The sequence below is a fragment of the Streptomyces hesseae genome (assembly GCF_031845785.1).
GTDB classification, from domain to species: Bacteria; Actinomycetota; Actinomycetes; order Streptomycetales; family Streptomycetaceae; genus Streptomyces; species Streptomyces hesseae.
This window is the reverse complement of record NZ_JAVRFI010000011.1, coordinates 1-57,671: the sequence shown is the minus strand read 5'-3', so window position 1 is coordinate 57,671 and position 57,671 is coordinate 1. Positions and strand designations below refer to the sequence as shown.

Below are 57,671 nucleotides of genomic sequence, written 5' to 3'. Positions count from 1 at the left end.
CCCGCCCGGCTCCGAACAGAGCATAGCTCACTGTTACCTATACTCACAATGCAAGCTGTCCTGATAACATTGCGATCATGACGGCCCCCGACACGTCCGGCCAGCTCGCCGAGCAACTGCTGAGGCTGACCCGCAGGCTCCATCGCGCGCAGAAGCGATATCTGGACCCGGTCGGCATCACGCCCGCCCAGTCGCGCCTGCTCCGCACCGTGGCGCACTACGAAGCACCGCCGCGCATGGCGGACCTGGCCGAGCACCTGGAGGTCGTGCCCCGGGCGGTGACGACGCTGGTCGACGCCCTGGAGACCAATGGGGCGGTGCGCCGGGTGCCGGACCCGTCCAACCGCCGGGTGATCCGCATAGAGCTCACCGACCAGGGCCGCTCCACATTGCGCGCCCTGCGGGACGCCCGCCGCGCGGCGGTGGAGGACGTCCTGGCCCCGTTGGACGACGACCAGCGCGAGGTGCTGGGCGATCTGCTCGCCGAGCTGCTGACGGGCCCGGCCCGCACCGCCTCCTGAGCTCCCGCCGCGTCCGCCACACGGCGGCGGGGGTGGAGCGCACGCCCCACCCCCGCCTCCCTCCCGGACGACCGGTCAGCAGCGCCGGCTGTCCTCCGTCAGCTCGCCCTGGACCGAGGCCAGGGTGCGGTCGTAGCACGCGCCGGGGCCCAGGAGGCGGTAGCGCTCACGGGAGACCCCTGTGGCGTGGCGCTGTTCCCGGGGGACGTTCTGGATGTAGGACGCGTTACCGGTGTAGGTGTCGTCCAGTCGGCTCCAGGTGAGCTGTTTCCCCGCCCGCGCGGTGCGCAGATCGGCCTGGTCGCCCATGGTCAGCACGGTGTTCAGCCGGTTGTCGGGGTCCACGGTGGTGACGCCCTCCATGCTGTAGACGCGGTGGGCCGTGTTCACCGTGGCCGGTCCGCGGCCGGCGACCGTGACGGTCTCGTCGTCCGTCCAGCGGGCCCGCAGCCCGTCCGTGGCCTCGCCGTCCTTCCAGCGGTGCAGCGAGGTGGCGGCCAGCCGGCGGGTGACCGTGGTGTCGACCCGCCCGTGCGAGGTCTTCAGATAGCCGGAGACGGTCAGCGCGTGCGCGGCGTCCGCCTCCACCCGGTGCCGGTCGCCGGGCCGGTAGTCGGCGGTGCCGCGCGGGGCGCCCTCCTGGTACCGGGTGACCGCACCGGTGACCACGGACGCCTTGGCGTCCTGCCAGACCAGGACGTTGACGGGGGTGTCCCAGCCACTCTGGCCCTCGGGCACCCCGGCCACCGTGACCGATATCCGGTGCGGTTTACCGTCGTTCAGCTGCCCCGCGAAGGGCGTGAGGTCGTACTCCACCGGCCGGACGTCGAAGGCGCGCGGGCCGGGGATCACGTACCACAGGAAGGGGTTGGACCAGCCGCCCGTCCACACCGTCGGGTAGGGGGCGGCGATCCCGGCCAGTCTGCCGTCCACCGAGACGCGCACCTCCCGGTTGGGCCCGTCCTTGGCCTTGCAGGAGTAGGGCGCGGACTCCGGCGCCGCGAGGTACCAGAACTCCTCGCAGCCGCCGCCTGATCCGGTCGCGTAGACCTCGGCCACGACGCGCTCGCTGTTGCGCGGCACGGTCAGCGCGCCCTCGTAGGCCTGGCCGGTCTTCTGCGCGCCGTCGAGGGTGAGGACCCGGTCCGGGGTGCGGGCGGGCTTCACTCGCCCCTCGGCCTTGTAGAAGGTCAGGGTCGCCTTGACCTTGATGGCGCCGGTGTAGGTCTCGTTGACGAGGTTGCCGATGAGCATCTCGACGGGCTGCCGGGTGCGCAGGGCAGGGGCGTAGCGGGTGACGTCCTTCTCAACGTGCCAGGTGATGCCCTTGGGCGAGGGTTCGGGTGTCGAGGTGCGCAACACCTCGATGCCGCCTATACGGAGATAGCCGAGGCGGTCGAACTGCCGCCCGGCCACCGCGCCGTCGAGTCGGAGGACGACCTTGTTCCAGCGGTCACCACAACGCTCGGGGGGCGTGTAGGTGCTCTTGTAGGGCGTGTAGTCGCGGAATTCGGTCTCCGCGACGGTCACGGTGCACGAGGTGGTGCGAGGGGTGGCCACGGGTGGGCCGGCGGTGATCGGATCGTGCCATTCGGTGCCGAACTCGGTGGGCGCGGCGGCCGTGGCCGTTCCGGCGCTCAGCGCCAGTCCGGTGGCCGCGGCGCACAGCGCCAGGAACAGTCGTCTCATGGGGCAGGAGTGAAGCGCGTCGCCGCGTGGCGCACCAGTACTAAGCCGGTCTGATGGGCCGTGGCCGGACACCCCGTGTGGGAAAACCAGTTGAACCGGACATCTCCGTGCCGAGAGCCTGGCACGGACCCCTACCACCCACTCCGAACCGGGATGTCATGCACATTCGCGATCTGCCGTTTCCCGACCCCGGCCGTCCGGACGTCCGGTCGGGCCCCCGCTTCCTGCTGTGGCTGGGGCGGAGTCAGGTGGGCGGCCAGGCAAAGGCGATGTTCTGGGGCACGGTCAACATGGCGTCCGTGGCCCTGTTCCCCCTGGCGGCGGGTCTCGCCGTGCAGGCGGTGGTCGACCGCTCCGGCGCCCGGCTGGCGCTGGCGGCCGGTCTGATGCTGCTGCTGGGGACGGTCATGGCTCTGGCCGACATGATGCTGCACAGGGTTTCGGTCACCAACTGGATCACGGCGGCGGCACGGGTGCAGCAGCTTCTGGCCCGGAAGACCGCCGAGTTGGGGGCGACGCTGACGCGCCGGGTCGCGGCCGGTGAAGTGGTGGCGGTGTCCACGGGCGACGTCGAGAAAATCGGCTGGTTCGTGGAGTCCGTCTCGCGCTTCATGGCGGCGCTGTTCACCACCGTGGTGCTCTGCGTGTCCCTGACGATCTACCAGCCCGTCCTGGGGCTGGTGATCGCGGCCGGTGTGCCCGTACTGGCCCTGGCGGTGCTGCCGTTGCTGCCGCATGCCACGCGGCGGGCCGACGAGCAGCGGGAGAAGGCCGGCCGGGCCACCGAGCTGGCGTCGGACACCGTGGCCGGACTGCGGGTGCTTCGGGGCATCGGTGGCGAGGAGCTGTTCCTTTCCCGCTACCGCCGTGCCTCCCAGGAGGTGCGCGCGGCGGCCGTGCGCAGTGCCCGGATGTGGGCGCTGATCGCGGCGGTCCAGGTGGTGCTGCCGGGGCTGCTGCTGATCGCGGTGGTCTGGTACGGCGTACGGCTGGTCCAGGAGGGCCGGATCGAGGTGGGCGAGCTGGTCACGGTCTACGGCGTGGTCAGCTTCCTGCTGCTGCCGTTGCGCCAGTTCGAGGAGATCGCCCAGGCCTACTCCTTCTCCCGGCCCTCGGCGGCGCGTGCCGCCAGGGTGCTGGGGCTGGAGCGCGTCGTGCCGCCGGACGGCGATCGTGAGGCGCCCGGGCCCGGGCCGCGGGGCGATCTGTACGACCCCGTCAGCGGACTCCTCGCGCCGGCCGGGCGGCTGACGGCTGTGGTGTGCGGGGATCCCGACGCCGCGGGCCGGCTCGCCGACCGGCTCGGCGGCCACGCCGACGGGGGTGCCGGCGGGACGCCCTCCGTGCTGCTGGGCGGTGTGGCGCTGGACGACCTGCCGCTCGACGTGGCGCGCGAGGCCGTGCTCGTGCAGGACAAGGACCCGGTGCTGCTGTCGGGCACCCTCACCGAGCTGCTGGACGTGCCCTCCTCGGGTGCCGTGACGGCCGAGGCCGCCCTGGCGGCGGCGCAGTGCGACGACGTACTGGCCTCGCTGACCCGGTCCTCGGCGGGCGGGAGCGACGATCCGATGCGGGCCCGGATCACCGAGCGCGGCCGCTCGCTGTCCGGCGGGCAGCGCCAGCGCCTGGCACTGGCCCGTTCCCTGATCACCGACCCGGAGGCGCTGGTGCTGGACGAGCCGACCGCCGCGGTGGACTCGCACACCGAGGCCCGCGTCGCGGAGGGGCTGCGCCGTCTGCGCGCGGGCCGTACGACGGTGGTGTTCACCTCCAGTCCGCTGCTGCTCGACCGGGCCGACCGGGTGGTGTTCGTCCAGGAGGGCCGGGTGGCGACGGTCGGGGCCCACGCCGACCTGGTGCGCACCGACCCCGCCTACCGCGCGGTCGTCACCCGCCGGACGGACGAGGAACCGGGCGGGACGGAGGAACCGCGCGGGACGAACAAAGAGAACGAAGAGATCGACAAGGCACTGGACATGGAGCTCGCCGGATTCGAGAAGGCCGACTTCGAGAAGGCCGTGGCCGACGAGGGCGAGCAGATCGGGGAAACGGCATGATCGGCCTGGCACCTCCGTCCTACGACCCGGCCGCACCGGAGTCGGCGACAACGCTTCCGGTGGCCGGACACACCACGGTGCGCGCCTACGCGAAGGGGATGCTCCGCCGGCACCGGGGCGCCTTCGCCCTGCTCGTGGGAGCCAACGCGATCGCGGTGCTCGCCTCGATGACCGGCCCGTATCTGCTGGGCGGGCTGGTCGAGGAGCTCGCCTCGGGCGCGCGGGAGCTCCACCTGGGCCGTACGGTCTCCCTCTTTGCCGTCGCCCTGGCCGTCCAGGCGCTGTTCACTCGCATGGTGCGGCTGCGCGGGGCGGTGCTCGGCGAACAGATGCTGGCGGACCTGCGCGAGGACTTCCTCGTCCGGTCGGTGGGACTGCCGCCGGGTGTGCTGGAGCGGGCGGGCACCGGTGATCTGCTGTCTCGGATCACCACGGACGTCGACCGGCTGGCCAACGCCATGCGGGAGGCCGTGCCCGAGCTGGCGATCGGCGTCGTCTGGGCCGGGCTGCTCCTGGGGGCGCTGACCGTCACGGCGCCGCCACTGGCGCTGTCGCTGCTGGTCACGGTGCCGCTGCTGCTCGTCGGCTGCCGCTGGTACTTCCGGCGGGCGCCGGGCGCCTATCGCTCCGAGGCCGCCGGCTACGCGGCCGTCGCCGCGGCCCTGACGGAGACCGTGGACGCCGGGCGGACCGTCGAGGCGCACCGGCTGGGCCGGGAGCGGGTCGCGCTGTCCGACCGTCGCGTCTTCGAATGGACGCAATGGGAGCGCTATACGTTGTGGCTGCGCTCGGTGCTGTATCCGGTGGTCAATGTGTCGCATGTGCTGCTGCTCTGCGCCGTGCTGCTCCTCGGCGGGTTCTGTGTGCTGAAGGGCTGGCTCTCGGTCGGTGAGCTGACGACGGGCGCGTTGCTCTCGCAGATGCTCGTCGAGCCGCTGGGGCTGATCCTGCGCTGGTACGACGAGCTCCAGGTCGCCCAGGTGTCGCTGGCCCGGCTCGTGGGGGTGCGGGAGATCGGCGCCGACGACGCCGACGAGCGGGTGCGCCCGGCGGGCCGGGACGTCCGGGCGGACCGGGTGCGCTTCGGCTACGGTCCCGACGGCGATGTGCTGCACGGGGTCTCGCTCGATGTCCGGCCGGGCACCCGGGTGGCGCTGGTGGGGCCGTCCGGGGCGGGCAAGTCGACGCTGGGCCGGCTGCTGGCCGGGATCTACGCCCCGCGGGCGGGGACGGTGACGCTGGGCGGCGCGGAGCTCTCCCGGATGCCGACGGAGCGGGTGCGCCGCCATGTGGCGCTGGTCAACCAGGAGCACCATGTCTTCGTCGGCGCCCTGCGGGACAATCTGCTGCTCGCCCGGCCGGACGCGGGGGACGGCGAGCTGTGGTCGGCGCTGGCCGCGGTGGACGCCGAGGGCTGGGCCCGGGGGCTGGAGAAGGGCCTGGACACCGAGGTCGGCTCGGGCGGGCTCGCGCTGACCCCGGCGCAGGCCCAGCAGATCGCCCTGGCCCGGCTGGTGCTCGCGGATCCCCACACCCTGGTCCTGGACGAGGCGACCTCGCTGCTGGACCCGCGTGCCGCCCGCCATCTGGAGCGTTCCCTGGCGAAGGTGCTGGAGGGGCGCACGGTCGTGGCGATCGCGCACCGGCTGCACACGGCCCATGACGCGGACGTGATCGTGGTGGCGGAGGACGGCAGGATCAGCGAGCTGGGCAGCCACGACGAACTGGTCGCGGCGGACGGCGCGTACGCGGCGCTGTGGCGCTCCTGGCACCGCTAGCCCTCCGGGCGGGGCGGGGGCCCGGGAGGTCAGAAGAGCTCCAGGGCCCCCAGCCCGCCCACACCGCCGAGGATCATAAAGACGGGCATCAGGACCTTGACCTCCACCCGGCTGCCGGCCCGGAAGCGCATCGACTTCGGGGGGCCGAGGGGGTACCAGCGCTTGCGCGCTATGGGCAAGGGCCACAGGATCGGGCAGCCGGAGACCGTGAGGGCGTCCCCGATGTCGTGCACGAGCGCGCCCAGGACGATCGGCAGGCCCAGCCACAGGTACTCCTGGCCGGGGCCGGTGAACAGCCAGTGGGAGCCGTTGCCCGGTTCGTCCAGGACGCCGGCGAGGATCCAGGCGCTGGTGGCCCCGAGCAGCCAGACCAGCACATCGCTGGAGGTCCGGGCCGCCCGCCACAGCAGCCCCTCGACGGCGAGCACCATATGGACGAAGAGGATGCCGAGGACGGCCCAGCGGTCCCCGGTCATCGCCAGCGCAGAGGCTCCGGCCCCTATCAGTACCGCCCAGAGGGCGGTGTGGGTCAGGGTGCGGTGGCCGCCGCTGCGGCGCGGGTCGGACTTGGACCTGGTGGCCTTGTAGACCGCGTAGGACAGCTGGTCGATGATCCCGCACAGGATCCGGGATATCGGGCCGAAGGACCGCGATATCGTCGCGGACTTGTGATCGAGGTCCGGGGCCAGGGCGGCCCCGGCGCAGATCAGCGCGCCGACGACGAGCACGGGCCAGGGCATGGGGTGGTCCAGCGCGGCGGCCGCCGCTCCCAGGCCCAGCCAGGCCGCCGCCCCGGAGAGCGAATGAGCCGGTCCCATCATCGTCGTGCCACCCCTTCGCCGGCCCGTGCCGGGCTTCGCTGACGCCGTGTCGGCCACTCAGCGTAATGCCCGGATGATCATCGTTCGACCGGCCGGTTCCCTGATCCGGCCAGGGGCCAGGCAGTATGGGGGTGTGACCCTTATCGATCAGATGCCGAGCCATGCCGACCCCGATGCCCTTTTCGAAGCTTTCTCGACCTGGGCCGAGGAGCGGGGCATCTCGCTGTACCCCGCCCAGGAGGAGGCGCTGATCGAGGTGGTCTCCGGGGCGAACGTGATCCTGTCGACGCCCACCGGCTCGGGGAAGAGCCTGGTCGCGGCGGGGGCGCACTTCACCGCGCTCGCCAATGACCAGGTGACCTTCTACACCGCCCCCATCAAGGCGCTGGTCTCGGAGAAGTTCTTCGACCTGTGCAAGATCTTCGGCACCGAGAACGTCGGCATGCTCACCGGCGACGCCTCGGTCAACGCCGACGCCCCGGTGATCTGCTGCACGGCCGAGGTGCTCGCCTCCATCGCGCTGCGCGACGGCAAGGACGCCGACATCGGCCAGGTCGTGATGGACGAGTTCCATTTCTACGCCGAGCCCGACCGGGGCTGGGCGTGGCAGATCCCGCTGCTGGAGCTGCCCCAGGCGCAGTTCATCCTGATGTCCGCGACGCTCGGTGACGTCTCCCGCTTCGAGGAGGACCTGACCCGGCGCACCGGCCGGCCGACCTCGGTGGTCCGCTCGGCGACCCGGCCCGTTCCGCTGTCGTACGAGTACCGCTCGACGCCGTTGACGGAGACGCTGACCGAGCTGCTCCAGACGCGTCAGGCCCCGGTGTACATCGTCCACTTCACCCAGGCGGCCGCCGTCGAGCGGGCGCAGGCGCTGATGAGCATCAATATGTGCTCGCGCGAGGAGAAGGACGAGATCGCCAAGCTGATCGGCAATTTCCGCTTCACCACCAAGTTCGGGCGGAACCTCTCGCGCTTCGTGCGGCACGGCATCGGCGTCCACCACGCCGGGATGCTGCCGAAGTACCGGCGTCTGGTGGAGCGGCTGGCGCAGGCCGGTCTGCTCAAGGTGATCTGCGGTACCGACACCCTGGGCGTCGGGGTCAACGTGCCCATCCGCACGGTGCTCTTCACCGCGCTGACCAAGTACGACGGCCAGCGGGTGCGGACGCTGCGGGCGCGGGAGTTCCACCAGATCGCGGGCCGGGCCGGGCGGGCCGGCTTCGACACGGCCGGATTCGTCGTCGCGCAGGCGCCCGACCATGTCGTCGAGAACGAGAAGGCGCTGGCCAAGGCGGGGGACGACCCCAAGAAGCGCCGCAAGGTGGTCCGCAAGAAGGCTCCCGAGGGCTTCGTCAACTGGACGGAGAACACCTTCGAGAAGCTCATCGGCTCCGAGCCGGAGCAGCTCACCTCCCGTTTCCGGGTCACCCACGCGATGCTGCTGGCGGTCATCGCCCGGCCGGGCAATGCCTTCGAGGCGATGCGCCGGATGCTGGAGGACAACCACGAGCCGCGCAAGAACCAGCTGCGGCACATCCGCCGGGCCATCGCCATCTACCGCTCGCTGCTGGACGGCGGCGTGGTGGAGCGGCTGGACGAGCCGGACGCCGAGGGCCGGATCGTGCGGCTGACGGTCGACCTCCAGTCGGACTTCGCGCTCAACCAGCCGCTGTCGACCTTCGCGCTGGCGTCCTTCGAGCTCCTGGACCCGGAGTCCCCCTCCTACGCGCTGGACATGGTCTCGGTCGTGGAGTCGACGCTGGACGACCCCCGGCAGATCCTGGCCGCACAGCAGAACAAGGCGCGCGGCGAGGCCGTGGCGGCGATGAAGGCGGACGGCGTCGAGTACGAGGAGCGCATGGAGCGCCTCATGGACGTCAGCTACCCCAAGCCGCTGGAGGAGCTGCTGTCCCACGCCTACGACGTCTACCGCAAGAGCCACCCGTGGGTCGGCGACCACCCTCTGTCGCCCAAGTCGGTCATCCGTGACATGTACGAGCGGGCGATGACCTTCACGGAGTTCACGGCCCACTACGACCTGGCCCGGACCGAGGGCATCGTGCTGCGCTACCTGGCCGGCGCCTACAAGGCGCTGGACCACACCGTGCCGGACGACCTGAAGTCCGACGACTTCGAGGACCTGATCGCCTGGCTCGGCGAGATGGTCCGCCAGGTCGACTCGAGCCTGCTGGACGAGTGGGAGCAGCTGGCCAACCCCTCGGAGGAGAGCGCCGAGGAGGCCCAGGAGCGGGCCGACCAGGTCAAGCCCGTCACGGCCAACGCCCGTGCCTTCCGGGTGCTGGTGCGCAACGCGCTGTTCCGTCGTGTGGAGCTCGCCGCCCTGGACAAGGTCGCCGAGCTCGGCGAGATGGACGCCGAGTCCGGCTGGGACGAGGACCGCTGGGGCGAGGCCATGGACGCCTACTGGGACGAGTACGACGATCTGGGCACCGGCCCCGAGGCGCGCGGGCCGAAGCTGCTGCGCATCGAGGAGCGGCCGGAGGACGGTCTGTGGCGGGTCCGGCAGACCTTCGCCGACCCCAACGGCGATCACGACTGGGGCATCTCCGCCGAGGTCGACCTCGCGGCCTCCGACGAGGAGGGCCGGGCGGTCGTCCGGATCATGGACGTCGGCCAGCTCTGACCCCTTCCCGGCCACGGTCCGGCGGCGCGCTCGGCGCTCCGCCGGACCGTGGTCTACCGACGCCCGCGCAGCCATGACCACAGCCTTCCGGGACGCACGGACCGGGGCTCCGGTCGGTGGGCGCGTTCCTGCCCGGGCGCCGCGCTGTCGGCGGGGTCACGACCGGGCTCCGGCTCGGCGGCGTGGTCCCGCCCGGTCTGCCGGTTCCCGTCGGTGCCGGGTGCGGGCCGGGTGGCCCGGGCCTGGGGCAGCGCGGTCGTGAGGCAGTGGCGGTACCAGTCGATTTCGTCCGGGTCCTCGGCAAGCACCAGCGACTCGATCACCTCACGGGCCGCCGGGACTTCCGAGCGGATCCGGGTCAGCTCCGGGCGCAGCGCGTTCAGATATGCCCGTTCACCCGGGTCGGGCACGGCTTGCGCCAGTTCTGGGGTGTCGAGCACGGCGGCGGTGGCGGCCGCCCGCTGCCAGGCGTCCGTGGTCTGGGCGGTCAGCTGGTCGACCCGGCGGGCGCGCCAGCCCCGGGCGCGCCGGTCGGGGTGTTCGTCCAGCGCGGTCCGCAGCAGGGCGGGGGTGCGGCCGGTGAGCAGCCCGGGTTCTCGGTCGGCGAACTCGGCGAGGTCGGCCGCCAGGTAGTGCCAGACGACGGCGCGGTAGCGGTTGACGTAGAAGCGGACCGGGGTGAAACAGCCGGCCCGGGCCAGGCGGGTGAAGCGGGCGGGGCCGACGCCCATGAGCTCGGCTCCTTCCGCCGTGCCCACGGCCCAGAGCCGGGAGCGCAGCGCTTCGGGGAAGCCCTCGCTCGATCCGTGCCGGTCGATCTCCTCCGGTGGGACCCGTCGTCGCCCGTCCGGGCCGGCCGAGACGGTTCGCACCTCCCCGAGCTGGACGGCCAGTTCGAACTCGCGCGGTTTGAGCCCGAGCTCCCGCGCCGCCCGGGCGAAGGGAACGCCCGGCCACGCCGGGCCGTGCGCCTCTGTCCGGCCCCGCTCTCGCCCCTGCTGTTCCTGTCGTACCTGCTGTACCTCCATGACGCCCTCCCACCATCGCCTGATTACTGACAGTGACGACGATAGCGGTGGGGTGCCGCAGCCCGCCGGGCCTGTGGATAACCCGGCGGACCTCGACGCCGACCCCCGCGCAGGCCCCGGCGCGGCCGGCAGTCCGGCACCGGCCGGAGTCAGCGGCTCCGGCCGCCGACGCGGTTGGCCAGCAAGGTCATCTCGTAGGCGATCCGGCCGATGTCGGCATCGGCGTCACCCAGTACGCACAGACAGCTCTCCTCGTCGGCGGCCGTCACGAACAACACGCCCCGATCGAATTCGACCATGGTCTGGCGCACGCCGCCCACCCGGAATTGCCGGCCCGTTCCCCGGGCGAGACTGTGCAGTCCGGAGGCGACCGCCGCCAGGTGTTCGGCCTCCTCTCTCACCAGACCCGCGCTCGCTCCCGTCACAAGCCCATCGTTGGACAGCACCAATGCGTGGCGTATCCCACCGCCCCCTTCGGCCAACTCGTCCAGCATCGAGTCGAGTTCCTTACCAAATCCCATGTCCGCCTCCCCGTTCGGCAATTCCCCGTAACCGCCGTGCAAGCCTTGCCCACCTCCGCGCTCCGGGCAACCCGCCCTCCCCTCCGACACGCATCCGTTCGCCAGTTGACACAGGACGCGGGCATGACGCGGAAAACGAGCGGCACCGCCGTATTTTCCGGAGGTTCAACTCCTCGCCCACCGGGCACACTTGAACGACCGCAGGAAATTGCCGCTCACAAGGGCAGGTGATCCGCGTGTTCAACAAACTCCGCAAGCGCTCGGAAGAGGTCCGCCGGGCACCGGCGCCACGGCCGCTCGTGAGCCGCCAGCACAATCTCTTCGAAGCCGCGGCGGCATATGTCGCCGCCTGCGCCGAGAACGACTACGACAAAAGCATGGAAGCGGCACGCTGGGTCTCGCCGGAAGCCCTCAGCTTCGGCGTGAACGAGCTCGCGTGCCGCGCCGTCATAGCCCTCGCCCGCGAACGCGACGAATCCCCGCAGACGGTGGCCCGCACCCTCCTCGGACTGCCCGCCGCCTGACGCGGAACGGCGTCCATCACGCGTCGCACGCCGCTCGGCCGCCGTTCCCGGATTCGTCATGTTGAAGTCGTGTACATGCCACCGCATACCGCCCTACGCTGCCAGCGCACCCGGCTCACCCCCCACCGATGCCACTTCACCCGGAGGAGCTCGTGCCCGCCGCAGCCAGTCCTGCCCGTCCCCATCGCCTCCGCCGCCCCTTCCTCGCCCTCGCCACGGCCTTCGGCCTCGCGGCCACCTCCCTCGGCCTGTGGGCCGCGGACTCCACCGCCGCGCCGGCCGTTCCCACACCTGACCACGTCGTGGTCGTCGTCTTCGAGAACCACGCCTACGACCAGGTCATGGGCAGCTCCAGCGCCCCCTACATCAACTCCCTGGCCGCAGGCGGTGCGAACCTGACCGCCTCGTACGCCGAGACCCACCCCAGCCAGCCCAACTACTACGCGCTGTTCTCCGGCGACACCCAGGGCGTCACCGACGACAGCTGCGTCGACCCCGGCTTCAGCGAGGAGCCCAACCTCGGCTCGGAGCTGATCGCCGCGGGCAAGACCTGGGCGAGCTACAACGAGTCCCTGCCGTCCGAGGGCTCCACGACCTGTGAGAGCGGCAAGTACCGCCAGAAGCACAACCCCTGGTTCGGCTTCGGCAACGTCCCCACCAGCACCGCCCACACCTTCGGCGCCTTCCCCCGGGACTACGGCACCCTTCCCGCGGTCTCCTTCGTCGTGCCGAACATGTGCAGCGACATGCACGACTGCTCCGTCGGCACCGGCGACACTTGGCTGAAGAACAACCTCAAGTCCTACGCCGACTGGGCCAAGACCCACAACAGCCTGCTGCTGATCACCTTCGACGAGGACAACCGCCTCAGCGGCAACCGGATTCCCACCGTCCTCTACGGCCAGCAGGTCAAGGCCGGTTCCACCTCCGGCACCACGTACAACCACTACGACGTGCTGCGCACCCTGGAGACCATGTACGGTCTCCCGCACGCCGGAAACGCCGCGAGCGCCAAGGACATCACCGGCATCTGGAACAGCTGACCGTGTATCTCACGGACCGTCGCACCACCACCACCGACGCCGCCGGCCGGAATCCCGCTCCCGGCCGGCGGGCCGCCGTCCCCGCCACGGTGTTCGCGCTCGGCACCGTCAGCCTGGTCACCGACGTCTCCTCGGAGATGGTCAGCGCCGTCCTGCCGCTCTATCTGGTCGCCGGGCTGGGCCTGTCCCCGCTCGGCTTCGGGCTGCTGGACGGCCTCTACAACGGCGTCAGCGCGCTCGTGCGCCTCGTCGGCGGCCGGCTCGCCGACCGTCGCGACGGCGGCCACAAGACCGTGGCCGTCCTCGGCTACGGCCTCTCCGCGCTGTGCAAACCGCTGTTGCTCGTCGTGCACGGCGTCCCGCTGATCGGCGCCGTCCTGGCGGCCGACCGCACGGGCAAGGGGCTGCGCACCGCACCGCGCGACGCCATGATCTCGCTGGCCTGCGAACCCGCCGACCGGGCCCGGGCGTTCGGTGTGCACCGGGCCATGGACACCGCCGGGGCGCTGCTCGGCCCCCTGCTGGCCTTCCTGGTCCTGCGGACCGCCGCCGAGGGGTACGACGCGGTCTTCACAGTCAGCGGCTGCGTGGCGGCCCTGGGCGTGCTCATCCTCTGGCTGTTCGTTCCCGCGCACCCCGGCGAACCCACGAGCCCCACCGACCCCGCGCTCCCTCGCCAACCGGAGACCCGGACTCCGCTCCGGGACCTCCTGCGCCGCCCCGAGGTCCGCCGGCTCACCGCCTGCGCGGTGCTCCTCGGGCTGACCACCGTCAGCGACTCCTTCCTCTACCTCACCCTCCAGCGCCGACTCGCCGTCACCGAAGCGTGGTTCCCGCTGCTGCCCCTGGGCACCGCCACGGCGTTCCTCTTGCTGGCGGTGCCGCTCGGCGCCGTCGCCGACCGCTTCGGCAGGCGCAGGCTGTTCCTCTGCGGCCATCTCGCGCTCCTCGGCGCGTACGGGCTGCTGCTCGCGCCCCTGGGGAGCTCGCCCGCCCTGGCCGGTGCCGTCCTCGCGCTGCACGGCACGTTCTACGCCGCCACCGACGGGGTGCTGGCCGCCGCGACCGCCGACGCCGTGCCCCGAGAGATCCGGGGCAGCGGCCTGGCGGTCGTCCAGACCGGTCAGGCGGCGGCGCGCTTCGTCTGCTCGATCGCCTTCGGCGCGGCCTGGACCGCGTGGGGCGACCGCACGGCGCTGGGCGCGGCGGCCACCGGTCTCCTCGTCTCCGCCGCCGCCAGCGCCGCGCTGCTGCGCCCCTCGCCCGCCGACGTCCCATCGGAGCCCGCCCGTTGAACCGGATGAACCGCACGCACCGACTCCTGGTCCTGCTCGCCGCCGTCCTCCTCCTGACGGGGGTCGCCGTCGGCGCCACCCTGCGGGCCGCCGACCGGGCGGCGGAGAAGGACCGGCCCCGTGCGGGCGGCCCGCCCGTACGACCCGGCGCGGTCACCCTCGACGCCCCGGGCCGCGACGTCTTCCGGAACATGTCCTGGGGGCCGCACCGCGACGAGGTCGTCTCGGTCTCCGACACCGACCCGGCCGGCCCCCGCACGTCCTCCGGGGTCCGCTGTCTGCGCTTCCACGCGGCGGCGGGCACCGGAATCTGCCTCCAGTCGGTACGCAGCGGCCTGCGGGACGTCTACCGGGCCGTGGTCCTCGACGCGCGCCTGCGCCCGCTGCGCCGCTACGACCTGGCGGGCATCCCCACCCGCGCCCGGGTCTCCCCCGACGGGCGGGCCGCGGCCTGGACGGTCTTCGTCAGCGGCGACTCCTACGCGGGCACCGCCTTCTCCACCCGCACCTCGGTCCTGGACGTCCGCACCGGGGAACTGGACCGCGATCTGGAGACCTACCGTTTCCTCCTGGACGGCCGGCCCCACCGGGCCGCAGACCTCAATGTCTGGGGCGTCACCTTCGCCGACGCCGGGCACTTCTACGCCACCGTCGCCACGGACGGCAAGACCTACCTGGTGCGCGGGGACCGCTCGGAGCGGACGCTGCGCGCCCTGCACGAGAACGTCGAATGCCCGTCCCTGTCCCCCGACGGGACGCGCGTCGCGTACAAGAAGCGCGTCGAGGGCGCGTCCCCCGACGCGCCCTGGCGGCTGTACGTCCTGGACCTGCGCACCCTGCGCGAGACCGCCACGGCGGAGCGGCGCAATGTCGACGACCAGGCGGTCTGGCGGCGGGACGGGCACACTCTCGTGTACTCCCTGCCCGGCGACTACGGATCCGATCTGTGGACCGTCCCGGCCGACGGCTCCGGCCGCGCGCGACTGCTGACGGAGGCGGCGCTCGCCCCCGTGTTCACCGCGCGTCCCTAGAGCCGCCCGGCGGCCTAGCGCCCCAGCTGTTTGCGGGACGCCCTGCGCAGCCGTGTGCGCTGCGACGGATCGAGCAGCAGATAGGCGCCGACGGGAATGCCGACCATCACCAGCAGCGCCGCCCAGAAGGGCAGCAGCCACAGCAGGATCACCCCCACCGCCACACCACCGACGGCGACCTTGGCCCTGTTGGTCATGTCCGTGCCTCCTTCACGACGGCTGCCGAACCCGGTTTCAGCGTACGTCGGTCCACGCGAAGGAGAGTGACGCGGCTCACCCCCGGGGGTCCTCTCATCGGCCGCGCGTCTCCTGTACCCTCGGCCGCTCCGACCCGCACTAGTCAAATTTGAGGAATGCGCAGCGCTGTGACCCCGCTCTCTGCCGCGACACCCTCCGACGTCTCCCTGCTCGCCCGCTGTCAGGCGGTCTTCCTCCCCGGGGACCCGGCCCGTACCGGGCGGGTCGCCTTCTGGCTCCCCGACGGCACACCGCCCCTGGCGGGCGGCACCGTCGAGGAACTGACCGTCGCCGTCCCCGACGGCGACGAGGTGACCACGACGACCGTCCGGGCGAACGTGCTGCCCGTGCGCGACGCCGTCCCCGTCCTCACCCGCGCCCGGGCCGCCCGGGCCGACGAGACGGCCGCCTTCTGGGGCGCCGTCGCCGTCCTCGCCCTCCAGCTCGCCGCACGCGGCAAGCTGCTGCCCGGACTGACCGGCACCGACCACGACACCTGGCGGACCGGGCCGCTCACCCCCGACGACACCCGCCGCGTCCAGGAGCTCGCCGCGGCCATGCCGCCCACGGCGCACGCCGTACCGCTGCCGGGCGGCGGGGCGCCCCTGCTGCCCGAACCCGAGGGGCTCGTAAGGTCCTTCCTCGACGCCGTCGCCGACGGCCTGCCCCGCTCCCCCGCCGCCGTCCTCGCCGCGGGCGGCCGCCCCTTCGCCGCCCCCGAGCCCCAGCGAGTGCCCGCCGCGCGCGCCTGGGCCACCGGGTACGACACGGCCGTACGTCTCTCCCTGCGCGTCGAGGTCCTCGCGCAGACGGGGCCCGAAGGGACGGGCGAGGAGCTCCGCCCACGCTTCCGGGCCGTGCCGCAGCTGCACAGCCTCTCCGACCCGGCACTGGTCGCCGACGCCGCCGACGTATGGTCCGGTACGTCTCCGGCGGGCCGCGCGCTCGGCGGCGCCCGCATGAACGCGCTGCGCGCCCTGCGGCGCGCCGCCCACGCCTGGCCCGCGCTCTCGCCCCTGGTGTCGGCCGCGGTGCCCACCGCCGTCGACCTCGCCGACGAGGAGACCGGGGAGCTCCTCGGTACGGCCGCCCGGGCGCTGGACGCCGCGGGCGTCGAGGTCCACTGGCCCAAGGACCTGGTCCGCGAACTCACCGCCCGTGCCGTCGTCGGCCCGCCGGACGACGCGTCCGGGCACCGCTCGGGCGTGCCGTCCCTGCTGTCCGCCGACAAACTGCTCGCCTTCGGCTGGCGCTTCGCCATCGGTGACCAGGAGCTGACGCGGGCGGAGCTCGACCGGCTCGCCGAAGCGAGCCGTCCCGTCGTACGGCTGCGCGACCAGTGGGTACTCGTCGACCCCGAGGCGCTGCGCCGCGCCCACGCCCGGCGCGACCGGCGGATCACCCCAGCCGAGGCGCTGGGCGCCGCGCTCACCGGCAGCGCCCCCGCCGGGAACGACGACGAGACGGTCGAGGTGCTCGCGACGGGCTGGCTGGCGGCACTGCGCGACCGCATCGCCGACCCGGAGGCCCGCCGTGAAACGGTCGCCCAGCCCGCCGCGCTGGCCGCCACCCTGCGCGACTACCAGCTGCGCGGCCTCGACTGGCTGAACCGGATGACCTCGCTCGGCCTCGGCGGCTGCCTGGCCGACGACATGGGCCTGGGCAAGACCATCACCCTGATCGCCCTTCATCTGCACCGGCAGACTCTGCCGGAGGCCGCCGGCCCCACCCTGGTGGTCTGCCCGGCCTCCCTGATGGGCAACTGGCAGCGCGAGATCGAACGTTTCGCCCCCGGCACCCCGGTCCGCCGCTTCCACGGCACGTCCCGCGACCTGGACGCTCTCGGCGAGGGAGAGTTCGTCCTCACCACCTACGGCACGATGCGACTGGACGCGCCCCGGCTGGCGGGCATCGGCTGGGGTCTGGTCGTCGCCGACGAGGCCCAGCACGTCAAGAACCCCTCCTCCGCGACCGCCAAGGCCCTGCGCGGCATCGGGGCGAAGGCGCGCGTCGCGCTGTCCGGCACCCCGGTCGAGAACAACCTGTCCGAGCTGTGGGCGATCCTCGACTGGACCACGCCCGGGCTCCTCGGCACGCTCGGCGGCTTCCGCCGCCGCCACGCCCGGGCCGTGGAGAGCGGCACCGACCCGGCGGCCGCCGAGCGCCTCGCGGCGCTCGTCCGCCCGTTCCTGCTGCGCCGCCGGAAGTCCGACCCGGGCATCGCGCCCGAGCTGCCGCCCAAGACCGAGACCGACCACCCGGTAGCGCTCACCAGGGAACAGGCGGGCCTCTACGAGGCCGTGGTACGGGAGATCCTCGCGGAGATCGCGGAGGCGGACGGGCTCGAACGGCGCGGGCTGATCGTCAAGCTGCTCACCGGTCTGAAGCAGATCTGCAACCATCCCGCCCAGTTCCTCAAGGAGAACGTTCCCGGGGATCCGGGCAAGGCGGGCGACGGCCCCCGGATCGAGGGGCGTTCCGGCAAGGTCGAGCTTCTCGACGAGCTGCTGGACACCATCCTCGCCGAGGGCGGAAGCGTCCTGGTGTTCACCCAGTACGTCCGGATGGCGCGTCTCCTGGAACGTCATCTGGCCGAGCGGGGTGTGACCACCGCGCTGCTGCACGGCGGTACGCCCGTGGCGCGCCGGGAGGAGCTGGTCCAGCGCTTCCAGGAGGGCGAGATCCCGGTCTTCCTGCTGTCGTTGAAGGCTGCCGGCACGGGCCTGAACCTCACGCGCGCCGGTCATGTCGTGCACTTCGACCGTTGGTGGAATCCCGCGGTCGAAACCCAGGCGACCGACCGTGCCTACCGCATCGGCCAGACCCAGCCCGTCCAGGTGCACCGGCTCGTCGCCGAGGGCACCGTCGAGGACCGGATCGCGGAGATGCTGGCGCGCAAGCAGGCTCTCGCGGACGCGGTGCTGGGCGCCGGGGAGGCCGCGCTGACCGAACTGACCGACGCGCAACTGGCGGAGCTCGTGGAGCTGAGGGGGACCGGACGATGACGACGACGGCACACGACCGGCGGGAGCGCGTCTTCGCGGCCCTGCCTCCGGCCGCGGGGCAGGGCTTCGCCACCAGCCGGTGGGGCCGGGCATGGCTCAAGGCGCTGGAGGACACCGCCCTGGACGGCAAGCAGGTGAAAGCCGGCCGCCAGTACGCCCGCGCGGGAGCCGTCGGGGCGGTGTCCGTCCGGCCGGGGCGGATCACCGCGCTCGTCCGTGACCGGGACGGCGTCCCCTACCGCTCGGACGTGGTGGTCCAGCGATTCACGGACGCCGACTGGGACCGGCTCCTGGACGTGGTGGCCGACCGCCCCGAGCACATCGCGGCGCTGCTGGACGGGGAACTGCCGCCGCACCTGGCCGAGGACGCGGCCGCGGCGGGCGTCGACCTGCTGCCCGGCATCGGCGATCTGGAGGCCGAGTGCGCCTGCGGGGCGTGGGACCACTGCCTGCATTCGGCGGCGCTGTGCCATCAGGTCGGCCGGCTGCTCGACCGGGATCCGCTCGTCCTGTTGCTGCTACGGGGGCGCGGGGAGCAAGAGTTGCTGGAGGAGCTGCGAGCGCGCAGTGCCCCGCATGCCGATTCGCACGCGCCGGAGCCGCCCGTGGGGATACCGGCGCGTGAGGCGTTCGCGGGGCGCGGTCTCGTGCCGCCGCTTCCGGATCCCCCGCCGCTGGTGGACGTGGCGGGGCGGCCTCCTGTCCTGGCCGGAGAGGGGGACGGGGCCGAGGGGGCGCACGGGCTCGACGTCGAGGCCCTGGCGTTCCTCGCGAGGGACGCGGCGGTCCGGGCGCGGCGGCTGCTGGCGGAGGCGCTGGCTCCGGGCCATGAGCTGACGCCGGTGCCCGGGGAGCCGACGGTGCGCGAGGACGCGGAGCGGCTGGCCGCGGCCGGGCCGCCGGCGCGGGTCGCCGCGCGGCTCGCTCCGGCGGCCGGCTAGCGGAGGCCGGCCGGCGAGTCATCTGCCGGTGCGTCGTGGCTGGTCGCGCAGTTCCCCGCGCCCCTTCGGGGCGCTGCCGAACCGCACCGGACTTCGCCAAGCCCGCTCAGAGACCGAAGATGTCCGTGGGCAAGGCCGAGGGGAGCGCCGTGGGCAGGCCCGACGGGAGAGTCGAGGGCAGCGTCGACGGGAATCCGGACGGCAGCCCAGAAGGCAGCCCGGAAGGCAGTTCGCTGGGCAGGCCCGATGGGAGCCCGGTCGGGAGTGGGAAGGGTGAAGAGGCGGTGCCCGCGGTCCCGGTCGGCTCCGCGCCGCGGCCCGGTTTGCCGCCGGAGTCCTTGCCGCCGATGAGCACCACGGCCCCCACCGCGAGGACCGCGACCCCCAGCAGCGCGGCGACGGCCGTCGCCGCCCGCCGCCCTCCCCCGCCACCGGGCGGGGGCGGCGGGTCCGGCTGGCGGGCGGGGCCGAAGCCGCCGGACGGTCCGTAAGGTCCGTACGGCGGGCCGGATGGCGGCCCCGGTGGGGGCCCTGGAGGGGTGGCCATACGGCCAGCGTTACCCCGCCGTGGCGGCCCGGCCCGGGCAGTGACCGTTCCGCTACGGGATCCACTCCGGAACCGGACATTCCATCGACCCGCCGACAATGCGGCATTACCTCAATAAATATCTGTTAACCGTATGATTCGACCGATGACTGCCGAGATCACACGGACACGCGCCGGCGAGGCGAAGGCGGGCGCGGCCCGCCTTCTGCTCGCCTTCCGGCACGGCAATCAGGCGGCGTTCGACGACTCGCTGCCCGGGTCCATGACGGCCGAGGAGGCCCGGGACCTCGTCGCCGCGCTCGTCTGGATCGCCAACGAGGCCATCCGGAAGGCCTACCGGCCCGATGTCGCCGACCGGGTGCTGCGGCACCTCGTCAGGCGGGTGCCGGACGAGCCCGGTTGGGTCGAGACGGACGAGGAGGCCGCACCGGATGTCGCAGTGCTGCTCGAATCCGTGTGGCGGAAGGACACGGAGAGGGTACGGGAGCTGGTGCGCGCCACGCCCGACACGACCTTCGTGCTGGGCAAGCTGGTGCAGGCGATCGCGCTGCTGCTGCCGGCGGTCCGGGACACGGAAGTGTGCCGGGTGCTCAACGAGCTGCGCGCAGGAACGTCTCCAGGCCTGCCAGGTCGTCCGTGTTGAGGTAGTCCACGCCGGCCGCGAGGAGCTCTCGCCAGAGCGCGTCCCGCGCCGGGCCGGGCACGTCCGGCGTGGCCCAGAAGCGAACCGTCCGCCCTTCGGCGTGCGCGGTGGCGACGATCCGCCGGAGGGCGGCCCGCTCATGGCCGGGCATGGGACCCACCCCTCGCCAGGTGAAGTTCTCCCCCCAGTTGTCGCTGATGAGGGGCGCGAAGGAGGCGGGCGCGCCGCCGAGGTCGGTGAGCCGGCCGTCGTAGAAGGCGTGGCGCGTCCGCTCCGCCTCCATGGGGGCGCGGGCGCCCCGGTCCCCCGAGACGACGGCGGTCACCGCGGCGCGGCGCGTCCGCCCGCCGGACCACTCGGTGAGCATCGGGTGGTACGGGCGCAGTCGGCGCGACAGGGCCCGGTAGGTGGCGTCGCCCGGGGTCTTGATGTCAATGAGCAGCTGGAGGGTCAGGTCGTATCCGCGGTACACCCGGCCACGGTTGGCTCTGACGCGGCGCAGCAGGGGATCGAGGTAGAGGGATTCGAGCGTGCGTGCGGAGTCGAGCCCGGAGGCGTCGTGCGCGACGAGGAGCTCGTCCCCGACCAGCCAGATGTCGGCCTCCACGCTGTTGAAACCGTGGGAGAGGGCGTCGGTGAGCGGGTGGGGGTGCTCGTAGTCGTTGTGCGCGTGGGCGTGGCGCAGCGGCGGCCTCGCGCGCCCGGTGTCCGCCGCCGCAGGCGTGGCGGCGGGGGCGGAAGCGGCGAGGGCCGGGGTGGCGAGGGAGCCGGCGAGCGCGGCTCCGAGGGCGAGGACGGCGGATCGGCGCGTACGGGACATGGGGCTGCCTCCCGGTGGCTCGGTGAGCGAATAGGGGCGGGCTGCGCACGCTGACGCTTGCGAGTATCGGGGCCCACCGGGCCGTTTGACAGGGCCGGGTCGAGAGTTGCGCCGGGCGCCGCCTGAGCTTTCCCTGTCGTTCTTTCGGGGCATGGTTAAGTCCCTTGCGCCATGACAGAGTTGACGGGACCTCTGGGGTGACAGTGGGAAGACGTGGATGCCGCGTACGCGCGGTTCTGACGGTACTGGTGGCATGGGTCTCGCTGGTCGGGGGCGGCACGGCGTGGGCGGGCACGGAGGAGTTCTCCCCGCCTGAGCTGGGCGCGCCGACCGCGCTGGGGCCCGGAGTGACGTATCGGGGGTTCTCTCTGAAGGGATCGAACGGACCGGCGTACGGTCATCTGCTCACGGTCGACCTGCGCGACCGGCGGGTGTCGGTGGACCTGTTGTATCCGGGAGCGGTGGGCGCCCGGGAGCGGCTGTCCCGGATGGCCGGCGACCGCGGCGCGGTCGGCGGGGTGAACGGGGACTTCTTCAACATCGCCGAGGCGCAGCATCCCGGGGTGGACGCCACGGGCGCGCCGGTGGGGCCGGCCGTGGCGGGCGGGCACGATCTGAAGGCGGCGGTGCCGGACGGCCAGCGGTTCGGCCCGGCGATGCCGTCGGGCGGCACCACGGAGGACGTCCTGGGCGTGGGCGCGGACCGGACGGCGCGGCTGGACCGGCTCACGCTGGAGGGGTCCGTGCGCGCGCGGAACGACGAGTTCCCACTGAGCGGCTTCAACCAGTACGCGATCCCGGTCGACGGCATCGGGGCGTTCACCCCGGCCTGGGGCACGGCGTCACGGCTGCGGGCCACCTGTGGCACGGACACCGACCGGGGCGCGCCGTGCAGCGACGACACCCGTGAGCTGACCGTACGCGGGGGCCGGGTGGCGGCCGTGGCGGAGCGGCCCGGCCGGGGCGCCGTCGCCCGGGGTTCGGTGGTGCTGCTGGGGCGCGAGGACGGGGCGCGGCAGCTACGCAAGCTCAAGGTCGGGGACCAGGTGGCGGTCGACGAGTACCTCCGGCCCCGGCGTTCGGGGTCGCTGCGCTTCGCGATCGGGGGTTTTCCCCTGCTGCGCGGGGGCAGGCCCGTCGGGGGGCTGGACGCGGCGACCGCCGCCGTGCGGACCGCCGCCGGTCTGGCGGACCGGGGGAGGCGGCTGTTGCTGCTGGCGCTCGACGGCGGAGCCGCCCACCGCCCCGGGCTGACCCTGTTCGAACTGGCCCAGGCCCTGAAGGGGCTGGGGGCCACCGACGGCTTCAACCTCGACGGCGGCGGCTCGTCGACGCTCGTCGCCCGGGATCCGGGAGAGGCCCGTCCGACCGTGCGCAACCATCCGTCGGGCGGGGCCGAACGGCCCGTCCCCAACGGGATCGGCATTTTTATCCGACCTTGACATCAGGTTTCAATCCCATCCTTTTGAGTGATCGCCCCCATCGATTCGCGCTGCTAGCTTCGAATGGGGGCGAGCGGGAATTCCCGACGGTTCCGCAATGGGCACTTCCGTAACGGATGGGTGGGCATTCGATTATGACGACGTCAGTGGAGACCGGAGCGGGCACGGATAATCCACCCGGGCGGCTGAGCCTGGGCACCGAGGCCGCCCGTAATCTGGCGACCACGACAAAGTCCGTTCCGCAGATGCAGGGGATCACCTCTCGGTGGCTCCTGCGGCTGCTGCCGTGGGTTCAGCTCTCCGGTGGTACGTACCGGGTGAACCGCCGGCTGACACACACACTCGGCGACGGCAAGGTGGAGTTCTTCACGACCGGCGCCGAGGTGCGGGTCATCCCGGCGGAGCTCGGCGAGCTGCCCCTGCTGCGCGGCTTCGCGGACCCCGCGGTCCTGGAGGCGCTGGCCGGGCAGTTCGTCCAGCGGGAGTTCCGGCCCGGTGAGCTGCTGGTGGAGGCGGGGCGGCCGGCGGACGAGGTGCTGCTGCTCGCCCACGGCAAGGCCGAGAGGTTCCACGAGGGCGAGTACGGCGAGCCGGCCGTGCTGGGCGTCCTGGCCGACGGCGGGTACGTCGGCGACCAGGCGCTGGCCGCCGAGCAGCCGGGCGAATGGGACTTCTCGGTGCGGGCGGTGACGGCCTGTACGGTGCTGACGCTGCCGCGCGGGCACTTCCAGGAGGCGCTGGACGGCTCCCCGGGCCTGCGGGCGCACGTCGAGGCCTACCGCCGCCGGTCGGCCCTCCCCCATAACGAGCACGGGGAGTCGGCGATCGACGTCGCCTCCGGGCACAGCGGGGAGCCGTCCCTGCCCGGGGTCTTCGCGGACTACGAGGCCTCGCCGCGCGAGTACGGGCTGAGTGTCGCCCAGACGGTGCTGCGGGTGCACACCCGCGTCGCCGACCTCTACAACGAGCCCATGAACCAGCTCGAACAACAGCTGCGGCTCACCGTCGAGGCCCTGCGCGAACGCCAAGAACACGAAATGATCAACAACCGCGAGTTCGGCCTCCTCCACAACGCCGACCTCAGCCAGCGCATCCACACCCGCAGCGGACCGCCCACCCCCGACGACCTCGACGAGCTGCTGGCGACGGTCTGGAAGGACCCGAGCTTCCTGCTGGCCCACCCGCGCACCATCGCGGCGATCGCCCGCGAGTTCAACCGCCGGGGCGTCTACCCGGACAGCGCCCAGGTGGGCGGCCACTCCCTGCCCGCCTGGCGGGGCGTGCCCATCTACCCCTGCAACAAGATCCCGATCACCGAGACGGGCGTCAGCTCGATTCTGCTGATGCGTACCGGTGAGGAGTCCCAGGGCGTCATCGGCCTCCATCGCACGGGAATTCCCGATGAATACCAGCCGAGCCTTTCCGTGCGCTTCATGGGCATCAGCGAAAAGGCCATCATGTCCTATCTGGTGAGCGCCTACTACTCGGCGGCGGTCCTGGTGCCCGACGCCCTCGGAATCCTCGAGAACGTCGAGATCGGGCACTGAGGAATTCCTTCGAAGGTCTCTTCCGTATGAGCGCGTGAAGAGGATCGTCACCCCGACAGCCGGGCGGGCCCATCGGTCTGGGCACAGCCGCCGCCCGGCTCTCCGGGGTGCCGCCCCGGAGCGCGCCCAGGAACGGTCCCGGGCCACCGGCCGGACCGCCCCGCCCTGCCCCGCACCACGTTCCACAGCATGAATCACACAGATGGGTGATCACCACATATGACCACGTCAGTGGAGCCGGAGAACACCGAGCAGGCCGCTCAGGCACAGCTGAGTCTGGGCACCGGCGCGGCACGCCAGCTCGCGACGACCACCAAGTCCGTCCCCCAGATGCAGGGGATCTCCTCGCGCTGGCTGCTGCGCGTCCTGCCCTGGGTGCAGGTGTCGGCCGGCACCTACCGGGTCAACAGGCGGCTGACCTACACCGTCGGGGACGGCCGGGTGGAGTTCATCTCCACCGGCGCCGACATCCGGGTCATCCCGCCGGAGCTGGGCGAACTGCCCGTCCTGCGCGGCTTCGAGGACGCCGACGTCCTGGAGGCCCTGGCGAACGCCTTCGTACAGCGGGAGTACGCCCCGGGCGACGCGCTCGTGGAGGCGGGTCAGCCCGCCGACCAGATCTTCCTCATCGCCCATGGCAAGCTCGCCAAGACCGGCACCGGCAAGTACGGGGACGAGACCGCGCTCGGCGCCCTCGCCGACGGCGACTACTTCGGTGAGAAGGTGCCGCTGGAGCCCGACGGCACCTGGGGCTTCACCGTCCGGGCCGTGACCCGCTGCGCGGTGCTGACGCTCACCCGGCAGGCCTTCCAGGAGATCGCCGACCGTTCCGACGCGCTGCGCGCCCACGTCACGGGCTTCGCGTCCCGGCCCGCGCCCCCCGCCAACAAGCGGGGCGAGGCGGACATCGCGGTGACCTCGGGCCACGCCGGCGAGCCGGCCATCACCGGCACGTTCGTGGACTACGAGCTCAAGCCCCGCGAGTACGAGCTGAACGTGGCCCAGACGGTGCTCCGGGTGCACACCCGCGTCGCCGACCTCTACAACGAGCCCATGAACCAGCTCGAACAACAGCTGCGGCTCACCGTCGAGGCCCTGCGCGAACGCCAAGAACACGAAATGATCAACAACCGCGAGTTCGGCCTCCTCCACAACGCCGACCTCAGCCAGCGCATCCACACCCGCAGCGGACCGCCCACCCCCGACGACCTCGACGAGCTGCTCTCACGGCGCCGCAAGACCCAGGTCTTCCTGGCGCATCCGCGGACGATCGCCGCCTTCGGGCGCGAGTGCACCAGCCGTGGCCTCTACCCGAAGAACATCGATCTCCTGGGCACCTCCGTGCGCTCCTGGCGCGGTGTCCCCCTGCTGCCCTGCAACAAGATCCCCGTGAGCGACACCGGCACCAGCTCGATCATCGCGATGCGGATGGGCGAGGACAACCAGGGCGTCGTCGGGCTCCACCAGACCGGCATTCCCGACGAGTTCCAGCCCAGCCTCAATGTGCGCTTCATGGGCATCAACGAGCAGGCCGTGTCGTCCTACCTGGTGAGCGCCTACTTCTCGGCGGCCGTCCTGGTCCCGGACGCGCTGGGTGTGCTGGAGGACGTGGAGATCGGGCGCTGACGGGCGCCGCCCGGCCGGTCAGGGCCTGACGCCGCCGACGATCTCGGCGGTGGCGTTGATCCCGTGCGAGATGGTCGGCGCGACGCTGGTGCTGGCGAGGACGAAGCCCAGCAGAACGCAGACCATCGCGTGCGAGAAGCGCAGCCCTCCGTTGCGCATGAACACCACCGACAGAATCAGAAGCAACAGGACCATGGAAATCGATACGGCCATGATGTACCTCCTCGGTGCGGCGGTGGACGTCCGCCAGTCTTGCTCATCTCACCGCCGGGACCGGTGCGACGGGCATACGCCATCCGGGTGGGAACGCGCCGCTGCGGCCGGGGAAAGGCGTACGGCGGGGGCGTGAAGGAGGCGCGCGTCCCGCCACGCCCGTTCGTCCAGGTCGCCCTCCAAGTCGCCGTCGCGCGGCGGCCGCCGAGATACAGGGCCCTCATGTACTGGCCGTGCAACCCCTCGTGCAGGGGGTTCCCGGCGATGAGGGCGGCCAGTCCGGCCAGCACCCCACGATGCCGCCCCAGCCGCAGCTCGGCGTCGACCAGGTGCTGGTGCGTCACCAGCCGTGACTCCTCCAGCTCACGGCACAGGCCCTCAACGTCTGCGGCGGCCTCGGGAACTACCGACGGATGGGCCCCGCCGACGGACCGGGCGTGGACAGCCCGCTCGCCGCACCGGACACGCGCCCCCGGCGAGCCGACTTCGGCGGGCGTGACGACCGGTGGATGCCTAGGCTGACGGAATGAGCCGCACAGTCCGGGACCGGTCCGCCGCAACGGTACGGGAGTCGGGGGCGCGCTCGACGCCGGAGAGCGCGGGGGCCGCCGAACGGGTGACCGCGTGGCAGCGCTTCCTGCACCGGGTGCCCAACGGCTTCGCGCTCTTCTTCGGGCTGCTCGGCGTCTTCTGCGCGCTGACCGCCCTGATCCCGCCGCTGCGGCGCGCGGTGCTGCCGGTGACCCGCGCCCTGGACCTGCTGACGATCCCGACCGCCGCGAACCTCGCCTACGCCGTCTTCCTGCTGCTGCTCGCCGCCGCGACCGCCGCCCGCAAGCGGGTCACGCTCTGGTTCGTACTGGCCTATCTGACGCTGCTGGTCTTCACCGACGCGGTGCTGCTGGCCGTGGGCTACTGGGACATGATCCCCTCGCTGGCGCTCAGCCTCGCCGCGATGGCGCTGCTGATCCTGGCCCGGCGGGAGTTCTACGCGGCGTCCCGGCGCGGGGCGTTCCTGCGCGCCCTGCTGGTGCTGGCGGCGGGCCTGGCGGTGGCGATCCTGCTGGGCTGGGGGCTGGTGTCGCTGTTCCCGGGCACGCTGGAGCACGGCGGCGGCAACCGGCTGCTGTTCGTGGCGAACAAGGTGTGCGGCGGTCTGGTCAGCGGGCGGCACTTCGACGGGCACCCGCCGCACTGGCTGTTCTTCCTCCTCGGCCTGCTCGGCGCGCTGGCCCTGCTGAACGCGGCGATGACGCTCTTCCGCTCCCAGCGCCTGGAAGCGGCCCTCCACGACGACGAGGAACCGCGCATCCGCGCCCTCCTCGGCCGCTACGGCGGCCGTGACTCCCTCGGCTACTTCGCGACCCGCCGCGACAAAGCCGTCGTCTTCTCCCCCAGCGGCAAGGCCGCCGTTACCTACCGCGTGGAGGCCGGTGTCTGCCTGGCCTCCGGCGACCCGCTGGGCGACCCGGAGGCGTGGGACCCCGCGATCGCGGCCTGGCTGGAGGTCGCGGGCCGCTACGGCTGGCAGCCGGCGGTGATGGGCGCCGGCGAGGAGGGTGCCAAGGCCTACGCCCGCGCGGGGCTGGGCGCGCTCCAACTGGGTGACGAGGCCATCCTCCAGGTGGCCACGTTCGACCTGGAGGGCCGGGAGATGCGGGTGACCCGGCAGGCCGTCCACCGGGTGGAGCGCACGGGCGCGACCGTGCGCGTACGGCGCCACTCGGCGCTCTCCGACGAGGAGATGGGCGAGGTCATCGGGCGCGCCGACGCCTGGCGGGACACCGAGACCGAGCGCGGCTTCTCGATGGCGCTGGGCCGGCTGGGCGACCCGGCCGACGGGGACTGCCTGCTCGTCGAGGCGTTCGACAGCGAGGGCACGATGATCGCGCTGCTGTCGTTCGTGCCCTGGGGGACCGACGGGATCTCGCTGGACGTGATGCGCCGGGACCGGGCGGCGCCCAACGGGGTCATGGAGTTCATGATCGGCCGCCTGTGCGCCCAGGCCGGGCGGTTCGGCGTCAAGCACATCTCCCTGAACTTCGCCGTCTTCCGGTCCGCCTTCGAGGAGGGTGCGCGCATCGGCGCGGGCCCGGTACTGCGCCTGTGGCGCAGGCTCCTGTTGTTCTTCTCCAAGTGGTGGCAGTTGGAGGCGCTCTACCGCTCAAACGTGAAATACAACCCCGAGTGGCGCCCCCGCTTCCTGTGCTACGCCGACGCGGGCGCCCTGGCCCGGATCGGGCTCGCCGCGGGTATCGCGGAAGGCTTCGTCGCGGTGCCGAGCCTGGGGAAGCTGTGGCGCCGGGGGCGGGCCCGGGGCGTCGCCAGCCCCGCCTCCACGGCCGGGCTCCCTTCCCTGTCCGAGCTGGGCTTCATCCCGGGCGAGGGGGCCGGGGCGGCGGAGGCGGACGAGCTCGCCGGCCTGCCCGAGCAGGTACGGGTGCGGCGGCACAAGCTGGACCGGCTGCGGGAGGCGGGCGTCGACCCGTACCCCGCCGACGCCCGCCGCACCCACACCCTGGCCGCGATCCGCGCCGCCCACCCCGGCCTGCCCCCGGCCTCCCGCACCGGCGAACGGGTGACCGTCGCCGGGCGCGTACTGCTCGTCCGCGACCACGGCGGCGTCGCCTTCGCCGTGCTCCGCGACTGGTCCGGCGACCTCCAGCTGGCCTTCACCCGGGACGGCTCCGGCGAGGAGCTGCTGCGCCGCTTCACCCGCCACGTCGACCTCGGCGACCATCTGGAGGCCGAGGGCGAGGTGGGCACCACCGACCGGGGCGAGCTGACCGTCTTCGTCACCCGGGCCCGGCTCATCGCCAAGTGCCTGCGCCCCCTGCCCGACAAACGGCGCGGCCTCGCCGACCCCGAGGCCCGGGTCCGGATGCGCTACGTGGACCTCGCGATCAGCCCCGACGCCCGCCGGACCGTACGGGCCCGCAGCGCGGCCGTCCAGGCACTGCGCCAGGGCCTGCTCGACCGGGGCTTCCTGGAGGTGGAGACCCCCATGCTCCAGCAGGTCCACGGCGGCGCCAACGCCCGCCCCTTCACCACCCACATCAACGCCTACGACCTCGACCTGTACCTGCGCATCGCCCCCGAGCTGTACCTCAAACGGCTGTGCGTCGGCGGCATGGAGAAGGTCTTCGAACTGGGCCGGACCTTCCGCAACGAAGGCGTCTCCTACAAGCACAACCCCGAGTTCACGATGCTGGAGGCCTACCAGGCCTTCGCCGACTACGACGTGATGCTCGACCTGACCCGCGAGCTCGTCCAGCAGGCCGCCACGGCTGCCCACGGCGCCCCGGTGGCGGTACGGCCGGACGAGCACGGCCGGCCCGTCCGGCACGACATCTCGGGACCGTGGCCCGTGAAAACCGTCTACGGCGCCCTCTCCGAGGCCCTGGGCGAGGAGATCGACGCGAACACGCCCTTCGCGGCGCTGCGCTCCTATTGCCACGCGACGGGCGTCGCGCACCGCCCGGAGTGCGGACGCGGCGACCTCGTACTGGAGCTGTACGAACGGCTCGTCGAGGAGCGCACCACGCTCCCGGTCTTCTACAAGGACTTCCCCACCGACGTCTCCCCGCTGACCCGCCCCCACCGGGCCGACCCCCGGCTCGCCGAGCGCTGGGACCTCGTCGCCTTCGGCACGGAACTGGGCACCGCGTACTCCGAGCTCATCGACCCCGTCGAGCAGCGCCGCCGTCTGACGGCCCAGTCGCTCCTGGCTGCGGGCGGTGACCCGGAGGCGATGGAGCTGGACGAGGACTTTTTGCGGGCGCTGGAGTATGCGATGCCGCCGACCGGGGGGTTGGGGATCGGGGTGGACCGGCTCGTCATGTTCCTGATGGGCCTGTCGATCCGGGAGACACTCCCGTTCCCCTTGGTGCGGCATCGGTAGCGCTCGGCTTTCGGAGGTGCGAGGGGGCGGAGCCCCCTCGGAAACGGTGAAAGGGCGGGGCTGGGGTCCCTCTTCCGGACCTCAGCCGCGACGGAGCCGCAGTGTCACGATCTCGAACGGCCGGAGGGACAGACTGGCCGTGGCCACCGCGACCGGCCGCTCCAACAGGTCGCAGACCATCACCTCCCCCACCTCGAACCCAACCGTCAGGCGAGCCGACGCCCGCCCGCCCAGCGATTCATAGACCCGCACGACCACGTCCCCGCTCCCGTCGTCCGCCAGCTTCACCGCCGAGACGACGACCGCGTCGTTGTCCACGGAAACCAGGGGAGACACAGCACCTGCCGTCCCCGAAACGCGCCGCTCCGGCAGATTGATCCAGTGTCCCTCCCGCACCGCGTCCCCCACCGACGCCCCCGGCACCAGCGCATAGCGGAAGCGGTGCACCCCCTGGTCGGTGCGCGGGTCGGGGAAGCGGGGGGCTCGTAGCAAGGACAGGCGCAGAGTCGTCACCGTGCCGGAGCCGCCCGTACCGGAGCCGTCGCGGGCCGCCCGCGTCACGTCGTACCCGTACGTCGAGTCGTCGACCAGCGCCACGCCCCACCCCGGCTCCTCCACATGGAGGAAACGGTGTGCGCAGGCCTCGAACTTGGCGGCGTCCCAGCTGGTGTTGGTGTGCGTGGGCCGGTGGAGGTGGCCGAACTGGGTCTCGGCCGCCACCCGGTCGGTGTGGACGTCCAGGGGGAAGGCGGCCTTGAGGAACTTCTCCGTTTCGTGCCAGTCGACCTCCGTCTCCACCTCCACCCGCCGCTCCCCCTCCGGCAGCGTGATCCGCTGCCGGACGCGCGAGGATCCGAAGGAGCGGACGATCAGGACGGCGCCGTCGTCCGTCCGCTCCAGCGTGTCGACGTCCGTCAGATCGGTGACCGTGTTCCGGTAGAAGCGGTCGACGTCCCAGGCGTCCCACATGTTGGGGAAGTCCTGGTGGAGCTGGAGGAGGTTCCCGGCGGCTCCCGGTGCGAGGGTCTCGCGGCCGGCCCTCCGGTCGTACACGGAGACGAGCAGCCCGCGCTCGTCGACGACGACCGTCAGCAGGCCGTTGTCCAATACGAAGCCGCCGCCCTCGCGCGGCTCCGCGGTGGTGCCCGAAGGCGCCGCCGACGGCTCCTCGCGGACGGCGGCTCCGAGGGCCGGCACGCCACCGCGCGCGTGGGGCGCCGCGTTGAAGACGACCGTCGCACGGCCGGCGCCAGCGCCATCGCCGTCGCCGTCGCCCGCCAGCGCCCGCAGCGCGTCCGCGATCAGTGACTCCAGTTCGGCGGCCACCTCGGCGTACGTCCGGGCCGCCTCCCGGTGCACCCAGGCGATCGACGTCCCGGGCAGGATGTCGTGGAACTGGTGGAGCAGCACCGTCTTCCACAGCCGGTCCAGCGCCTCGTACGGATACGGGAACCCGGGCACCCGTACCGCCGCCGTGGCCGCCCACAGCTCGGCCTCGCGCAGCAGGTGTTCGCTGCGCCGGTTGCCCTGCTTGGTGCGGGCCTGGCTGGTGAGCGTCGCCCGGTGGAGCTCCAGGTAGAGCTCGCCGGCCCACACCGGGGCGTCGGTGTACTCGGCGTGGGCCTTCTCGAAGAACACCGACGGTTTCTCGAAGACGACCTTCGCCGAGCCCTCCAGATCCGCCAGCCGCTTCGCCCGCGCCAGCATCTCCCGTGTCGTGCCGCCCCCTCCGTCGCCCCAGCCCGTGGGCGCGAGCGAGCGCGTCGCGCCGCCCTTCTCCCGGAAGTTGCGCTCGGCGTGGGCGAGCTCGCGGCCCGAGAGCTGGGAGTTGTAGGTGTCGATGGGCGGGAAGTGGGTGAAGACCCGGGTGCCGTCCAGACCCTCCCACCAGAAGGTGTGGTGGGGGAAGGTGTTGGTCTGGCTCCAGGAGATCTTCTGCGTCAGGAACCACTTCGCACCCGCCAGCCGCACCAGTTGCGGGAGCGCCGCTGAGTAGCCGAAGGAGTCCGGGAGCCACACCTCCTCCGTCTCGATCCCGAATTCCTCCAGGAAGAAGCGCTTGCCGTGCGTGAACTGCCGGGCCAGCGCCTCCGACCCGGGCATGTTCGTGTCGGACTCCACCCACATGCCGCCCACGGGGACGAAGCGGCCCTCGGCGACCGCCTTCTTCACCCGTGCGTACACCTCCGGCCGGTGCTCCTTGATCCACGCGAACTGCTGCGCCTGGGACATGGCGTAGACGAAGTCCGGTTCGTCTTCCAGCAGCGCGGTCATATTGGCGGTCGTCCGGGCCACCTTGCGTACCGTCTCGCGCAGTGGCCACAGCCACGCCGAGTCGATGTGCGCGTGCCCCACGGCGCTGATCCGGTGCGCGGAGGCGTGCGCGGGCGCGGCGAGGACGTCCGCGAGCCGCTCGCGCGCCCGTGCCGCCGTACCGCCGACGTCCTGGAGGTTCACGGCGTCCAGGGCGCGTTCGACGGCCCGCAGGATCTCCCAGCGGCGGGGCGAGTCCACCGGCAGCTCGTGCATCAGCTGTCCCAGCACGTCGAGGTCCTGGACGAGCTCCCACACCGTCCGGTCGAAGACGGCGAGGTCCATCCGGGTCAGCCGGTAGCGGGGCGCGTCGTCGGCGGTCTCGCGGTCGCCCAGCTCGGTGGGGACGAAGGGGTGGTAGTCGAGGATGACGGGGTTGGCGGCAGCCTCGATGTGCAGCAGCACCGGCTCGCCGCCGGTGGCGCGCTCGGCGATCCGGACCCACTGGTTGCGCGGGTTGAGCCCCTTCACGGGCGAGCCGTCGGGGCGGTAGACCAGGCCCTCGCACTGGAAGCCCGTCATGTTCTCGTCGAAGCCCAGGTCCAAGAGGGCCTCGACCGTACGCCCCGCCCAGGCCTCCGGCACCGCGCCGGTCACGGTGAACCAGCTGGTGCCCCACGCCGGGCCCCACTCCGTGCCCACCGCGACGGGCGTGCGCGGCGCCGCCAGCCCCTCCGCGACGGGCACGGGCTCGCCGGGCGCGTGCCACACGGACACCTCCAGCGGCACCGACTCGGGGTGGACGGCCGGGCGGATGCGCTCCTCCAGGACCCGCTTGAGCCGGGCCTCGGTGATGGTGCGGTCGTTGTGCATGCCTCTCCTTGTCCGGGGCGGCGGGACTGCCAGATGGTGGCTACCAGCGGTAGGTGACGGAAGCGGGGGCCGACGCGATGTACAGCTCGTCCACGGCGCGCACCTCGATGCGGGTGACCGCCTCGTCGGCCGTGCGGCGCAACGCCGGGACGTAGTAGGCATGCCCACAGGTGCCGCCGAGGAAGCGGGGCCGGCCGCCGGGCACGACCTGGTGGAGCTCGTAGTGGCGTACGGGCCCTGCACGCCGCGGCGTCGGCCGCCAGCTCAGGCGGAGCGCGGCCGTGCCGTCGGGGTTGCGGGCGGTGGCGATGACGGCCGGTGTGTCCGGCGGGCCGGGTGGGGCAGGCGGGCCGTCGTGCAGTGCGAGCTCGCCCAGCCGCCAGCGGACGCTTCCGCCGTCCGGGGCGGTGAGCCGGATGCCGAGGACGTGGGCGGTGGCGGCGGCTCGGCCGTGCAGCAGGGAGGCGAGGCGGAGGGTGACGGTGGTCCAGCCGCTGCCGCCGGCGGGGAGGGTGCCCACGGGGAGGCAGGTGAAACGATCCGGCTCGTCCAGGGCGACCGCCAGCTCCACGCGGACGGCCGCCGAGCCAGGGTCGGTGCGGTGGGCCAGCTCGGCCACGGTGGCGGGCGACAGCGGAAGTCTCGATGCGTAGAGCTCGACGGTGGTGGGTTCCGCTGTCGCGGCGTCGATGAGGTCGGTCAGGAGGCTGCTGCCGCCGCGCCAGGCGTCGGCGAAGTCGAAGCCGACGGCGGGCCGGGCCCCGGCCGTATGGATGACCCAGCGGCGGCCGGGGAGCCGGTCCTGGAGCCCCAGGTGGTTCCACGGCGTGTCGCCCTGGCCGCGTACGCCCCGCTCGTACCAGCCGAGGCCATGGCCGGTGTTGAAGGTGGTGGCGAAGGGGAGGGAGGTGAGAGTGGAGCGGTCCGCGACACAGACCGCCGGGGCGCGCCAGGGTCCGGGGTCGGGGCGGGTGGGGTCCAGGGAGGCGCCGGACCAGAAGCGGTCGTCGCGCGCGTGGAACGCGGCGGGGGCGCGATCGGTCCCGGGCAGGCTCTTCCAGGTCCACTCGGGGCGGTAGAAACCGTACGAGGCGATGTGGGGGCGCCCGGCGGGCACCACCGCGTCCCAGTCGACCCGGGTGTCCCAGCCGTTCGCCTCGACATCGATGCCCGCCCATAGCTCGTACGGGCTCCGGCCGAGGCTCCGGGCGAGCTCCCCGGAGGAGGCCAGGCCGGTGCGGCTCCAGTTGAAGTTCAGGAACATGGTGTCGGCGGCGCGGAAGAACGGGGAGTTGCGGTCGTTGAGCTCGTTCTGCCAGGCGATGTCACCGGAGATGGCCATGGCGTCGTACCACGTCACCCGGAGGCCCGTTCCGCCGAGCCGGCGGAGGTACGCGACGAAGTCCCGCATGTCGGCCCCGAGGCGGGCATCCCCGCCGCCCGTCTCCGCGTTGAGGAACCAGCCGTCGAAACCGTACGCCCGGGCCACCTCGATCAGCTTGTCGGCGAGCGGGAAGCCGCCGTCCGCGTCGCGTCGGACGAGGTCGCGGGTCCACTCCAGCCGCCCACCGTAGGCGGTGGGCGGCAGGAAGACCGTGCCGAGCACGGGCACGCCGTTGCGGTGCGCGGCGTCCACGACGGGGGCGTTGGGCGCGAGGATCAGCCCCTCGTCCGAGGAACCGCCCCAGAAGACGAGCTCGTCGAGGTAGGCCCAGTGGGTGAGGGCGTAGTAGTCGGCGGTGGCCGCACCCTGCGAGGGGTTGCCGGACGTCGGGGCGAACGCGGCGAGCGCGGATATCCGGGCCTCGTCGCGTCGCGCGGTGGAGTTGGGCGGCGGCGGCGCGAAGCGGGGGGCGAGGGGGACGGCGGCTCTGTTGAAGGGGAGGTCTGGGTCGCCGGCCGCGGTCCACGTACGGAGACTGCGGCGGCGGACGCCGGGGGGCGGGGTGCCGGGTGGGAGGGTGTCGGGGTACCAGTAGGAGGCGTACGGCTGGAGGTCGGTGGGGGCGACCGCATGGGCCGTCGCCACGGCCGCGACGGAGAGGGTGGCGGCGCCTGCGGCGAGGGCAGAAGCGCCTGCGGCCAGGGCCTGGCGGCGGGACATGTCCAAGGTGGCTCCTTCTTGGGGGCACCTCCCAGCGGTAGCTGGGGGAGGGTCAGGGGAGGACGACCTCCGTGATGCCACGCGCGGCCAAATACCCCGCGTCCCCCGCCCGTTGCGCCAGCACAACCCCCGGCCTTCCCCCACCGGAAGCGCCCCGCATCCATGCCTCGAAGAACGCGCCCCCCGGCGCGCACACCGACCGCCCGGGGGCGTCCTCCGGGTCCCCCGCGTCCAGGACCAGCGCCGTCCGCCGCGCCCCCGCCACTGGTTGGGGGCGGCGCGCGTACCGCCCCACCACCTCCCCCACCGGCTTGACCGACCGGTCGTTGGTCAGCAGCCCCAGCCCGTACTCCAGCTCCGGGAAGTCCGCCAGCGCCCGGTCGACGTCGTGCGAGCACCACCAGGTGATGCCCCAGACGTCCGGGCAGTCCAGGACGGCCTCGATCGTCGCCTCCGCGAAGGCCGCCGCGCCCGACGGCGGGATGTGCGGGGCCGGTGCCCCGACCTCCTGGAGCCAGACCGGGCGGGTGGGTTCGTCGGCCCAGGCCTTGGACAGCTCGACGGTGTACGCGGCGTGCAGCCCGGTCGCCGCGCCGTCGTGCCCGTAGCGCTGGGCGGTGCCGTCGAAGACCCACGAGTGGACGGCGGTCATGGCGCCGAGCCGGGCCGAGTGGGCGGGGGTGAAGGGGTGCGTGCCGTCGTACCAGGCGGCGTTGTAGGAGGCGTGGACATGGGGCAGGCCGGGGGCTCCCGCCTCGCACGCGGCGAGCATCCGCCGCAGCCACCGGCCGGCCTGTGCGGGGGTGACCGGGTCGGGGTCGGGGTGGGGGCGGCCGGAGAACTGGTTGGTCTCGTTGCCGACGGTCATGCCGAGGAAGCCGGGCCGGCCGGCGAGGGCGGCGGCGAGCGTCGTCAGATAGGCGGCTTGTGCGTCGACGACGTCGGGGTCGGTGAAGATGTTGCGGCGGTGCCAGGTGGTGGCCCAGGAGGGGATGAAGTCGAAGCTGGACAGATGGCCCTGGAGTCCGTCGACGGCGACGTCGAGCCCGCGTTCGGCGGCGGCGTCGGCCAGCCGTACCAGTTGGTCGACGGCGCGGGGGCGGATGAGGGTGCGGTTGGGCTGGAAGAGCGGCCAGAGGGGGAAGACGCGGATGTGGTCCAGGCCGAGGGCGGCGATGGAGTCGAGGTCGGCGCGGATGTCGTCGAGGTCGAAGTCGAGCCAGTGGTGGAACCAGCCGCGCGTGGGGGTGTAGTTGACGCCGAAACGCATGACGATCGGTGATCCCTTCAGCCCTTGACGGCGCCCTCGCCGACGCCGCGGAAGAAGTACCGCTGGAGGCACGCGAACATCACGACGAGCGGAGCGACGGCGATGACCGTCCCGGCGGCCACCAGCCGGGGGTTCTGGGTGAACGTTCCGTGGAGGTAGTCGAGCCCGACGGTGAGGGTGAAGCGGTCCTGGTCGGAGAGGACGATCAGCGGCCACAGGAAGTCGTCCCAAGCGCCCATGAAGGCGAAGATCGCGACGACCGCGAGGGTGCCGCGGACCGATGGCAGGGCGATCCGGGTGAAGCGCTGCCAGGCGTTCGCCCCGTCGATGACGGCCGCCTCCTCGGTCTCGTAGGGCAGGGCGGCGAAGGCGTTCCGCATGAGCAGGACGTTCAGGGCGCTCACGGAGCCGGGGAGGACGACGGCGACGAGGGTGTTGTTGAGGTGGAGGTCGCGTACGAGCGTTAACTGGGCGATGACGATGGACTCCACCGGTACGAGCAGGGCCAGGACGAAGGCGAGCCCGGCCGCCCGCCGGCCCCGGAAGCGCAGCCGGGCCAGGGCGTAGCCGGCCATGGCGGCGCCGACGAGGTTGGTGAGTACGGCGGCGGTGGCGACCTTGAGGGAGTTGAGGGCGTAGTCCCAGACGGGGATGGTGTCGGCGACCTCGGCGTAGTTGTGGCCGGTGGGGTGCTGGGGGAGGAAGCGCGGGGGTGAGGTGTAGATGTCCTCGGTGGTGTCCTTGAGGGAGGTGGACAGCTGCCAGAGGAACGGGCCGACGGTGATGGCCAGTACCAGCAGCATCAGCAGATAGCGAAGGGGCTTCTCCCAGCGGGACGCCCGGGTCATCGGTCCCCTTCCTCGCGTCACCGGTCCCCTTCCTCGCGTCGGACGCTGCCTGCGCGCAGGACGAGCAGCATCAGCAGCAGCGCGATGACGAAGACGACGAGGGAGAGCGCGGAGGAGTAGCCGACCCGGCCGTTGAGGCCGGTGCCGGTGCGCTGGACGAGCATCACGAGCGTGGTGTCCTGCCCGGCCGGCCCGCCGGTGGGCCCGGCCATCAGGTACACCTCGGAGAAGACCTTGAACGCGGCGACGGCGGACAAGGCAGCGACCAGCACCATCGTCGGCCGTACGGCGGGGAGGGTGACGCTGACGAAGCGGCGCAGGGCGCCGGCGCCGTCGACGGCGGCGGCCTCGTGCAGCTCGCGGGGGACGTTCCCGAGGGCCGCCAGATAAATGATCATGTAGTAGCCCAGGCCCTTCCACACGGTCAGGGCCATGGCACTGAACAGCAGCAGCCACGCGTCGCCCAGGAAGTCGACGGGCCCGGCGCCGAGGGCGTGCAGGATGCCGTTGACGAGGCCGCGGTCGTCGAGCATCCAGGTCCAGATGAGGGCCACCACGACCACGGAGGCGACGACGGGGGTGTAGTAGGCGGCGCGGAAGAACGTGACACCGGGGAGCTGCTTGCGCACCAGGAGGGCGAGGAGGAGCGGGAGGAGGACGGTGCAGGGGACGACGAGGAGGACGTAGAGGGTGCTGTTGCGCAGGGCGGTCCAGAACTGTTCGTCGTCCTGCATGTCGCGGAAGTTCTCGAGCCCGGTCCACCGGCCGGGGGTGAGGGTGCGGGCGTCGGTGAACGCCTGGTGGGCGGTGGTGAGGAAGGGGTAGAGGCTGAAGACGGCGACGACGGCGAGGGCGGGGAGGAGGAAGAGCCAGGGGCTCAGGGGCCGGTGGGTGCGGGCAGACGTTGCTTGCCCGGTGTCCCCGACGCTCGTTGTCACAGCGGGCTTCTTCACGACGGCGGCTCAGCTCTGCCGGAGAAGTCTGTCACTCTGCGCGACGGCGTCGTCGAGTGCTTGCTTGGGGGACTTCTTGCCCTGGAGGGCCTTGGCGACCTCGTTCTTGAGGACGGTCTTCATCTCGTCGCTCATCACCACGGGGGTGTAGTTGACGGCGCCCTTCAGCATCCTCGCGGAGGCCACGCGGACCCGGCCCTCGTCGGTGCCGTCGTCCTTCGTCCAGTACGGGTCGTCGAGCGAGCCCCGGGTGCTGGGGAAGACGGCGACCTCGTGGGCGAAGGCCTCCTGGTTCTTCCGGTCGGTGACGTAGTGGGCGAAGGCGATCGCGGCCGCTTTGCGCTTGCTCTTCTCGTTGACGGCCACACCCATCACGTACATGTTGGGTTTCCCGGTGTTGTTCGGCGCGTCGGTGATGCCGAGGTTCCGGTAGAGGGTGGGGGCGTTCTCCTTGAAGGTGGCCAGGTCGTTGGCGCCGCCGGGATTCATGGCGACCTTCTGTTCCAGGAACTTCTGGCCGGATTTCTCGGGGGTGTTGGTGAGGGCTTGCGGGTCGAGGCCGCCGCGGTCGTAGAGCTCCTTGTACTTGCCGAGCAGTTCCACGCCCTTGGGCTCGTTGTAGGTGAATTTTGTGGCGTCGTCGTTCATCAGCTTCACGCCATAACGGCCGAAGTCCTCGACGGACGGGGTGTTCGCGAGGGTCGCGATCCGTCCACCGGGCTTCCCGGCCATGGCAAGGGCGGTGGCGAACAGTTCCGCGTAGTTCTTCGGCGGTTTCTCGGGGTCGAGCCCGGCGGAGCGGAAGAGGGCCTTGTTGTAGAAGAGCGGCCCGGTGGTGAGGTACCAGGGGAAGGAGTACGAACCGCCCAGGCCGGGGAGGGTGTTGCCCTGCCAGGCCTCCGCCGTGTATTCGTCCTTGAAGCGCGCGGCGGCCTTCTCCTTGTCGAGGCCGACCAGCATTCCCGCCTTGGCGAGCGGATAGGACAGGTCCGGGGAGACGTTGACGACGTCGGGCAGAGTGCCGGCGGCGGCGTCGGCGCTGAGCTTGTCCGCGTAGTGCTCGGCGGGCTGGTCCAGCCAGGTGACCTTGACGCCGGGATTCTCTTTCTCGAAGTCCCCCACCAGATCTTCGAAGTAGTCCTTGAAGTTCGCGCGGAGGTTCCAGGTCTGGAAGGTGATGCCTCCTTCCGGCTTTCCGTCGGCACGCGATCCGCCGTCCCCTCCCCCGCCCCCGCAGGCGGTGAGTGCCAGGGTGGCGGCGACGGCGATGGCGTGGCGCGGCCGGGGCCGGGATATGGGCATGGCGGACGAGCTCCTTCGATCGGGTCGGGCGGTCGGTAGGAGGCCGGTCAAAACCTGCACCCGGAAAGGGAGTTGCGTCAATACTGCCGTCGGGGACTAATGCGCTTTAGTGTGGTCGGGACTCGAAGGCGGGGGCGGGACGGGACGAAGATGCTCCGCAGACCGACGATCAAGGACATCGCGCGGCGCGCGGGCGTCTCGGAGAGCGCGGTCTCCTTCGCGCTCAACGGCCGGCCGGGCGTCTCGGCCGTCACGCGCGAGCGGATCCGCCGCGTCGCCGACCAGCTCGGCTGGCTGCCCAGCGCCGCCGCCCGGGCCCTGTCCGGCGAGGGCTCGGCGACCGTCGGCCTGGTGCTGGCCCGGCCCGCCCGTACGCTCGGCGTCGAGTCGTTCTTCCTCCAGCTGGTCTCGGGGGTGCAGGAGGCGCTGGCCCTGCGCCGGCTGGGCCTGCTCTTCCAGGTGGTGGAGGACGTGGACGCCGAGTGCGCCGCCTACCGGCGCTGGTGGGCCGAGCACCGCGTGGACGGGCTCCTCGTCGTCGACCCGCGCGAGGACGACCCGCGCCCGGCGCTCCTGGCGGAACTGGGGCTGCCCGCGGTGATCGTGGGCGCGCCGGGAGCGGGCGCCGTCCCGCCGGGCGCCGCGATCTCCTGCGTACGGGCCGACGACGCGGCCGCCATGGCCTCGGTCGTCGGTCACCTCCACGGTCTGGGCCACCGCCGCGTCGCGCACATCGCCGGGCTGCCCGGCCTGGCCCACACCCGGCGCCGCGTCGCGTCACTGCGCGCGGAGGCCGACCGCCGGGGGCTGCGCGAGGTGACGTCCGTGACCACCGACTACTCCGACGCCCAGGGCGCCGAGGCCACCCGTCGCCTCCTGGCCAACGAGCGCCCGCCCACCGCGATCGTCTACGACAACGACGTGATGGCGGTGGCCGGTCTGGCGGTGGCGGCCGAGCGCGGTGTGTCCGTACCGGCCGAACTGTCCATCGTCGCGTGGGACGACTCGACGCTCTGCCGCAACACCCACCCCGCCCTCACGGCCCTGACCCGCGACACAGCCGCCTTCGGACGACACGCCGCCGAGGAGTTGATCGCGCTGCTGGACGGGGGTCCGGCGCGATGGGTGGAGGATGCGGCGCCCCGGCTGATGGCGCGTGAGTCGACGGCGGCGCCGCCGCGAAGCCGAGCACGGCTGTCGTGACACCGACAAAAATTCACCCGCCGACACCTCCCCACGTAAACGCCGACGGTCTCACGATGGGGGCGCCCCGCTCACTCCCACCGTCCCTCCTCACAATCGGAGTTCGGCATGCGCGCTCCCCACCCCATCCGCCGGATCGCTGTCGCCGCCGGTGCCCTGTTGCTCTCCTCGACGATGTCGGTACTGGCCACCCCGGGCACCGCCCAGGCGGCCCCCGGTACGTACTCGCTGCTCGTCTTCCCTGATCAGAGCCACGACGCGGTGCAGGACCTCATACGCTCGGCCGTCAGATCCGTAGACGTGACCATGTACGAACTGGACGACACCGGCGTCGTGGACGCGCTGGTGAACCGCGAGAGAGCCGGGGTGGCCGTCCGGGTGATCCTCGACGGCAAGCACCCCTCGGTGAACGGACCGGCCTTCCAAGCCCTCGGCGCCGCGGGCGTGGGCGTGGTGTACTCCTCGCCCGACTTCGTCTACACCCACCAGAAGAGCATCACCGTGGACCGCGCGAAGTCGCTGATCCTGACGGGCAACCTGGACGCGAAGTACTACGCGACCGGCCGCGACTACGGCGTCGTCGACACCGACGCCGCCGACGTCGCCGCCATAGAGCAGACCTTCGACGCGGACTACGCCCACACCGCCGTCACCCCCTCCGACGGCGACAACCTGCTCTGGTCGCCCACGGACTCCCAGGACCGCCTGCTCGCGCTGATCAACGGAGCCCGGCGCTCGCTGGACCTGGAGCAGCTGGAGTTCGGCGACGGCGCCCTGGTGGACGCGGTGGTGGCGGCGCGGAACCGCGGCGTAGCGGTCCGGGTCGTCGGCATGAACCCCGACCGCTACGGCAGCTACTTCGACCAGGTCAAGGAGGCCGGCGGCACCGTCGTCACCTTCTCCTCGACCGAGGGCCTCTACATCCACGCCAAGGCGATCGTCGCCGACTACGGGACGGCGTCGGCCAAGGTCTTCGCGGGCTCGCAGAACTTCTCCGACAACTCCCTCAACAACAACCGCGAACTCGGCTTGATCGTCGACGACGCGGGCGTGCTCAACGGCATCGAGTCGACCTTCAAGACCGACTTCGCGAACGGCACCCCGTACTAGCCGCCGACGGCGCTCACCTCCTCCCGTGCGGTACAGCCCGATGAGCACCGAACACCCCGGATCATGCCCACTCCTTTGCCAGTGTTTTAATTGCACTTTGTTCGCAATAGCAATAGATCTTGAGTAAGAGGTGTGGGCATGACGGCCCGGTCCATACGGGGAGTGGCCGCCACGGCCATGGCAGGCGTCCTCGCGACAGGCGCGGTGGCCTGTTCGACACCCGGCGGTGGTGGGGCCGGGGGTGGTGAGGACTCCCTCGTCGTGGGTCTCGCCAACGAGCCCGAGACGCTCAGTCCGCTCCTCGGTTACGGCAAGGACGGCAACTCCAAGATCTTCGACGGGCTGCTCCGCCGCGACTCCGCCATGAAGCTGGAGCCGGCCCTGGCCGCCGAGCTGCCGAAGGTCACCGACGACGGGCGGACGTACACGTACAAGCTCCGCAAGGGCGTGACGTTCAGCGACGGCAAGCCGTTCTCCGCCCAGGACGTGGTCTTCACCTACCGGACCATCCTCGACGAGAAGACGAACAACGCCGCCAAGGGCGAGCTCGCCGCGATCGACAAGGTCACCGCCGCCGGTGACGACACCGTCGTCTTCGCGCTCAAGTACCCCTACGCGCCCTTCGCCGAGCGGACCGTCCTGCCGATCGTGCCCGAGCACGCGGCCAAGGGACAGGACGTCAACACCGGCTCGTTCAACACGGCGCCCGTCGGCACCGGGCCGTACGTCCTCACCGGCTGGAGCAAGGGCGAGAAGCTGACCTTCAAGGCCAACCCCGCCTACTGGGGCGGCGAGCCGAAGGTCAGGAAGCTCACCATGGCGATCATCAAGGACGACGACGTGCGCGCCACCCGGCTGCGCTCCGGCGACCTCGACGGCGCGATCCTGCCGCCGAACCTGGTCAAGGGCTTCAAGGGCGACAAGTCCAAGGTCACCCTCACCGCCCGGACCACCGACTTCCGCGGGGTGACGCTGCCGACCGCGAACAAGGTCACCGGCGATCCCGCCGTGCGCCGCGCCCTCGATCTCGCCGTCGACCGCGACGCCATGGTCGACAAGCTGCTGGAGGGCGCGGGCCGGGCCGGTTACGGGCCCGTCCCCACCGACAGCGAGTGGTTCGCCAAGGGCACCGAGCGGCCGCACGACCTGGACAGGGCGAAGAAGCTGCTGGACGACGCGGGCTGGAAGCCCGGCGGCGACGGCGTCCGGGAGAAGGACGGGCAGCGCGCCGCCTTCGCCCTCTGGTTCCCCGCCGGTGACAAGCTCCGCGAGGAGCACGCCCTGGCCTTCGCCTCGGACGCCAAGAAGGCGGGCGTCGACGTCAAGGTGCAGAGCGGCACCTGGGAGGTCATCGAGCCGCGGATGAAGGACGACGCGGTCCTCGCCGGCGGCGGCAACCCCGCCGACCCCGACTTCGACCTCTACAACCTGCTCCACTCCTCCCTCGCCCTCGACGGCTTCAACAACATGGCCGCCTACAGCGACCCCGATGTCGACAAGGCCCTGGAGGAGGGCCGGCGCGGCGGTGACAAGGCCGCCCGCAAGGCCGCCTACGACGCGGTGCAGCGCGGTCTCGCCGACAACCCCGGCTATGTCTTCCTCACCCACGTCGACCACCTCTACGTGATGAACGGCGACCGGAAGGGCCTCACCACCCAGGTCGAGCCGCACGACCACGGCCTGGGCGCCGGCCCGTGGTGGAACGTCGAGGACTGGCAGCCGAAGAAGCCGAAGCAGATGGAGAAGTGACCGCCCGGCTTCCCTGGGGGCCGATGGCCCGCATGGCGGGGCGGCGGCTGCTGGCCGCCGTCCCCCTGCTCGCCGTCGTGACCTTCGGGGTCTTCGCCCTCGCCGCGTCCTCGCCCTTCGACCCGGCCAAGGCCTACGCCGGATCCGCCGGGCTCGGCGCCGGGCGGGACGTACTGGACCAGCTGCGCGCGAACCTCGGCGCCGACGAGCCGTTCGTCACCCGCTGGTGGGACTGGCTGTGTGCCGCGCTCACCGGTGACCTCGGCGAGTCGACGGCGCTGCGCCAGCCCGTCTCCCAGATCATCGGGGAGCGCGTCGGATGGTCCGTGCTGTTGTGCGGCGTCGCCTTCGTCCTGGCCGTGACCCTGGGTACGGCTTTGGGCGTCCTCGCCGCCCGGCGGCGCGGCGGGTGGCTCGACCGGGCCGTCACCGGGCTCGCCTACACGCTGGAGGCGGCTCCGCCGTTCTGGCTGGGGCTGCTCGCCGTCTGGTTCTTCTCCGTCAAGCTCGGCGCGCTGCCGGCCGGCGGTCTCACCGACACCGGCACCGACGTCGCCACGGCCGGCCAGGTCGCCTCGCACCTCGTGCTGCCGGCGGCCGTCCTCGCCGCCACCCAGTTGCCGTGGTTCGTGCTGTACGTGCGCCAGGGCGTCGGGGACGCGCTGGCGGAGGACCCCGTGCGCGGCGCCCGTGCCCGCGGGCTGAACGAGCGGACGGTCCTCCTCGGCCACGCCCTGCGGTCGGGGCTGCTGCCCGTCCTCACCCTGATCGGTTCCCGGGTGCCCGAACTCATCACCGGCGCGCTGCTGGTGGAGACCGTCTTCAGCTGGCCGGGCATCGCCTCGGCGACGGTCGAGGCGGCCACCAAGGTCGACTTCCCGCTGCTCGCGGCCCTGACCGTGCTCGCCACGGCGGCCGTGCTGGTGGGCAATCTCCTGGCCGATCTGCTGTACGGGCTGGTCGATCCGAGAGTCGGGTTCGATGGCTAGGCGCACTTGGGCCCTGCGGGTCTCGGCCGCCGTCATGGCTGCCGTCGTCCTCGCCGTGCTGGTCGTCCCGCTCGTCGTGCCGCTGGACGAGCAGGCCGTCGACCTCGGCGCGAAGCTGCTGCCGCCGGGGCCGGCACACCCCTTCGGCACCGACGAGGTCGGCCGGGACCTGCTGCTGCGCTGTGTGTACGGGCTGCGCGTCTCGCTGCTCGTCGGCGTGGTGGCGGCGCTCGTCGCGACCGTCGTGGGCACGGCGGCCGGGGCGCTCGCGGGCGCGCTCGGCGGCCGGACCGACCGGCTGCTGATGCGGCTCGTCGATCTCTTCTCGTCCGTGCCGCACCTGCTGCTCGGCATCTTCGTCGTCGCCCTGTTCCGGCCCGGGATCTGGCCGGTGGTCGCCTCGGTGGCGGTCACCCACTGGCTGTCGACGGCGCGCGTCGTACGGGCCGAGGTGCTGTCGCTGCGCACCCGGCCGTACATCGACGCGGCCGTCTCCGGTGGCGCGTCCCGTTGGCGGGTGACCGTACGGCACCTGCTGCCGGGCGTGCTGCCGCAGGCGGGACTCGCGGCGGTCCTGATGGTGCCGCACGCGATCTGGCACGAGTCGGCGCTGTCCTTCCTGGGCCTGGGCCTGCCCACGCACCGGGCGAGCCTGGGCAACATGGTCGACAGCGCCCGGGGCTCGCTGCTCGCGGGCGACTGGTGGCCCACGCTCTTCCCCGGCCTGTTCATCATCGTCCCCACCCTCGCCCTCGCGGGCCTGGCAGGCGCCTGGCGCACGCGACTCAACCCCCGGCACCGATCGGAGCTGACGCTGTGAGGGTGGAACAGCCCGTCCTGTCCGTACGTGGGCTGACCGTACGGTTCCGGATGCCCGGCGGCCGGCACATCGCCGCCGTCAGCGACGCCTCGTTCGAGCTGGCCGCCGGGGAATGCCTCGCCCTCGTCGGCGAGAGCGGCTGCGGCAAGTCCGTCCTGGCCTCGGCGCTGCTCGGGCTGCTCCCCGGCAACGCCGAGACGTCCGGGGAGGCGCGCCTGGGCGACGGCCTGGAGCTGCTCTCCGCCGACGAGCGGACGCTGGCCCGTACCGTCCGGGGCCGCCGTGTCGGACTCGTACCGCAGAGCCCGGCGGCGCACCTCACGCCCGTACGGACCGTTCGCTCGCAACTGGCGGAGACCGTGCGGGAGCTGACCGGCGCGCGAGGGGCCGCGCTGGCGGAGGCCGTGGAGGCGGCCGCCGCGCGGGCGGCGTTCCCGGCCGGTCACCTCGACCGGTATCCGCACCAGCTCTCCGGCGGCCTGGCGCAGCGCGCGGCCACCGCGCTCGCGCTCGTCGGCGACGCGCCGTTGCTGCTGGCCGACGAGCCGACCACCGGCCTGGACCGTGAGCTCGTCGACCGCACGGCCGACGAACTGCGCCGCCACGCGGACGCCGGCCACGCGCTGCTGATGATCACCCATGACCTCGCGGCGGCCGAGCGGATCGCCGACCGCGTGGCCGTGATGTACGCGGGCCGTATCGTCGAGATCGCGGACGCGGCCGTGTTCTTCGGCGCCGCCGGGCCCCGGCACCCGTATGCGCGGAGGCTGCTGGACGCGCTGCCCGAGCGGGCGTTCACCCCCATTCCGGGCATGCCGCCGGAGCTCGGCGCGCTGCCCGCGGGCTGCGCCTTCGCGGCGCGCTGCGCGACGCCGACGGCGGTGTGCGAGGCCGTACCGGCGCTGGCCGGCGGGGTGGCCTGTCACCATCCGCATCCGGCCGCCGAGGAGGCCTCCTGTGCTTGAGCTGCGCGGCATCACCGCCGGATACGAGCCGCGCGAGCCCGTCGTCCGGGATGTGTCGCTGACCATCGGCGACGGCGAGGCCGTGGGCCTGCTCGGCCCCAGCGGCTGCGGCAAGTCCACGCTGGCGCGCGTGGCCGCGCTGCTGCACCGTCCGGACGCCGGGAGCGTCGTCATCGACGGCGAGCCCGCCCGTGGCTGGCGGCACGGCGCGCCGCGCGAGCAGCGCACCGCGTTCGGGGTCGTCTTCCAGCAGCCCCGGCAGTCGGCCGATCCCCGGCTGCGGCTCCGCGACCTGATCGCCGAGCCGCTGCGGGCGACGGGCCGCCGCCGGGCCGAGGCCGACGCCCGGGTGGGCGAGCTGGCGCCGGTCGTCGGCCTGTCGGACGAGCTCCTGGCGCGCCGCCCGCACGAGGTGAGCGACGGGCAGCTCCAGCGGGCGTGCGTGGCGCGGGCGCTGGTGCTGCGGCCGCGGTGGCTGATCTGCGACGAGATGACGGCGATGCTGGACGCGTCGACGACGGCGGCGTTGGTGGGGGTCGTGGAGGCGTACCGGCGGGAGAGCGGGGCGGGGCTTCTCGCCGTCGGGCATGACGCGGTGCTGCTGGAGCGGTGGTGCGACCGGGTGGTGCGGTGGGAGCGCAGTCCCTGACCCGCCCTTGTCAGTGGGTCCCCATATGGTGACCGCGTGACAACCTATGTGGCGCTGCTGCGCGGTATCAACGTCGGTGGCAAGAAGCGCGTCCCCATGCAGACCCTGCGGGAGCTGCTGGCCGGCATGGGGTGCGAGGCCGTCCGCACCCACCTCAACAGCGGCAACGCCGTCTTCACCCACGCCGGGGCCGACGAGGGGACACTGGCCGCGCGGCTGGAGGAGGCCATCGAGCGGGAGCTGGGGTTCTCCGTGACCTGTCTGGTGCGCGAGGCGGGTGAGATACGCCGTGTCGTCGACGCCAATCCGTTCGCCGGGCAGGAGGTCGACCCCGCGCGGTTCCTGGTGACCTTCCTCGCCGGCCCGGCCGACCCGGCCACGGTCGCGGATCTCGACCCGGCGGAGTACGCGCCCGAGGCGTTCGCGCTGGGTGAGCGCGAGGTGTATCTGCACTGCGCGCAGGGCATCCGGGACTCCCGGCTCGGACGCGTGCTCACCGAGCGGCGGCTGGGCACGGCGGGCACCGCGCGCAACTGGAACACCATCACAAGGCTGGCGGACATGGCCGGGGAGTGACCGCCGCGCTCAGCCGGATACCGGCTCCGCTTAGCATTCGAACATGAAGCTGCGTCTCCCCCGCCCGCGCGGGCGGCGGCTGTTCGCCGCCGTGGCCGCGGTCGTCGTGCTCGGTGGTGCCGGCACCTGGACGGTCGCCTCGGCCACCGGCGGCGATCCTCCCGTACGCCGCGAGGACCGGTCGATCGCCATGCCCGAGGGTCCGGGCGGGGGCAAGGACACCGTCCGGATCGACACGTCCTTCTTCACGTCCGGACCCGCCGAGGAACGCCGCCCTGCGGTGCTGCTCGCGCACGGCTTCGGCGGCAGCAAGGACGATCTGCGGCCCGAGGCGGAGGAGCTGGCCCGTTCCGGCTACGCCGTGCTGACGTGGTCCGCGCGGGGATTCGGGCACTCCACCGGCCGGATCGGCCTCAACGCCCCGGACCGCGAGGTCGCCGACGTCAGCCGCCTGATCGACTGGCTGGCCCGGCGCCCCGAGGTGCGCCTCGACGCGGCCGGGGACCCGCGGGTCGGCATCGCGGGCGGCTCGTACGGCGGTGCGATCGCGCTGCTCTCCGCCGGGTACGACAAGCGCGTCGACGCCATCGCCCCGCAGATCACCTACTGGAACCTCGCCGACTCCCTCTTCCCCGGCGACGTCTTCAAGAAGCTCTGGGCCGGGATCTTCTTCACCACGGGAACCACGAACACCACAGGCACCGGCGGCGCCGCCGGGAGCCGTCCCGGTGCCTCCGGCTGCGGGCGGTTCGAGCGGAGCCTGTGCGAGATGTACGAGCGGGTGGCCGTCGCCGGAAAGCCGGACGCCGAGGCGCGGAAGCTACTGGAGCTCCGCAGCCCCTCCGCCGTCGCGGACCGCGTCAAGGTGCCCGCCCTGATCGTCCAGGGGCAGAACGACTCCCTCTTCCCCCTCGACCAGTCCGACGCCGCCGCCACCGCCATCCGCCGCAACGGCGCGCCCGTGGCCGTCGACTGGATCTCCGGCGGGCACGACACCGGCGTCGCGAACGAGCAGGACCGGATCGAGCAGCGCACGCACGCGTGGTTCGACCGCTACCTCAAGGGCGACGAGGCCACGGACACCGGACCGGCCTTCCGCGTCAGCCGCGCCGGCGGCATCGACACCACCGACGGCAAGGCACGGCTGCGCGCGGCGACCGGCACCCGCTACCCCGGGCTGCGGTCCGACGCGCGGACCGTGCCCCTGACCGGCGGCGCGCGGTCCTTCGCCAACCCCGCGGGCGCCGCTCCCCCGGCCGTCTCCGCCGTGCCCGGCGTCGGGGGCGGACTGTCCCAGCTGTCTGGGCTCGGCCTCGGGGTGTCCCTCGACTTCCCCGGCCAGTACGCCCGTTTCGACTCCGCCCCGCTGACCGAGGGCGTCCGCGTCACCGGCACGCCTACCGCGAGGGTGAAGGTCGCCTCCGACACCGGTGAGGCGGTCCTCTTCGCCAAGGTCTACGACGTCGGCCCCGGCGGTCAGCAGCAGTTGCCCGGACAGCTCGTGGCCCCGCTGCGCGTCGACGGCGCGAAGGACGGCAGAACGGTAGAGCTGCGGCTGCCCGCGATCGACCACACCTTCGAGGCCGGGCACCGGATGCGGCTCGTGCTCTCCGCCACCGACCTCGGCTACGCGTCACCGGTGCGCCCCGCCACCTACACCGTCTCCCTCACGGACGGCGGGCTGAGCGTCCCGACCGCCCCCGGCGTCCGGACCGGCTCGTCCGGCCTGCCGTGGTGGACGTGGGGGATGCCGGCCGGCGGTGTGCTCGTGGCGGCGGCCCTGCTGCTCACCGGGCGGCGCCGCACCACCGCCCCCGCGCCCGACCCGGCGCTGGCCGACGTGCCGCTGCGGATCGCCGGACTGAGCAAGCGGTACGCGGGGTCGGCGGACCGGTACGCCGTGCGCGACCTGTCGTTCCAGGTCGAGCGCGGGCAGGTCCTCGGGCTGCTGGGGCCCAACGGCGCCGGAAAGACCACGACGCTGCGCATGCTCATGGGCCTCATCCGGCCCGACGCCGGGGAGATCCGGGTCTTCGGGCATGCGATCCGGCCGGGCTCGCCCGTGCTGTCACGGGTCGGCGCGTTCGTCGAGGGCGCGGGCTTCCTGCCGCACCTGTCGGGACGGGCCAACCTCGACCTGTACTGGCGGGCCACCGGCCGTCCCGCCGAGGACGCCCACCTGGAGGAGGCCCTGGAGATCGCCGGGCTGGGCTCCGCGCTGGACCGGGCCGTCCGCACGTACTCCCAGGGCATGCGGCAGCGCCTCGCGATCGCCCAGGCCATGCTGGGCCTGCCGGACCTGCTGATCCTCGACGAGCCGGCCAACGGGCTGGACCCGCCGCAGATCCGGGAGATGCGGGAGGTGATGATCCGTTACGCGGCGGCCGGCCGCACGGTGATCGTCTCCAGCCATCTCCTCTCCGAGGTCGAGCAGTCCTGCACCCATCTGGTCGTCATGGACCGGGGGCGGCTGGTCGGCGCCGGCGCGGTCTCGGAGATCGTCGGCTCGGGCGACACCCTGCTGGTGGGCGTCGAGGGCCGGCCGTCGGAGGTGACGGTGGACAAGGTGGCCGCCCTGCCCGGCGTGGCCTCGGCCGTACGGGCCGACGAGGGGCTGCTGGTGCGGCTCGACGGCGCGACAGTGCCGGAACTGCTGGTGGAACTGGTCCGGCTGGAGGTGCCCGTGGCGAGCGTGGGCCCGCACCGGCGGCTGGAGGACGCGTTCCTGACCCTGATCGGAGGCTCCGCGTGAGCAGCACCACGGCCGTCGAATCCGCGCCCGGCTACCGGGCCGGCCGCACCCTGCCGCTGCGCGTGGAGGCGGCGCGGCAACTGCGGCGCCGCCGCACGCTGGTGATGGGCGCCGTGCTCGCGGTGCTGCCGTTCGTCCTGATCGCGGCCTTCGCGATCGGCGGCGACCGCCAGGGCCGCGACGGGCGGGTGACCCTGATGGACACCGCCACCGCCTCCGGCGCGAACTTCGCCGCCACCGCGCTGTTCGTCTCGGCGGGCTTCCTGCTGGTGGTGCCGGTGGCGCTGTTCTGCGGTGACTCGGTGGCCTCGGAGGCGAGCTGGTCGTCGCTCCGGTACCTGCTGGCCGCGCCCGTGCCGCGCGCCCGGCTGCTGTGGGCCAAGCTGGCCGTGGCGCTGGCCTTCAGCGCGGCGGCGATGGTGCTGCTGCCGCTGGTGGCGCTCGTGGCGGGCACGGCCGCCTACGGCTGGGGGCCGTTGCGGATCCCCACCGGCGGCTCCCTGGACGCGGGCACGGCGACGGGCCGGCTGGCCCTCTGCGTGGCCTTCGTGTTCGTCGGCCAGCTGGTGACGGCAGCGCTGGCGTTCTGGCTGTCGACGGTCACGGACGCGCCGCTGGGCGCGGTGGGCGGCGCGATGGGCCTGACGATCGTCGGCAACGTCCTCGACGCGGTCACGGCGCTGGGCGACTGGCGGGACCTGCTGCCGGCCCACTGGCAGTACGCGTGGGCCGACGCGCTCCAGCCGCGCCCGGAGTACGGCGGGATGGTGAAGGGGACGGCGGTGTCGGTCGCGTACGCCGTGGTGTTCTTCGCGCTGGCGTTCCGGCACTTCCGGGGGAAGGACGTGGTGTCCTGATCAGGACAGCGCCCTGGCCTTCAGCCCTTCGGCGAACGCCCGCGCCGCCTCCAGGTCGGTGGCGTCGGGCCGTCCCTTCTTGATCCCGCCGACGAGCTTGAACGGGAGCCAGGTGTCGTACCCCCGGCACTGGAAGGTGTCGCTCACGTCGAAGCCCTTCCGCTCCAGAAGCCGCACGAGGGAGCGGGTGTGGGGCCGGAACGGCGGTTCGGGCAGCCCGCTGGTGGTGAAGACGAACGCCTTGCGGTACCGGCCCTCCGGCAGCGACTGGACGAACCGGCTCAGCCGTGGGTGGACGTTCTGCGTGAAGATGCCCGAGCCGAATCCCACCAGGTCGTAGGCGGCGAGCTCCGCCACGTCGACCTGTTCGGGCTCGACGACCCGGGCCTCCAGTACCCGGCCCATGACGTCCGCGATCCTCTTGGTGTTGCCGTGGGACACGGAAGTGCACACGATGACGGCCCTCATGATGACGCTCCTTTCGCTTCGGTCTCGCACCATGGGGACACCGCCCGGGCGAGGAGCGTGACAGGCAGCGGATGTGGCGGCGATCACAGCGGGAACGCCAGTGACGGGCTACCCCGGCGACGTCCCGTACACCGGCCCCTCCGTCCGGGCCCGTGCCAGCAGCCCCCGTACCGCCTTCCCCGCTTCCCCCGGTGACCAGCGGTCGCCCTTGTCGGTCGTGGGGCCCGGGTGCCAGCCCTCCATGACGGTGATGCGGCCCGCCTCCGCCCCGAAGACCCGGCCCGTGACGCCGGTCGCGTCCGCCGACGACAGCCAGACCACGAGCGGCGAGACGTTGGCCGGGGCCATGGCGTCGAATCCGTCGTCCTGGGGCGCGGCCATCGCCTCCGCGAAGACCCGCTCGGTCATCCGGGTGCGGGCCGCCGGGGCGACGGCGTTGACCTGGACGCCGTAGCGGGCCAGTTCGGCGGCGGCCACGAGGGTGAGGCCGACGACGCCGGCCTTGGCGGCGGCATAGTTGGCCTGGCCGACGCTGCCCAGCAGGCCCGCGCCGGACGTGGTGTTGACGACGCGGGCCTCGGGCGCACGCCCCTCCTTGGCCCGCGCCCGCCAGTGTGCGGCGGCGTGGCGCAGGGTGAGGAAGTGGCCCTTGAGGTGGACGCGGACGACCGCGTCCCAGTCGTCCTCGCCGAGGTTGACGAGCATGCGGTCCCGTAGGAAGCCCGCGTTGTTGACGAGCGCGTCGAGGCGTCCGTACGTCTCCAGGGCGGTGGTGACGAGCGAGCGCGCGCCCTCGTCGGTGGCGATGTCGCCGGCGTGGGCGACGGCTTCGCCGCCCCGGGCGCGGATCTCCTCGACGACCAGCCGGGCGGGGTCCGCCGAGGCGCCGTCCCCGCCGGGCCCCGCGCCCAGGTCGTTGACGACGACCCTGGCGCCCTCGGCGGCGAGCGCCAGCGCGTGGGCGCGGCCGAGGCCCCGGCCGGCGCCGGTGACGACGGCGACCCGTCCCGCACAGATCCCGGTCATGTCGTTCCTCCGTTCGTCCCGTTCGTCCCTCCGCGCGCCGCCGCGAGGAAGGCCGGGGCCTCGCCGCCGCCGTGGACGAGGAGGCCGGCCCCGGTGACGTAGGCGGCTTGGTCCGAGGCGAGGAAGACGGCGGCCTCGCCGATCTCGTCGGGCTCGGCGAGCCGCCCCGTCGGTACGGTCCGGCCGACGGCGGCGAGGCCCGCGTCGCCGCCGTAGTGCGCCCGCGCGGCCGGGGTGCCGACCATGCCGAGGACGAGGGTGTTGACCCGGATGTGCGGGGCCCACTCGACGGCCATGGTGCGGGCCAGGTTCTCCAGCCCGGCCTTGGCGGCGCCGTAGGCGGCGGTGCCGGGCGAGGGGCGGGTGCCGCTGACGCTGCCGATCATCACGATCGCGCCGGCGGCCGGGCCGGGCCGCGCCCGCAGCAGGGGGCGGGCGGCGAGCGAGACGGCGAGCGGTACGAGGAGGTTGAGCTCCAGGACACGGGCGTGCCGGGCCGCGTCCGCCGCGTCGAGCGGCCGGTGGGGTGTGCCGCCGGCGTTGTTGACGAGGACGTCGAGGCGGCCGTACTCGACGGCGAGCCAGGCGAAAACCTCCTGAACGGCCGCCGATTCCCTGAGATCCGCGCTGTGGAAGCGGGCCGTCCGCCCCGCCGCCGTGACCGGCTCGTCGGGCGGCCGGCGGGCGCACACCACGACGTCCGCGCCCGTGCGCAGAAAGGCCCGCGCGATGCCCGCGCCCACACCCCGGGTGCCGCCGGTGACGAGGACGACCCGGCTGCCGTCGGGACCGGCACGCCGATCGCCCGCCCCGGGGCCGGGAGTTCCGCTCATGCACGCCTCCCCCAGCGAACGGTCCGCTGCTACCGTCGACAACGGACCGATACCTAACAAACGTTTGGTGGAAAGGTAGCCGATGGGCATCTCCACCGCACGCCCCGAACCGGGCATCGCCGTCGTCACCGTGGACGTCCCGCCCGTCAACGCCCTGCCCGTACGCGGCTGGTACGCGCTGGCGGACGCGCTCCGCACGGCGGGCTCCGACCCGGAGACCCGCTGCGTTCTGCTCACCGCCACCGGACGCGGCTTCAACGCCGGTGTCGACCTGAAGGAGCTGAGCGGCACACCGGGACACCGGGCCCTCGTCGACGTCAACCACGCCTGCGCCGAGGCCTTTTCCGCCGTCTACGACTGTCCCGTGCCGGTCGTCGCCGCCGTGCACGGGCACTGTCTCGGCGGTGGCGTCGGTCTCGTGGGCAACGCCGACGCGGTCGTCGCCTCCGACGACGCGGTGTTCGGGCTGCCCGAGCTCGACCGGGGCGCGCTGGGCGCCGCCACCCACCTCTCCCGTCTCGTGCCCCAGCACCTGATGCGCACCCTCTTCTACACCTCGCGCACCGTCACGGCCGCCGAGCTGCACCGGCACGGCTCGGTCTGGCGCGTCACACCCCGGACCGGGCTCGCCGGGGCGGCCCTGGAGCTGGCGCGGGAGATCGCGGCGAAGGACGGCGCGCTGCTGCGCATGGCCAAGGCCGCGCTCAACGGCATCGACCCCGTCGACGTCCGCCGGGGCTACCGCTACGAACAGGGCTTCACCTTCGAGGCCGCCCTCAGCGGCGTCGGCGACCGGCACCGCGCCGCCTTCGTGGCCGGCCGGCCGGGAAGGGAGCGGATATGACGGCCGACAAGAGGATGACCGCCGACGAGGCCGTGGCCCGTCTAGCGGACGGTATGACGATCGGCATCGGCGGCTGGGGATCGCGCCGCAAACCGATGGCGCTGGTCAGGGCGGTGTTACGGGCAGGACTGACCGATCTGACCGTCGTCTCCTACGGCGGCCCCGACATCGGCCTGCTTGCGGCGGCGGGCCGGATCCGCAAGCTGGTGACGGCCTTCGTCTCCCTCGACTCGATCCCCCTCGAACCGCACTTCCGCGCCGCCCGGCAGCGGGGCGGGCTGGAGCTGGTGGAGCTCGACGAGTCGATGGTCATGTGGGGCCTGACGGCCGCCGCGCACCGGCTGCCGTTCCTGCCCGTGCGGGCGGGGCTCGGCTCGGACGTCATGACGCTCAACCCGGACCTGCGGACGGTCACCTCGCCGTACGAGGACGGGGAGGAGCTGGTCGCCGTGCCCGCGCTCGCCCTGGACGCGGCCCTGGTCCACCTCAACCGCGCGGACGCGCGCGGCAACGCCCAGTATCTGGGCCCGGACCCGTACTTCGACGACCTGTTCTGCGAGGCGGCCAAGGAGGCGTACGTCTCCTGCGAACGGATCGTCGACAGCGAGGAGTTCGCCGACGGGGGCGGGCCGCAGACGCTGCTCGTCCAGCGCCACTGCGTGACCGGGGTCGTCGAGGCGCCGGGCGGCGCGCACTTCACCTCATGCGCGCCGGACTACGGGCGCGACGAGGCCTTCCAGGCCGCCTACGCGCGGGCCGCGGCGGACCCGGCGGCCTGGCAGGAGTTCGTGGCGCGTTTCCTGTCCGGCGACGAGGACGAGTACCGGGCGGCGGTCGCGTCGTTCCGCACCCGGGCGGCGTCATGACGGCGGGATCCGTGAGCGCGAGCAGGGCCGAGGTGTGCGTCGTGGCCTGCGCGGAGGTCTGGCGCGGCGACGGGGAGATCCTGGCGAGCCCGATGGGCACGGTACCCACGATCGGGGCCCGGCTGGCGCGGCTGACGTTCGCCCCGGAGCTGCTGCTGACGGACGGCGAGGCGATGCTGATCGCCGATGTGCCGGCGCTGGGCCGCACGGCGCGGGTGGTCGAGGGCTGGCTGCCGTTCCGCCGCCATCTGGCGCTGGTCACCGGCGGCAGACGGCATGTGATGATGGGCGCGAGCCAGCTCGACCGGTACGGCAACCAGAACATCAGCCGCATCGGCGACGCCCGCCGCCCCGACCGGCAGCTCCTGGGCGTACGCGGCGCACCCGTCAACTCCCTCAACCATCCGGTCAGTTACTGGATCCCCCGGCACTCCCCCCGGGTCCTCGTCGAGCGCGTCGACATGGTCTGCGGCGTCGGCTACGACCGGGCGGCCGCCGCCGGGCCCGCCGCGACGCGCTTCCACGGCGTCCGGCGCGTCGTCACCGATCTCGCGGTGCTGGACTTCGAGACGCCGGACCGCACGCTGCGGGTCCGCTCGCTGCACCCCGGCGTCACGGCCGAGGAGGTACGGGCGGCCACCGGCTTCCCCCTTGACGTGCCGGCGGACGTGCCGCGCACACGGCGGCCGACGGCGGACGAACTGCGGCTGATCCGGGAGGCCCTCGACCCGGACGGCCTGCGCGACCGCGAGGTACGGGCGTGAGGGCGGTACGGGCGTGAGGACGGCCCTCACCGAGCTCGTGGGCGTCCGGCACCCCGTCGTGCAGACCGGCATGGGCTGGGTGGCGGGCCCCCGGCTGGTGACGGCCGTCGCCGCCGCCGGAGGCCTGGGCATCCTGGGCGCGGCCACCATGACGCCGGAGCAGCTGCGGGCCGCCGTCCGGGAGGTGAAGTCCCGTACGGACCGGCCCTTCGGCGTCAACCTCCGCGCGGACGCGGGCGACGCCGCCGAACGCGTGGGGATCCTGGTGGCGGAGGGAGTGCGGGTGGCATCGTTCGCGCTGGCCCCCTCGCGGGAGCTGATCGCCCGGCTCAAGGACGCGGGCATGGTCGTCATCCCCTCCGTCGGCGCCCGGCGGCACGCCGAGAAGGTCGCGGCGTGGGGAGCGGACGCGGTGATCGTGCAGGGCGGCGAGGGCGGCGGCCACACGGGCGAGGTCGCGACGTCGGTGCTGCTGCCGCAGGTCGTCGACGCGGTCGGCATACCGGTCGTCGCGGCGGGCGGCTTCCGCGACGGCCGGGGCCTGGTCGCCGCCCTCTCCTACGGGGCGGCGGGCATCGCCATGGGCACCCGCTTCCTGCTCACGTCCGACAGCACGGTCCCGGCGGCCGTGAAGGCCGCGTACCTCGCCGCGTCCGTCAAGGACGTCACCGTCACCGACCGCGTCGACGGCCTCCCCCACCGGATGCTGCGCACCCCCTTCGTCACGAGGCTGGAGCGCGCGGGCCGGGCGGTCTCGCTCGTCCGGGCCGTGCGGCACGCGGCGTCCTTCCGGGCGCTGTCGGGAATGACGTGGGGGCAGATGCTGCGCGACGGGCGGGCCCTGCGGCACGGCGGGGAACTCGGCTGGGGCCAGGTGCTGCTGGCCGCGAACACTCCGATGCTGCTGAAGGCGGCGATGGTCGACGGCCGTACGGACCTGGGGGTGATGGCCGCCGGGCAGGTGGCGGGGGTCATCGAGGACCTGCCGTCGTGCGCGGCGCTGATCGAACGGATCATGGCGGAGGCGGAGGAGGTGCTGCGAGGATTGGGCCGCCGGCTGGCGGCGGACGATCGGAGGCCCGGGTGATGAACGATGCGGCGTACACGGCCGACGCGGTGGCCCGTGAGGTGTGGAAGCTCTACGAACCCGTCCACGCCGTCACCTACTTCGCCCCGGAAGCGCTGACCGCCTTCGAGGCGGCGGGCCTGCGCGGCTGGCGGCGCGGCTACTTCGCCGGCCGGGCGGCACCGCTCGGGCCGGTGGGCCCGGAGCCGGTCACGGCGGCGTTCTTCGGCTTCGCGCCGGGGACGGTCGCCCGGGCGCTGCCGTCGGTATGGGACATCACCCCGCCCGCGCGGGCCCTGGAGATCCGGCGCGCGGGAGCGCGGGCGGCGCTGGAACGGCTGCTGGCGGGCCAGGAGAAGGAGGCGGCGCGGGCAGGGGAACTGCTTGCCGACGCGGCGCTGGGGCTGGACCACGGCGGACGCGTCCTGTCCGCCGCGCACGCGGGGCTTGTTTGGCCCGACGACCCTCTTGAACGCCTGTGGCACGCGGCGACGCTGCTGCGCGAGCACCGTGGCGACGGCCATGTGGCGGCCCTCGTCGCCGCCGGGCTCGACGGCTGCGAGGCGCTGGTGCTGCGGTCGGGCATCGACGTGCCGCGCTCGGAGCTTCAGCCCTACCGGGGCTGGACGGATGAGGAGTGGGAGGCGGCGGGGG

General features: G+C 72.9%; 47 protein-coding genes and 1 pseudogene. 30 read left to right on the top strand and 18 right to left on the bottom strand.

The genetic code is table 11. From position 1 onward, the window contains the following. The first annotated feature begins 77 nt into the window (after positions 1–77). Complete coding sequence (locus RM609_RS18435; protein WP_311612234.1) at positions 78–521, top strand: MarR family winged helix-turn-helix transcriptional regulator; 444 nt, start codon at positions 78–80, stop codon at positions 519–521. A 75-nt stretch (positions 522–596) separates the two neighbouring features. Here RM609_RS18435 and RM609_RS18430 read toward each other — a convergent pair whose 3' ends face one another. Then, positions 597–2,210 carry a peptide-N4-asparagine amidase gene (locus tag RM609_RS18430; protein WP_311612232.1) on the bottom strand — a complete coding sequence of 538 codons (1,614 nt, stop codon included), beginning with the start codon at positions 2,208–2,210 and terminating at the stop codon, positions 597–599. Positions 2,211–2,368: 158 nt separating this feature from the next. Here RM609_RS18430 and RM609_RS18425 point away from each other — a divergent pair, with 158 nt between their 5' ends. Both RM609_RS18425 and RM609_RS18420 read left to right on the top strand, forming a co-directional pair. Then, on the top strand, positions 2,369–4,267 hold the full coding sequence (locus tag RM609_RS18425; RefSeq protein WP_311612231.1) for an ABC transporter transmembrane domain-containing protein: 1,899 nt from the start codon (positions 2,369–2,371) through the stop codon (positions 4,265–4,267). After that, positions 4,264–6,045, top strand: coding sequence for an ABC transporter ATP-binding protein (locus RM609_RS18420; RefSeq protein ID WP_311612229.1), 1,782 nt, complete (start codon positions 4,264–4,266; stop codon positions 6,043–6,045). Before RM609_RS18425 ends, RM609_RS18420 begins: the two co-directional genes overlap by 4 nt. Positions 6,046–6,074: 29 nt before the next feature. On the opposite strand, the gene RM609_RS18415 is transcribed toward RM609_RS18420, so the two are convergent. Beyond that, complete coding sequence (locus RM609_RS18415) at positions 6,075–6,866, bottom strand: metal-dependent hydrolase (RefSeq protein ID WP_311612228.1); 792 nt, start codon at positions 6,864–6,866, stop codon at positions 6,075–6,077. Positions 6,867–6,999: 133 nt separating this feature from the next. On the opposite strand from RM609_RS18415, the gene RM609_RS18410 reads away from it, so the two are divergent. Continuing rightward, complete coding sequence (locus RM609_RS18410) at positions 7,000–9,513, top strand: DEAD/DEAH box helicase (protein WP_311612226.1); 2,514 nt, start codon at positions 7,000–7,002, stop codon at positions 9,511–9,513. A gap of 53 nt (positions 9,514–9,566) precedes the next feature. Here the strand turns inward: RM609_RS18410 and RM609_RS18405 are convergent, their stop codons facing one another. Continuing rightward, entirely contained in the window at positions 9,567–10,541 is a 975-nt protein-coding gene (locus tag RM609_RS18405; RefSeq protein WP_311612224.1) for a DUF6397 family protein, read from the bottom strand. 149 nt (positions 10,542–10,690) lie between these two features. Then, the gene (locus RM609_RS18400) at positions 10,691–11,062 is read right to left on the bottom strand and encodes a roadblock/LC7 domain-containing protein (protein ID WP_311612439.1); all 372 of its coding nucleotides are present in this window, start codon (positions 11,060–11,062) and stop codon (positions 10,691–10,693) included. 236 nt (positions 11,063–11,298) lie between these two features. Between RM609_RS18400 and RM609_RS18395 the strand changes: the two genes are divergently transcribed. From RM609_RS18395 to RM609_RS18380, 4 genes are all read left to right on the top strand, one after another. Further along, positions 11,299–11,586 carry a hypothetical protein gene (locus RM609_RS18395; RefSeq protein WP_311612222.1) on the top strand — a complete coding sequence of 96 codons (288 nt, stop codon included), beginning with the start codon at positions 11,299–11,301 and terminating at the stop codon, positions 11,584–11,586. A gap of 128 nt (positions 11,587–11,714) precedes the next feature. Next, positions 11,715–12,629 carry an alkaline phosphatase family protein gene (locus RM609_RS18390; RefSeq protein ID WP_311612221.1) on the top strand — a complete coding sequence of 305 codons (915 nt, stop codon included), beginning with the start codon at positions 11,715–11,717 and terminating at the stop codon, positions 12,627–12,629. Between the two features lie 2 nt (positions 12,630–12,631). Beyond that, positions 12,632–13,924 carry an MFS transporter gene (locus RM609_RS18385; RefSeq protein ID WP_311612219.1) on the top strand — a complete coding sequence of 431 codons (1,293 nt, stop codon included), beginning with the start codon at positions 12,632–12,634 and terminating at the stop codon, positions 13,922–13,924. A gap of 5 nt (positions 13,925–13,929) precedes the next feature. After that, positions 13,930–14,955, top strand: coding sequence for a TolB-like translocation protein (locus RM609_RS18380; RefSeq protein ID WP_311612218.1), 1,026 nt, complete (start codon positions 13,930–13,932; stop codon positions 14,953–14,955). A gap of 14 nt (positions 14,956–14,969) precedes the next feature. On the opposite strand, the gene RM609_RS18375 is transcribed toward RM609_RS18380, so the two are convergent. Then, positions 14,970–15,152 carry a tail-anchor membrane protein gene (locus RM609_RS18375; protein WP_311612217.1) on the bottom strand — a complete coding sequence of 61 codons (183 nt, stop codon included), beginning with the start codon at positions 15,150–15,152 and terminating at the stop codon, positions 14,970–14,972. 156 nt (positions 15,153–15,308) lie between these two features. Between RM609_RS18375 and RM609_RS18370 the strand changes: the two genes are divergently transcribed. Then, positions 15,309–18,197 (top strand): SCO1167/SCO6262 family helicase, encoded by a 2,889-nt coding sequence (locus tag RM609_RS18370; protein ID WP_438828473.1) that lies wholly within the window; start codon positions 15,309–15,311, stop codon positions 18,195–18,197. Then, positions 18,194–19,135 (top strand): annotated as a pseudogene (locus RM609_RS18365) (SWIM zinc finger family protein); the annotation flags it as partial. The gene RM609_RS18370 and the pseudogene RM609_RS18365, both read left to right, overlap by 4 nt. A gap of 109 nt (positions 19,136–19,244) precedes the next feature. Here the strand turns inward: RM609_RS18365 and RM609_RS18360 are convergent. Then, positions 19,245–19,685, bottom strand: coding sequence for a hypothetical protein (locus tag RM609_RS18360; RefSeq protein WP_311612214.1), 441 nt, complete (start codon positions 19,683–19,685; stop codon positions 19,245–19,247). A gap of 145 nt (positions 19,686–19,830) precedes the next feature. On the opposite strand from RM609_RS18360, the gene RM609_RS18355 reads away from it, so the two are divergent. Continuing rightward, a complete protein-coding gene (locus tag RM609_RS18355; protein ID WP_311612212.1) occupies positions 19,831–20,328 on the top strand; it encodes a hypothetical protein in 498 nt (165 codons plus the stop codon). Here RM609_RS18355 and RM609_RS18350 read toward each other — a convergent pair. Beyond that, on the bottom strand, positions 20,276–21,148 hold the full coding sequence (locus tag RM609_RS18350; protein WP_311612210.1) for a phosphatidylinositol-specific phospholipase C/glycerophosphodiester phosphodiesterase family protein: 873 nt from the start codon (positions 21,146–21,148) through the stop codon (positions 20,276–20,278). The genes RM609_RS18355 and RM609_RS18350 overlap by 53 nt on opposite strands. A gap of 248 nt (positions 21,149–21,396) precedes the next feature. Here RM609_RS18350 and RM609_RS18345 point away from each other — a divergent pair, with 248 nt between their 5' ends. From RM609_RS18345 to RM609_RS18335, 3 genes are all read left to right on the top strand, one after another. After that, complete coding sequence (locus RM609_RS18345) at positions 21,397–22,590, top strand: phosphodiester glycosidase family protein (protein ID WP_311612209.1); 1,194 nt, start codon at positions 21,397–21,399, stop codon at positions 22,588–22,590. Positions 22,591–22,724: 134 nt separating this feature from the next. Further along, entirely contained in the window at positions 22,725–24,137 is a 1,413-nt protein-coding gene (locus RM609_RS18340; RefSeq protein WP_311612207.1) for a family 2B encapsulin nanocompartment shell protein, read from the top strand. Between the two features lie 219 nt (positions 24,138–24,356). Further along, positions 24,357–25,763, top strand: a complete 1,407-nt coding sequence (locus RM609_RS18335; protein WP_311612205.1) for a family 2B encapsulin nanocompartment shell protein — start codon at positions 24,357–24,359, stop codon at positions 25,761–25,763. Positions 25,764–25,781: 18 nt separating this feature from the next. On the opposite strand, the gene RM609_RS18330 is transcribed toward RM609_RS18335, so the two are convergent. Next, positions 25,782–25,976 carry a hypothetical protein gene (locus RM609_RS18330; RefSeq protein ID WP_126917074.1) on the bottom strand — a complete coding sequence of 65 codons (195 nt, stop codon included), beginning with the start codon at positions 25,974–25,976 and terminating at the stop codon, positions 25,782–25,784. Then, positions 25,940–26,320, bottom strand: coding sequence for a BTAD domain-containing putative transcriptional regulator (locus tag RM609_RS18325; RefSeq protein WP_311612204.1), 381 nt, complete (start codon positions 26,318–26,320; stop codon positions 25,940–25,942). Before RM609_RS18325 ends, RM609_RS18330 begins: the two co-directional genes overlap by 37 nt. A 182-nt stretch (positions 26,321–26,502) precedes the next feature. Here RM609_RS18325 and lysX point away from each other — a divergent pair, with 182 nt between their 5' ends. After that, the gene (gene lysX, locus RM609_RS18320) at positions 26,503–29,877 is read left to right on the top strand and encodes a bifunctional lysylphosphatidylglycerol synthetase/lysine--tRNA ligase LysX (protein WP_311612202.1); all 3,375 of its coding nucleotides are present in this window, start codon (positions 26,503–26,505) and stop codon (positions 29,875–29,877) included. An 81-nt stretch (positions 29,878–29,958) separates the two neighbouring features. Here the strand turns inward: lysX and RM609_RS18315 are convergent, their stop codons facing one another. From RM609_RS18315 to RM609_RS18290, 6 genes are read right to left on the bottom strand one after another with little or no spacing between them, the layout of a single operon-like run. Next, positions 29,959–33,003 carry an alpha-mannosidase gene (locus RM609_RS18315; protein WP_311612200.1) on the bottom strand — a complete coding sequence of 1,015 codons (3,045 nt, stop codon included), beginning with the start codon at positions 33,001–33,003 and terminating at the stop codon, positions 29,959–29,961. 40 nt (positions 33,004–33,043) lie between these two features. Continuing rightward, complete coding sequence (locus RM609_RS18310) at positions 33,044–35,107, bottom strand: endo-beta-N-acetylglucosaminidase (protein ID WP_311612198.1); 2,064 nt, start codon at positions 35,105–35,107, stop codon at positions 33,044–33,046. A 52-nt stretch (positions 35,108–35,159) separates the two neighbouring features. Next, on the bottom strand, positions 35,160–36,377 hold the full coding sequence (locus RM609_RS18305) for a glycoside hydrolase 5 family protein (RefSeq protein ID WP_311612196.1): 1,218 nt from the start codon (positions 36,375–36,377) through the stop codon (positions 35,160–35,162). 17 nt (positions 36,378–36,394) lie between these two features. Continuing rightward, complete coding sequence (locus RM609_RS18300; RefSeq protein WP_311612194.1) at positions 36,395–37,225, bottom strand: carbohydrate ABC transporter permease; 831 nt, start codon at positions 37,223–37,225, stop codon at positions 36,395–36,397. Between the two features lie 17 nt (positions 37,226–37,242). Then, the gene (locus RM609_RS18295; RefSeq protein WP_311612192.1) at positions 37,243–38,163 is read right to left on the bottom strand and encodes a carbohydrate ABC transporter permease; all 921 of its coding nucleotides are present in this window, start codon (positions 38,161–38,163) and stop codon (positions 37,243–37,245) included. Positions 38,164–38,187: 24 nt separating this feature from the next. After that, a complete protein-coding gene (locus RM609_RS18290; RefSeq protein WP_311612191.1) occupies positions 38,188–39,480 on the bottom strand; it encodes an ABC transporter substrate-binding protein in 1,293 nt (430 codons plus the stop codon). A 150-nt stretch (positions 39,481–39,630) separates the two neighbouring features. Between RM609_RS18290 and RM609_RS18285 the strand changes: the two genes are divergently transcribed. From RM609_RS18285 to RM609_RS18240, 10 genes are all read left to right on the top strand, one after another. Then, positions 39,631–40,683: a LacI family DNA-binding transcriptional regulator gene (locus tag RM609_RS18285; RefSeq protein WP_311612189.1), complete on the top strand. Its 1,053-nt coding sequence runs from the start codon at positions 39,631–39,633 to the stop codon at positions 40,681–40,683. Positions 40,684–40,791: 108 nt separating this feature from the next. Beyond that, on the top strand, positions 40,792–41,793 hold the full coding sequence (locus RM609_RS18280; protein ID WP_311612187.1) for a phospholipase D-like domain-containing protein: 1,002 nt from the start codon (positions 40,792–40,794) through the stop codon (positions 41,791–41,793). A 138-nt stretch (positions 41,794–41,931) separates the two neighbouring features. Beyond that, on the top strand, positions 41,932–43,542 hold the full coding sequence (locus tag RM609_RS18275; protein ID WP_311612185.1) for an ABC transporter substrate-binding protein: 1,611 nt from the start codon (positions 41,932–41,934) through the stop codon (positions 43,540–43,542). Beyond that, positions 43,539–44,531 carry an ABC transporter permease gene (locus RM609_RS18270; protein ID WP_311612184.1) on the top strand — a complete coding sequence of 331 codons (993 nt, stop codon included), beginning with the start codon at positions 43,539–43,541 and terminating at the stop codon, positions 44,529–44,531. Before RM609_RS18275 ends, RM609_RS18270 begins: the two co-directional genes overlap by 4 nt. Next, positions 44,524–45,351, top strand: coding sequence for an ABC transporter permease (locus RM609_RS18265; protein ID WP_311612182.1), 828 nt, complete (start codon positions 44,524–44,526; stop codon positions 45,349–45,351). The genes RM609_RS18270 and RM609_RS18265 overlap by 8 nt, the downstream gene beginning before the upstream one ends. Before the next feature lie 50 nt (positions 45,352–45,401). Further along, entirely contained in the window at positions 45,402–46,316 is a 915-nt protein-coding gene (locus RM609_RS18260) for an ABC transporter ATP-binding protein (RefSeq protein ID WP_311612438.1), read from the top strand. Then, entirely contained in the window at positions 46,309–46,965 is a 657-nt protein-coding gene (locus RM609_RS18255; RefSeq protein ID WP_311612180.1) for an ABC transporter ATP-binding protein, read from the top strand. The genes RM609_RS18260 and RM609_RS18255 overlap by 8 nt, the downstream gene beginning before the upstream one ends. Before the next feature lie 36 nt (positions 46,966–47,001). Continuing rightward, positions 47,002–47,541 (top strand): DUF1697 domain-containing protein, encoded by a 540-nt coding sequence (locus RM609_RS18250; RefSeq protein ID WP_311612179.1) that lies wholly within the window; start codon positions 47,002–47,004, stop codon positions 47,539–47,541. A 43-nt stretch (positions 47,542–47,584) separates the two neighbouring features. Further along, a complete protein-coding gene (locus RM609_RS18245) occupies positions 47,585–50,293 on the top strand; it encodes an alpha/beta fold hydrolase (protein WP_311612177.1) in 2,709 nt (902 codons plus the stop codon). Next, complete coding sequence (locus RM609_RS18240) at positions 50,290–51,150, top strand: ABC transporter permease (protein ID WP_311612176.1); 861 nt, start codon at positions 50,290–50,292, stop codon at positions 51,148–51,150. The genes RM609_RS18245 and RM609_RS18240 overlap by 4 nt, the downstream gene beginning before the upstream one ends. Here the strand turns inward: RM609_RS18240 and RM609_RS18235 are convergent, their stop codons facing one another. The 3 genes from RM609_RS18235 to RM609_RS18225 form a co-directional block, all read right to left on the bottom strand. Next, a complete protein-coding gene (locus tag RM609_RS18235; protein WP_311612175.1) occupies positions 51,151–51,618 on the bottom strand; it encodes a flavodoxin family protein in 468 nt (155 codons plus the stop codon). It lies immediately after the preceding gene. Positions 51,619–51,726: 108 nt separating this feature from the next. After that, positions 51,727–52,644 carry an SDR family oxidoreductase gene (locus tag RM609_RS18230; protein WP_311612174.1) on the bottom strand — a complete coding sequence of 306 codons (918 nt, stop codon included), beginning with the start codon at positions 52,642–52,644 and terminating at the stop codon, positions 51,727–51,729. Beyond that, complete coding sequence (locus RM609_RS18225) at positions 52,641–53,477, bottom strand: SDR family oxidoreductase (protein ID WP_311612173.1); 837 nt, start codon at positions 53,475–53,477, stop codon at positions 52,641–52,643. The genes RM609_RS18230 and RM609_RS18225 overlap by 4 nt, the downstream gene beginning before the upstream one ends. Before the next feature lie 82 nt (positions 53,478–53,559). On the opposite strand from RM609_RS18225, the gene RM609_RS18220 reads away from it, so the two are divergent. From RM609_RS18220 to RM609_RS18200, 5 genes are all read left to right on the top strand, one after another. Next, positions 53,560–54,321: an enoyl-CoA hydratase family protein gene (locus tag RM609_RS18220; RefSeq protein ID WP_311612172.1), complete on the top strand. Its 762-nt coding sequence runs from the start codon at positions 53,560–53,562 to the stop codon at positions 54,319–54,321. After that, the gene (locus tag RM609_RS18215) at positions 54,318–55,187 is read left to right on the top strand and encodes a CoA transferase subunit A (RefSeq protein WP_311612171.1); all 870 of its coding nucleotides are present in this window, start codon (positions 54,318–54,320) and stop codon (positions 55,185–55,187) included. Before RM609_RS18220 ends, RM609_RS18215 begins: the two co-directional genes overlap by 4 nt. Further along, entirely contained in the window at positions 55,184–55,951 is a 768-nt protein-coding gene (locus RM609_RS18210; protein WP_311612169.1) for a CoA-transferase subunit beta, read from the top strand. The genes RM609_RS18215 and RM609_RS18210 overlap by 4 nt, the downstream gene beginning before the upstream one ends. A gap of 13 nt (positions 55,952–55,964) precedes the next feature. Next, on the top strand, positions 55,965–57,038 hold the full coding sequence (locus RM609_RS18205; RefSeq protein WP_311612167.1) for an NAD(P)H-dependent flavin oxidoreductase: 1,074 nt from the start codon (positions 55,965–55,967) through the stop codon (positions 57,036–57,038). After that, positions 57,038–57,671 (top strand): SCO6745 family protein (locus tag RM609_RS18200; protein ID WP_311612166.1); only part of this gene is annotated, 634 nt, incomplete at its 3' end. The genes RM609_RS18205 and RM609_RS18200, both read left to right, overlap by 1 nt.

Coding starts and splice junctions, on each gene's coding strand:
- RM609_RS18280 (WP_311612187.1), top strand. CDS start 40,792: ATGCGCGCTCCCCACCCCATCCGCCGGATCGCTGTCGCCGCCGGTGCC.
- RM609_RS18340 (WP_311612207.1), top strand. CDS start 22,725: ATGACGACGTCAGTGGAGACCGGAGCGGGCACGGATAATCCACCCGGG.
- RM609_RS18350 (WP_311612210.1), bottom strand. CDS start 21,148: ATGTCCCGTACGCGCCGATCCGCCGTCCTCGCCCTCGGAGCCGCGCTC.
- RM609_RS18260 (WP_311612438.1), top strand. CDS start 45,402: ATGCCCGGCGGCCGGCACATCGCCGCCGTCAGCGACGCCTCGTTCGAG.
- RM609_RS18435 (WP_311612234.1), top strand. CDS start 78: ATGACGGCCCCCGACACGTCCGGCCAGCTCGCCGAGCAACTGCTGAGG.
- RM609_RS18265 (WP_311612182.1), top strand. CDS start 44,524: ATGGCTAGGCGCACTTGGGCCCTGCGGGTCTCGGCCGCCGTCATGGCT.
- RM609_RS18335 (WP_311612205.1), top strand. CDS start 24,357: ATGACCACGTCAGTGGAGCCGGAGAACACCGAGCAGGCCGCTCAGGCA.
- RM609_RS18380 (WP_311612218.1), top strand. CDS start 13,930: ATGAACCGCACGCACCGACTCCTGGTCCTGCTCGCCGCCGTCCTCCTC.
- RM609_RS18315 (WP_311612200.1), bottom strand. CDS start 33,003: ATGCACAACGACCGCACCATCACCGAGGCCCGGCTCAAGCGGGTCCTG.
- RM609_RS18420 (WP_311612229.1), top strand. CDS start 4,264: ATGATCGGCCTGGCACCTCCGTCCTACGACCCGGCCGCACCGGAGTCG.
- RM609_RS18400 (WP_311612439.1), bottom strand. CDS start 11,062: ATGGGATTTGGTAAGGAACTCGACTCGATGCTGGACGAGTTGGCCGAA.
- RM609_RS18390 (WP_311612221.1), top strand. CDS start 11,715: ATGCCACTTCACCCGGAGGAGCTCGTGCCCGCCGCAGCCAGTCCTGCC.
- RM609_RS18310 (WP_311612198.1), bottom strand. CDS start 35,107: ATGTCCCGCCGCCAGGCCCTGGCCGCAGGCGCTTCTGCCCTCGCCGCA.
- RM609_RS18235 (WP_311612175.1), bottom strand. CDS start 51,618: ATGAGGGCCGTCATCGTGTGCACTTCCGTGTCCCACGGCAACACCAAG.
- RM609_RS18225 (WP_311612173.1), bottom strand. CDS start 53,477: ATGAGCGGAACTCCCGGCCCCGGGGCGGGCGATCGGCGTGCCGGTCCC.
- RM609_RS18300 (WP_311612194.1), bottom strand. CDS start 37,225: ATGACCCGGGCGTCCCGCTGGGAGAAGCCCCTTCGCTATCTGCTGATG.
- RM609_RS18425 (WP_311612231.1), top strand. CDS start 2,369: ATGCACATTCGCGATCTGCCGTTTCCCGACCCCGGCCGTCCGGACGTC.
- RM609_RS18405 (WP_311612224.1), bottom strand. CDS start 10,541: ATGGAGGTACAGCAGGTACGACAGGAACAGCAGGGGCGAGAGCGGGGC.
- RM609_RS18285 (WP_311612189.1), top strand. CDS start 39,631: ATGCTCCGCAGACCGACGATCAAGGACATCGCGCGGCGCGCGGGCGTC.
- RM609_RS18355 (WP_311612212.1), top strand. CDS start 19,831: ATGACTGCCGAGATCACACGGACACGCGCCGGCGAGGCGAAGGCGGGC.
- RM609_RS18360 (WP_311612214.1), bottom strand. CDS start 19,685: ATGGCCACCCCTCCAGGGCCCCCACCGGGGCCGCCATCCGGCCCGCCG.
- RM609_RS18370 (WP_438828473.1), top strand. CDS start 15,309: ATGCGCAGCGCTGTGACCCCGCTCTCTGCCGCGACACCCTCCGACGTC.
- RM609_RS18375 (WP_311612217.1), bottom strand. CDS start 15,152: ATGACCAACAGGGCCAAGGTCGCCGTCGGTGGTGTGGCGGTGGGGGTG.
- RM609_RS18245 (WP_311612177.1), top strand. CDS start 47,585: ATGAAGCTGCGTCTCCCCCGCCCGCGCGGGCGGCGGCTGTTCGCCGCC.
- RM609_RS18330 (WP_126917074.1), bottom strand. CDS start 25,976: ATGGCCGTATCGATTTCCATGGTCCTGTTGCTTCTGATTCTGTCGGTG.
- RM609_RS18220 (WP_311612172.1), top strand. CDS start 53,560: ATGGGCATCTCCACCGCACGCCCCGAACCGGGCATCGCCGTCGTCACC.
- RM609_RS18275 (WP_311612185.1), top strand. CDS start 41,932: ATGACGGCCCGGTCCATACGGGGAGTGGCCGCCACGGCCATGGCAGGC.
- RM609_RS18415 (WP_311612228.1), bottom strand. CDS start 6,866: ATGATGGGACCGGCTCATTCGCTCTCCGGGGCGGCGGCCTGGCTGGGC.
- RM609_RS18430 (WP_311612232.1), bottom strand. CDS start 2,210: ATGAGACGACTGTTCCTGGCGCTGTGCGCCGCGGCCACCGGACTGGCG.
- RM609_RS18210 (WP_311612169.1), top strand. CDS start 55,184: ATGACGGCGGGATCCGTGAGCGCGAGCAGGGCCGAGGTGTGCGTCGTG.
- RM609_RS18305 (WP_311612196.1), bottom strand. CDS start 36,377: ATGCGTTTCGGCGTCAACTACACCCCCACGCGCGGCTGGTTCCACCAC.
- RM609_RS18230 (WP_311612174.1), bottom strand. CDS start 52,644: ATGACCGGGATCTGTGCGGGACGGGTCGCCGTCGTCACCGGCGCCGGC.
- RM609_RS18215 (WP_311612171.1), top strand. CDS start 54,318: ATGACGGCCGACAAGAGGATGACCGCCGACGAGGCCGTGGCCCGTCTA.
- lysX (WP_311612202.1), top strand. CDS start 26,503: ATGAGCCGCACAGTCCGGGACCGGTCCGCCGCAACGGTACGGGAGTCG.
- RM609_RS18290 (WP_311612191.1), bottom strand. CDS start 39,480: ATGCCCATATCCCGGCCCCGGCCGCGCCACGCCATCGCCGTCGCCGCC.